49 protein-coding genes and 2 pseudogenes (2 of these 51 cut by a window edge) are annotated in these 57,671 nt (G+C 72.0%); 28 read left to right on the top strand and 23 right to left on the bottom strand.

The window, feature by feature from the left end:
- Positions 1-750: the 5' portion of a glucose-1-phosphate thymidylyltransferase RfbA gene (gene rfbA, locus ACQVFL_RS13660; RefSeq protein WP_431729529.1), read on the bottom strand. Its footprint begins 162 nt before the window's first position; only the first 750 of its 912 coding nucleotides appear in the window; its start codon is at positions 748-750; its stop codon lies beyond the left edge, outside the window.
- Positions 751-834: 84 nt separating this feature from the next.
- Between rfbA and rfbB the strand changes: the two genes are divergently transcribed.
- Genes rfbB through ACQVFL_RS13630 form a run of 6 tightly spaced genes read left to right on the top strand, consistent with a single transcriptional unit; the run spans position 835 to position 6,096 of the window.
- Complete coding sequence (gene rfbB / locus ACQVFL_RS13655) at positions 835-1,836, top strand: dTDP-glucose 4,6-dehydratase (protein ID WP_431729528.1); 1,002 nt, start codon at positions 835-837, stop codon at positions 1,834-1,836.
- A complete protein-coding gene (gene rfbD / locus ACQVFL_RS13650) occupies positions 1,833-2,711 on the top strand; it encodes a dTDP-4-dehydrorhamnose reductase (RefSeq protein ID WP_431729527.1) in 879 nt (292 codons plus the stop codon). The genes rfbB and rfbD overlap by 4 nt, the downstream gene beginning before the upstream one ends.
- Positions 2,708-3,079, top strand: coding sequence for a DUF2304 domain-containing protein (locus ACQVFL_RS13645; protein WP_431729526.1), 372 nt, complete (start codon positions 2,708-2,710; stop codon positions 3,077-3,079). Before rfbD ends, ACQVFL_RS13645 begins: the two co-directional genes overlap by 4 nt.
- Positions 3,072-3,773, top strand: coding sequence for a glycosyltransferase family 2 protein (locus ACQVFL_RS13640; RefSeq protein WP_396693680.1), 702 nt, complete (start codon positions 3,072-3,074; stop codon positions 3,771-3,773). Before ACQVFL_RS13645 ends, ACQVFL_RS13640 begins: the two co-directional genes overlap by 8 nt.
- A complete protein-coding gene (locus ACQVFL_RS13635; protein WP_431729525.1) occupies positions 3,770-5,071 on the top strand; it encodes a lipopolysaccharide biosynthesis protein in 1,302 nt (433 codons plus the stop codon). The genes ACQVFL_RS13640 and ACQVFL_RS13635 overlap by 4 nt, the downstream gene beginning before the upstream one ends.
- Positions 5,068-6,096 (top strand): glycosyltransferase family 2 protein, encoded by a 1,029-nt coding sequence (locus tag ACQVFL_RS13630; protein WP_431729524.1) that lies wholly within the window; start codon positions 5,068-5,070, stop codon positions 6,094-6,096. The genes ACQVFL_RS13635 and ACQVFL_RS13630 overlap by 4 nt, the downstream gene beginning before the upstream one ends.
- A gap of 102 nt (positions 6,097-6,198) precedes the next feature.
- Here the strand turns inward: ACQVFL_RS13630 and prcA are convergent, their stop codons facing one another.
- The 7 genes from prcA to arc all read right to left on the bottom strand — a co-directional run bounded on the left by prcA (position 6,199) and on the right by arc (position 13,991).
- Entirely contained in the window at positions 6,199-7,032 is an 834-nt protein-coding gene (gene prcA, locus ACQVFL_RS13625) for a proteasome subunit alpha (protein ID WP_396693684.1), read from the bottom strand.
- Positions 7,033-7,095: 63 nt separating this feature from the next.
- The gene (gene prcB, locus ACQVFL_RS13620) at positions 7,096-7,935 is read right to left on the bottom strand and encodes a proteasome subunit beta (protein WP_396693686.1); all 840 of its coding nucleotides are present in this window, start codon (positions 7,933-7,935) and stop codon (positions 7,096-7,098) included.
- Positions 7,854-8,036, bottom strand: coding sequence for an endonuclease domain-containing protein (locus ACQVFL_RS13615; protein WP_431729827.1), 183 nt, complete (start codon positions 8,034-8,036; stop codon positions 7,854-7,856). Before ACQVFL_RS13615 ends, prcB begins: the two co-directional genes overlap by 82 nt.
- A 96-nt stretch (positions 8,037-8,132) precedes the next feature.
- Positions 8,133-8,348: a ubiquitin-like protein Pup gene (locus ACQVFL_RS13610; RefSeq protein ID WP_396693688.1), complete on the bottom strand. Its 216-nt coding sequence runs from the start codon at positions 8,346-8,348 to the stop codon at positions 8,133-8,135.
- 107 nt (positions 8,349-8,455) lie between these two features.
- On the bottom strand, positions 8,456-9,973 hold the full coding sequence (dop, locus tag ACQVFL_RS13605) for a depupylase/deamidase Dop (protein WP_431729523.1): 1,518 nt from the start codon (positions 9,971-9,973) through the stop codon (positions 8,456-8,458).
- Between the two features lie 110 nt (positions 9,974-10,083).
- Positions 10,084-12,057, bottom strand: coding sequence for a hypothetical protein (locus ACQVFL_RS13600; RefSeq protein ID WP_431729522.1), 1,974 nt, complete (start codon positions 12,055-12,057; stop codon positions 10,084-10,086).
- 152 nt (positions 12,058-12,209) lie between these two features.
- Positions 12,210-13,991, bottom strand: coding sequence for a proteasome ATPase (gene arc / locus ACQVFL_RS13595; protein WP_396693694.1), 1,782 nt, complete (start codon positions 13,989-13,991; stop codon positions 12,210-12,212).
- A gap of 178 nt (positions 13,992-14,169) precedes the next feature.
- Between arc and ACQVFL_RS13590 the strand changes: the two genes are divergently transcribed.
- Positions 14,170-14,463, top strand: coding sequence for a ferredoxin (locus ACQVFL_RS13590; RefSeq protein WP_396694159.1), 294 nt, complete (start codon positions 14,170-14,172; stop codon positions 14,461-14,463).
- Between the two features lie 11 nt (positions 14,464-14,474).
- On the opposite strand, the gene ACQVFL_RS13585 is transcribed toward ACQVFL_RS13590, so the two are convergent.
- The 3 genes from ACQVFL_RS13585 to ACQVFL_RS13575 all read right to left on the bottom strand — a co-directional run bounded on the left by ACQVFL_RS13585 (position 14,475) and on the right by ACQVFL_RS13575 (position 17,262).
- Positions 14,475-15,047 (bottom strand): hypothetical protein, encoded by a 573-nt coding sequence (locus ACQVFL_RS13585; RefSeq protein WP_117227855.1) that lies wholly within the window; start codon positions 15,045-15,047, stop codon positions 14,475-14,477.
- Between the two features lie 98 nt (positions 15,048-15,145).
- Positions 15,146-16,096, bottom strand: a complete 951-nt coding sequence (locus tag ACQVFL_RS13580; protein WP_396694161.1) for a tRNA (adenine-N1)-methyltransferase — start codon at positions 16,094-16,096, stop codon at positions 15,146-15,148.
- Between the two features lie 56 nt (positions 16,097-16,152).
- Positions 16,153-17,262 carry a site-2 protease family protein gene (locus ACQVFL_RS13575; RefSeq protein WP_396694163.1) on the bottom strand — a complete coding sequence of 370 codons (1,110 nt, stop codon included), beginning with the start codon at positions 17,260-17,262 and terminating at the stop codon, positions 16,153-16,155.
- A gap of 124 nt (positions 17,263-17,386) precedes the next feature.
- On the opposite strand from ACQVFL_RS13575, the gene ACQVFL_RS13570 reads away from it, so the two are divergent.
- The 5 genes from ACQVFL_RS13570 to ACQVFL_RS13550 all read left to right on the top strand — a co-directional run bounded on the left by ACQVFL_RS13570 (position 17,387) and on the right by ACQVFL_RS13550 (position 23,892).
- A complete protein-coding gene (locus ACQVFL_RS13570) occupies positions 17,387-18,301 on the top strand; it encodes a RecB family exonuclease (protein WP_396693696.1) in 915 nt (304 codons plus the stop codon).
- 79 nt (positions 18,302-18,380) lie between these two features.
- Positions 18,381-19,580 (top strand): sensor histidine kinase, encoded by a 1,200-nt coding sequence (locus ACQVFL_RS13565; RefSeq protein WP_396693698.1) that lies wholly within the window; start codon positions 18,381-18,383, stop codon positions 19,578-19,580.
- Between the two features lie 20 nt (positions 19,581-19,600).
- On the top strand, positions 19,601-20,287 hold the full coding sequence (locus ACQVFL_RS13560; protein WP_431729826.1) for a response regulator: 687 nt from the start codon (positions 19,601-19,603) through the stop codon (positions 20,285-20,287).
- A gap of 282 nt (positions 20,288-20,569) precedes the next feature.
- Complete coding sequence (locus ACQVFL_RS13555) at positions 20,570-21,337, top strand: ABC transporter ATP-binding protein (RefSeq protein WP_396693700.1); 768 nt, start codon at positions 20,570-20,572, stop codon at positions 21,335-21,337.
- A complete protein-coding gene (locus tag ACQVFL_RS13550; RefSeq protein ID WP_431729521.1) occupies positions 21,337-23,892 on the top strand; it encodes an ABC transporter permease in 2,556 nt (851 codons plus the stop codon). Before ACQVFL_RS13555 ends, ACQVFL_RS13550 begins: the two co-directional genes overlap by 1 nt.
- Before the next feature lie 124 nt (positions 23,893-24,016).
- Here ACQVFL_RS13550 and ACQVFL_RS13545 read toward each other — a convergent pair whose 3' ends face one another.
- The 3 genes from ACQVFL_RS13545 to ACQVFL_RS13535 all read right to left on the bottom strand — a co-directional run bounded on the left by ACQVFL_RS13545 (position 24,017) and on the right by ACQVFL_RS13535 (position 26,769).
- The gene (locus tag ACQVFL_RS13545; RefSeq protein WP_396694167.1) at positions 24,017-24,664 is read right to left on the bottom strand and encodes an HAD family hydrolase; all 648 of its coding nucleotides are present in this window, start codon (positions 24,662-24,664) and stop codon (positions 24,017-24,019) included.
- Positions 24,665-24,774: 110 nt separating this feature from the next.
- The gene (locus ACQVFL_RS13540) at positions 24,775-25,542 is read right to left on the bottom strand and encodes a neutral zinc metallopeptidase (protein ID WP_431729825.1); all 768 of its coding nucleotides are present in this window, start codon (positions 25,540-25,542) and stop codon (positions 24,775-24,777) included.
- A 129-nt stretch (positions 25,543-25,671) separates the two neighbouring features.
- Positions 25,672-26,769 carry a calcium:proton antiporter gene (locus tag ACQVFL_RS13535; protein WP_396693704.1) on the bottom strand — a complete coding sequence of 366 codons (1,098 nt, stop codon included), beginning with the start codon at positions 26,767-26,769 and terminating at the stop codon, positions 25,672-25,674.
- Between the two features lie 241 nt (positions 26,770-27,010).
- Between ACQVFL_RS13535 and ACQVFL_RS13530 the strand changes: the two genes are divergently transcribed.
- The 3 genes from ACQVFL_RS13530 to ACQVFL_RS13520 all read left to right on the top strand — a co-directional run bounded on the left by ACQVFL_RS13530 (position 27,011) and on the right by ACQVFL_RS13520 (position 29,752).
- Positions 27,011-28,147: a sensor histidine kinase gene (locus ACQVFL_RS13530; protein ID WP_431729520.1), complete on the top strand. Its 1,137-nt coding sequence runs from the start codon at positions 27,011-27,013 to the stop codon at positions 28,145-28,147.
- A 104-nt stretch (positions 28,148-28,251) separates the two neighbouring features.
- On the top strand, positions 28,252-28,854 hold the full coding sequence (locus ACQVFL_RS13525) for a response regulator (RefSeq protein WP_396694171.1): 603 nt from the start codon (positions 28,252-28,254) through the stop codon (positions 28,852-28,854).
- A 115-nt stretch (positions 28,855-28,969) separates the two neighbouring features.
- Complete coding sequence (locus tag ACQVFL_RS13520) at positions 28,970-29,752, top strand: DUF2306 domain-containing protein (protein WP_431729519.1); 783 nt, start codon at positions 28,970-28,972, stop codon at positions 29,750-29,752.
- On the opposite strand, the gene ACQVFL_RS13515 is transcribed toward ACQVFL_RS13520, so the two are convergent.
- Together ACQVFL_RS13515 and ACQVFL_RS13510 are read right to left on the bottom strand one after the other, a co-directional pair.
- A complete protein-coding gene (locus ACQVFL_RS13515; RefSeq protein WP_431729518.1) occupies positions 29,712-30,248 on the bottom strand; it encodes a DinB family protein in 537 nt (178 codons plus the stop codon). The genes ACQVFL_RS13520 and ACQVFL_RS13515 overlap by 41 nt on opposite strands.
- Before the next feature lie 73 nt (positions 30,249-30,321).
- On the bottom strand, positions 30,322-31,041 hold the full coding sequence (locus ACQVFL_RS13510; RefSeq protein WP_431729517.1) for a DUF305 domain-containing protein: 720 nt from the start codon (positions 31,039-31,041) through the stop codon (positions 30,322-30,324).
- 235 nt (positions 31,042-31,276) lie between these two features.
- Here ACQVFL_RS13510 and ACQVFL_RS13505 point away from each other — a divergent pair.
- From ACQVFL_RS13505 to ACQVFL_RS13475, 7 genes and pseudogenes are all read left to right on the top strand, one after another.
- A pseudogene (locus ACQVFL_RS13505) lies at positions 31,277-32,668 on the top strand (LVIVD repeat-containing protein); the annotation flags it as partial.
- A 439-nt stretch (positions 32,669-33,107) separates the two neighbouring features.
- The gene (locus tag ACQVFL_RS13500) at positions 33,108-34,046 is read left to right on the top strand and encodes an STM4015 family protein (RefSeq protein ID WP_431729516.1); all 939 of its coding nucleotides are present in this window, start codon (positions 33,108-33,110) and stop codon (positions 34,044-34,046) included.
- Positions 34,047-34,052: 6 nt separating this feature from the next.
- Positions 34,053-35,000 carry an STM4015 family protein gene (locus tag ACQVFL_RS13495; RefSeq protein WP_396693716.1) on the top strand — a complete coding sequence of 316 codons (948 nt, stop codon included), beginning with the start codon at positions 34,053-34,055 and terminating at the stop codon, positions 34,998-35,000.
- Between the two features lies 1 nt (position 35,001).
- Positions 35,002-36,096: an STM4014 family protein gene (locus ACQVFL_RS13490; RefSeq protein ID WP_431729515.1), complete on the top strand. Its 1,095-nt coding sequence runs from the start codon at positions 35,002-35,004 to the stop codon at positions 36,094-36,096.
- Entirely contained in the window at positions 36,084-36,887 is an 804-nt protein-coding gene (locus tag ACQVFL_RS13485; RefSeq protein ID WP_431729514.1) for an STM4013/SEN3800 family hydrolase, read from the top strand. Before ACQVFL_RS13490 ends, ACQVFL_RS13485 begins: the two co-directional genes overlap by 13 nt.
- Entirely contained in the window at positions 36,881-38,209 is a 1,329-nt protein-coding gene (locus ACQVFL_RS13480) for an STM4012 family radical SAM protein (RefSeq protein WP_431729513.1), read from the top strand. Before ACQVFL_RS13485 ends, ACQVFL_RS13480 begins: the two co-directional genes overlap by 7 nt.
- Positions 38,206-39,075: an STM4011 family radical SAM protein gene (locus tag ACQVFL_RS13475; protein WP_431729512.1), complete on the top strand. Its 870-nt coding sequence runs from the start codon at positions 38,206-38,208 to the stop codon at positions 39,073-39,075. The genes ACQVFL_RS13480 and ACQVFL_RS13475 overlap by 4 nt, the downstream gene beginning before the upstream one ends.
- Before the next feature lie 47 nt (positions 39,076-39,122).
- Here ACQVFL_RS13475 and ACQVFL_RS13470 read toward each other — a convergent pair whose 3' ends face one another.
- Entirely contained in the window at positions 39,123-39,599 is a 477-nt protein-coding gene (locus tag ACQVFL_RS13470) for an SRPBCC family protein (protein WP_431729511.1), read from the bottom strand.
- 98 nt (positions 39,600-39,697) lie between these two features.
- Here ACQVFL_RS13470 and ACQVFL_RS13465 point away from each other — a divergent pair, with 98 nt between their 5' ends.
- A complete protein-coding gene (locus ACQVFL_RS13465; RefSeq protein WP_431729510.1) occupies positions 39,698-42,838 on the top strand; it encodes a BTAD domain-containing putative transcriptional regulator in 3,141 nt (1,046 codons plus the stop codon).
- Between the two features lie 279 nt (positions 42,839-43,117).
- Positions 43,118-44,668, top strand: a pseudogene (locus ACQVFL_RS13460) (bifunctional 3-(3-hydroxy-phenyl)propionate/3-hydroxycinnamic acid hydroxylase); the annotation flags it as partial.
- Here the strand turns inward: ACQVFL_RS13460 and ACQVFL_RS13455 are convergent.
- Positions 44,609-45,766: a DMT family transporter gene (locus ACQVFL_RS13455; protein ID WP_431729509.1), complete on the bottom strand. Its 1,158-nt coding sequence runs from the start codon at positions 45,764-45,766 to the stop codon at positions 44,609-44,611. The pseudogene ACQVFL_RS13460 and the gene ACQVFL_RS13455 overlap by 60 nt on opposite strands.
- Positions 45,767-46,041: 275 nt before the next feature.
- On the opposite strand from ACQVFL_RS13455, the gene ACQVFL_RS13450 reads away from it, so the two are divergent.
- On the top strand, positions 46,042-47,229 hold the full coding sequence (locus tag ACQVFL_RS13450; RefSeq protein WP_396693735.1) for a beta-1,3-glucanase family protein: 1,188 nt from the start codon (positions 46,042-46,044) through the stop codon (positions 47,227-47,229).
- A gap of 63 nt (positions 47,230-47,292) precedes the next feature.
- On the opposite strand, the gene ACQVFL_RS13445 is transcribed toward ACQVFL_RS13450, so the two are convergent.
- Together ACQVFL_RS13445 and ACQVFL_RS13440 are read right to left on the bottom strand one after the other, a co-directional pair.
- Positions 47,293-48,930, bottom strand: coding sequence for an ABC-F family ATP-binding cassette domain-containing protein (locus tag ACQVFL_RS13445; protein ID WP_431729508.1), 1,638 nt, complete (start codon positions 48,928-48,930; stop codon positions 47,293-47,295).
- A 261-nt stretch (positions 48,931-49,191) separates the two neighbouring features.
- Complete coding sequence (locus ACQVFL_RS13440) at positions 49,192-50,373, bottom strand: PucR family transcriptional regulator (RefSeq protein WP_431729507.1); 1,182 nt, start codon at positions 50,371-50,373, stop codon at positions 49,192-49,194.
- Between the two features lie 121 nt (positions 50,374-50,494).
- Here ACQVFL_RS13440 and ACQVFL_RS13435 point away from each other — a divergent pair, with 121 nt between their 5' ends.
- The 3 genes from ACQVFL_RS13435 (at position 50,495) to ACQVFL_RS13425 (ending at position 55,351) form a co-directional block, all read left to right on the top strand.
- Entirely contained in the window at positions 50,495-52,837 is a 2,343-nt protein-coding gene (locus tag ACQVFL_RS13435; protein WP_431729824.1) for an aminotransferase class III-fold pyridoxal phosphate-dependent enzyme, read from the top strand.
- 5 nt (positions 52,838-52,842) lie between these two features.
- Entirely contained in the window at positions 52,843-54,459 is a 1,617-nt protein-coding gene (locus tag ACQVFL_RS13430) for a xylulokinase (RefSeq protein ID WP_431729506.1), read from the top strand.
- Between the two features lie 178 nt (positions 54,460-54,637).
- Positions 54,638-55,351: an MIP/aquaporin family protein gene (locus tag ACQVFL_RS13425; RefSeq protein ID WP_396693743.1), complete on the top strand. Its 714-nt coding sequence runs from the start codon at positions 54,638-54,640 to the stop codon at positions 55,349-55,351.
- Positions 55,352-55,360: 9 nt separating this feature from the next.
- Here the strand turns inward: ACQVFL_RS13425 and ACQVFL_RS13420 are convergent, their stop codons facing one another.
- The 3 genes from ACQVFL_RS13420 to ACQVFL_RS13410 all read right to left on the bottom strand — a co-directional run.
- Complete coding sequence (locus tag ACQVFL_RS13420) at positions 55,361-56,836, bottom strand: cation:proton antiporter (protein WP_396693745.1); 1,476 nt, start codon at positions 56,834-56,836, stop codon at positions 55,361-55,363.
- Between the two features lie 51 nt (positions 56,837-56,887).
- Positions 56,888-57,115 (bottom strand): potassium transporter TrkA, encoded by a 228-nt coding sequence (locus ACQVFL_RS13415; RefSeq protein ID WP_131053759.1) that lies wholly within the window; start codon positions 57,113-57,115, stop codon positions 56,888-56,890.
- Positions 57,116-57,264: 149 nt separating this feature from the next.
- Positions 57,265-57,671, bottom strand: partial view of a glycoside hydrolase family 43 protein gene (locus ACQVFL_RS13410; protein ID WP_431729505.1) — the end only. Its footprint extends 1,045 nt past the window's final position; 407 of the gene's 1,452 nt are visible here — the last part of the coding sequence; its start codon lies beyond the right edge, outside the window — the gene reads right to left on this strand; the stop codon is at positions 57,265-57,267.

The following is a 57,671-nucleotide window of genomic DNA, read 5'->3' as shown; positions in this document are numbered from 1 at the left end:
GACACAGCCGATCTTCATGCCCTGCCGTTCCTCGATGACCCGGACGAACTCGGCGGCCTGCATCAGCGAGGTGAAGGTGCCGGTGTCCAGCCAGGCGGTGCCCCGGTCCAGCACGGTCACCGACAGCTCCCCGGCCAGCCGGTACGCCTCGTTGACCGCGGTGATCTCCAGCTCGCCCCGGACGCTCGGGGTGAGGCCACGGGCGATCTGCACCACCCGGTTGTCGTAGAAGTACAGCCCGGGCACGGCGTACCGGGACTTGGGCCGGGCCGGCTTCTCCTCGATCGACAACACCCGACCGTCGTCGTCGAAGTGCACGACGCCGTACGCCTGCGGGTTGGCCACCGGGTAGGCGAAGATCCGCCCGCCGACCGGGTCGCCCGCGGCGGCGAGCTGGCCGCCCAGTCCGACGCCGTGGAAGATGTTGTCGCCCAGGATCAACGCGACGGCCTCGTCACCGATGAAGTCCGCGCCGAGCACGAACGCCTGGGCGATGCCCTCCGGGCGCGGTTGGGCGACGTACTCCAGGCGCAGCCCGAACTGGCTGCCGTCGCCGAGCAGGCGCTGGAACTGGCCCTGTTCCTCGGGGGTGGTGATCACCAGGATCTCCCGCACCCCGGCCATCACCAGGGTGGAGAGCGGATAGTAGATCATCGGTTTGTCGAAGACCGGCATGAGCTGCTTCGACACCGCCCGAGTGATCGGCCACAGTCGGCTACCGGTGCCGCCGGCGAGCAGGATTCCACGCACCCGGGGAGCGTACCGGGAGTAACCGGCGCAGGCCACGCGGCGCAACCGCTGCATTGCGGGGGATTCGCGTAGACTTCCGGATCCGTGAGGATCCTGGTCACCGGCGGCGCCGGCTTCATCGGTTCGGAATACGTCCGAATGCTGCTCGGGGCACCCGGCGGCAGCGCGCAGGGGGTGCCCCCGGTGGAGCCCACCGTCGTCACCGTGCTGGACGCTCTGACGTACTCCGGCAATCTGGCGAACCTCGACCCGGTCCGCGACGACCCGCGACTACGTTTCGTGTCGGGTGACATCCGCCACGCCGAGGTCGTGGACGAGGTCGTCCCCGGACACGACGTCATCGTGCACTTCGCCGCCGAGTCGCACGTCGACCGCTCGATCGCCGGGGCCGCGCCGTTCGTCACCACCAACGTGCTGGGCACCCAGACGCTGCTCGACGCCGCGCTGCGGCACGGCACGGGTCGGTTCGTGCACGTCTCGACCGACGAGGTGTACGGCTCGATCGCGGACGGCTCGTGGACCGAGGACTGGCCGCTGGCGCCCAACTCGCCGTACTCGGCGTCGAAGGCCGGCTCGGACCTGCTGGCGTTGGCGTACCACCGCACGCACGGTCTGGACGTGGTGGTGACCCGCTGCTCCAACAACTACGGGCCGTACCAGTTCCCGGAGAAGGTCATCCCACTGTTCGTGACCAACCTGCTCGACGGGCGGACCGTGCCGCTCTACGGCGACGGCGGCAACGTGCGGGACTGGCTGCACGTGCACGACCACTGCCGGGGCATCGCGCTGGTGCAGCAGAAGGGTCGCGCCGGCGAGGTCTACCACATCGGCGGCGGCACCGAGCTGACCAACAAGGAGCTGACCGCGCTGCTGCTCGACGCGTGCGGCGCCGACTGGGACCGGGTGGTGGCGGTGCCCGACCGCAAGGGCCACGACCGCCGCTACTCGCTGGACATCTCGAAGATCAACAAGGAGCTGGGGTACGCCCCCAGCATCCCGCTGGAGGCCGGCCTCGCCGACACCGTCGGCTGGTACCGGAACAACCGGTCCTGGTGGGAACCGCTGACCCGGGCGCAGTCCGCGTGAGGGCGCTGGTGACGGGTGCCGGTGGGATGCTCGGCCGGGACCTGGTGGCGGTCCTCGCCGCCGAGCACACGGTGACCCCCGCCACCCGGGCCGAGCTCGACGTCACCGACGCCGCCGCCGTGCACGCCGCGGTGACCGGACACGACGTGGTGGTCAACGCCGCCGCGTGGACCGACGTCGACGGTGCCGAGTCGGACGAGACGGCGGCCACCCGTGTCAACGGCGAGGCGGTGGCGCACCTCGCCCGGGCCTGCGCCGCGCACGGCGCCCGCCTGATCCAGATCTCCACCGACTACGTCTTCCCCGGCCACGCGGACACCCCGTACCGGGAGGACACGCCCACCGCGCCGATCAACGCGTACGGCCGGAGCAAGCTCGCCGGGGAACTGGCCGTGACCCGGTTGCTGCCCGACGCCGGCTACGTGGTCCGCACCGCCTGGTTGTACGGCACCCACGGGCGCAACTTCGTCAGCACCATGCTCGGCCTGGCAGACCAGCGCGAGTTCCTCGACGTGGTGGACGACCAGCGGGGCCAGCCCACCTGGTCCCGCGCGTTGGCACGGCAGGTGGTGGCGCTGGCCGGGGCGGCCCTGGCCGGTCGCGCGACCCCCGGGGTCTATCACGGCACCTGTGCCGGCGAGACCACCTGGTACGGGCTGGCCCGGGCCGCGTTCGCCCTGCACGGGCTCGATTCGGACCGGATCCGGCCGATCACCAGCGACCGCTTCCCGCGTCCCGCCGCGCGACCGGCGTACAGTGTGCTAGGGCACGACCGATGGGCCGCCGCCGGGCTGTCACCCCTACCGGACTGGCACGCCACACTGAGCGACGCGCTCGCCCCCGCCGCTCCACCCTCCCCGTGGAAGGTCGCATGAAGCTCACCCTGATCACCGGCTTGACCGGTCTGGTCCTGTTGGCCACGATCGTCGAGTTGCTGCGCCGCCGACAGCTACGCGAGAAGTACGGCATGCTCTGGCTCGGGCTGCTGTTCGTGGTCATCCCCCTGTCGCTGTTCCCCCGGCTGCTCGACGGCGTCGCCGACCTGCTCGGCGTGGCCTCCGGCGTCAGCCTCGTGCTCTTCCTCGGCATCGTCTTCCTCCTGCTCGTCTGCATCCACCTGAGCTGGGAGGTCAGTGCGCTGGAGGAGGAGACCCGCACGCTGGCCGAGGAGGTCGCGCTGATCCGCGCCGAGTTCGAGGCCGACCGGGCGGTACGGGAAGAGCTGGTGTCCCGCGATGGTTAACGGCAAGCGCCTCCTGGTCATCATCCCGGCGCTGAACGAGGCCGGGTCGATCGCCGACGTGGTCCGCGAGGTCCGCGGCGAGTTGCCCGGCGTCGACGTGCTCGTGGTGGACGACGGCTCCACCGACCGCACCGCCGCGGTGGCCGCCGCCGCCGGTGCCCGGGTCGCCCGGCTGCCGTACAACCTCGGTGTCGGCGGCGCCATGCGCCTCGGCTACCGGTACGCCCACGACCACGACTACGACGTGGCGGTCCAGATCGACGCCGACGGTCAGCACGACCCCCGGTACGTGCCGAAGCTGGTCGACCTGCTCGACGAGTACGACCTGGTGATCGGTGCCCGGTTCGCCGGTGAGGGCGAGTACCGCGTGCGGGGGCCCCGACGCTGGGCGATGGGGATGCTGTCGACGGTGCTCTCCGGCCTGTCCGGCACCACGCTGACCGACACCACCTCGGGTTTCCGCGCCGCCAACCGACGGATGATCGAGATGTTCGCCCAGTGGTATCCGGCCGAGTACCTCGGCGACACCGTCGAGACGCTGGTGCACACCGCCCGCCGGGGTTACCGCATCCAGCAGGTGCCGGTGGCGATGCGGCGGCGGATGGCCGGCACCCCGAGCCACTCCCCCGCCAAGGCGATGATCTACCTCGGCCGGGCGCTGGCCGTGCTCACGCTGGCCCTCATCCGCCGGTGATCGATCGCCTGATCCGTCTCGTCCCGCCCGGCACCGTCCCGGTCGGCGCCGGTCTGGCCATCGTCGGCCTGGCCTCGTACGTGCACCTGGCGGTGGCCGGGCACAACCTCACCGCCGGGGACTACTCGTCGCTGTCGGTGCTCTGGTCCTTCGTGTTCACCGTGGGCCTCGGCGTGTTCCTGCCGGTCGAGCAGGAGGTGGCCCGGCTGGTCGCGGCCCGACGTACCCGTGGGTTGCCGCCCGGTCCGGTGCTGGTCCGGGGCGCCGCCGTCGCCGCCGTCACGCTGGGCCTGCTCGTGCTGGTCTGCGTCGCCGCCGCCGACCTGCTCGCCGACCGTCTCTTCGCCGGTGACACCCGGCTGGTGTGGGCGCTCTGCGGCGCGCTCGCCGCGCTGGCGGTGGCACACACCACCCGGGGCGTGCTCTCCGGGCTGCGGCAGTTCGGCTGGTACGGCAGCCAACTCGGGATCGACGGCGGGCTGCGCATCGGGTTGGTGGCCCTCCTCGGCCTGGCCGGGGTCGACTCCCCGATGGCGTACGCGCTGGTGCTGGTCGTGGCTCCGCTGGTGGGCGTCGCGTCGACCGTGCCGCCGGTGATCCGGGCGGCCGGTGGGGGCACGGCCCTGCCCTGGCCGGCCCTGCTGCGCGGGCTGGCCCTGCTCACCGTCTCCAGCCTGCTTGCGCAGGTCGTGGTCAACGTCGGCGTGATCAACGTACGGCTGCTCGCCCCGGCCGACGTGGCGACCGCCGGTGCGCTGCTCTCCGCGCTGGTGCTGGTCCGCATCCCGTTGTTCGTGTTCGGCTCGATGCAGGCCGCGCTGCTGCCCGGCCTCTCCACCGCCGCCGCCACCGGCGACCAGGCGGCCTTCGGCACGCTGCTGCGCCGGGCCCTGGCCGTGGTCACCGCGCTCGGGCTGGTCGGCGGCGTGCTGGGCGCGCTGCTCGGTCCGTGGCTGGTCCGGATCCTCTTCGACGCCCCGGACGTCCTCGGTCACGGCGACTTCGCCTGGCTCGGCCTGGCCACCCTGGCCTATCTGTGGGCGATGGTCCTCGGGCAGGCGCTGCTCGCCCGCGACCAGCACCAGGCGCAAGCCGTGGCGTGGGTCGCCGGGGTCGCCGCGCTGGTCGCCGCCACCCTCGCCCCGCTCAGCGTCGCGCTGCGCGTCGAGCTCGGCTACACGGTGGGATCCCTGGTGGTCGTCGCGGTGATGCTCACCCGGCTGCGCCGGGACACCGCCACCCCCACCCCGCCCGTCGCGGTCCCGGTGTCCGCGAGCACCCCCGGAGGCATCCGATGAGCCACCCCCGCGTGACCGCGGTGATGCTCGCCTACGGCCCCGAGCCCTGGCTGGTCGACGCCGCCGAGGCGGTCCTGGCCAGCACCGGCGTCGACCTCGACCTGGTGGTGGTGGACAACGGCTGCACCGGCGACGGCATCGACGTGGTCAAGGGCCTGCCCGGGGTCCGGGTGATCCGGCCGGACGAGAACACCGGCTACTCCGGCGGCTGCAACGTCGGCGCGGCCGAGGCCACCGGCGACTGGCTCGCCTTCGTCAACTCCGATGCCGTGGTCGCCCCCGACGCGCTCGCGAAGGTGGTCGCGGTGGCCGCCGAACCGGGCGTCGGCGCGGCGATGGCCTCCATCCGGCTCGCCCACGACCCCGACCTGATCAACACCTCCGGCAACCCGCTGCACTTCACCGGTCTGTCGTGGGCGGGCGGCAACGGCGAACCCGCGAGCGCGCACGCCCGACGGACCGTCGTACCGTCGCTGAGCGGCTGCTGTTTCGTGATCGGCCGGTCCCGCTGGACCGAGCTGGGCGGTTTCCCCACCGAGTACTTCGCCTACCACGAGGACACCGAGCTCAGCCTGCGGCTGTGGCAACGCGGCCTACGGGTGGAGTACGTGCCGGACGCCGTGGTGCGGCACCACTACGAGTTCTCCCGCAACGACCTCAAGCTCTACCTGGTCGAACGCAACCGGCTGCTGACCCTGCTCACCGCCTACCAGGGCCGTACCCTGGCGCTGCTGGCGCCGATGCTGCTGCTCACCGAGGTCGCGATGCTGGCCGCCGCGCTCGCCGGCGGTTGGTCCCGGCAGAAGACGCGCGGCTGGGGCTGGCTGTGGCGTCACCGCGACTGGGTACGCGCCCGCCGCCGTCGGTTGCAGTCGGAGCGCACCGTCGGCGACGGCGCGATCGCCGACCTGATGACCGCCCGGGTGGCCCCCTCCAACGTGGCCGCGCCGCCGGGGATGGGTGTCTTCAACGCCCTCGCCGCCGCCTGGTGGGCGCTGGTGCGACCGCTGCTCGCGCGTCGCTGATTCACCGCCCGACGACGGTCGCGATCGGGGACTTGCGGAAACGACGCGGCGCCCGACGGTTGCGAACTGTCGGGCGCCGGGGAACTCCAGCTCGGCAGGGCGTCAGGCGTCCGGCTTGTCGGCCGGCTTGTCCTCCAGGTCCGCCGAACCGGCCGAAGTGGTCGGCTTGTGCGCCTCCTCGGTCGGAGTGGTCGGGGTCTCCGCCCGGTCCCCCTCCGCCGCCGCCTCGCCTTCCGCGCCGCCGTCGAGCAGCCCGGTCAGCGCCGCGCCGGTGATCCGCCGGAAGGTACGCCCCACCCGGTTGCGGTCCAGGACCGCGACCTCCAGTTGGTCGGCGGCGATCGTCCGGGCGGCGCCGCCCTCGCCACCGACACTGCCCAGCGCCTGCACCGCCACCTTCACCGCCTCGCCCAGCGACATGTCCGGCCGGTGGTTCGACTTGAGCACCCCGGAGATCGCGTCGGCCTGGCCGCCCATCGCCATCCGGCCCGGCTCGTCGGTCACCGACCCGTCGTAGGTGAGTCGGTAGAGCGAGTCGTCCTCCGAGGTGGCACCCACCTCGGCGACGCAGATCTCCACCTCGAAGGGCTTGGACTGCTCGGTGAAGATCGTGCCGAGGATCTGCGCGAACGTGTTGGCCAGCGCCAGGCCGGTGACGTCGCGCCGGTCGTAGCTCAACCCGTTGAGGTCGGCCATCCGCACCCCGGCCCGGCGCAGGTTCTCGAACTCGTTGTAGCGACCGACGGCCGCGAAGCCGATCCGGTCGTAGATCTCGCCGACCTTGTGCAGGGTGCTGGAGAGGTTCTCCGCGACGAAGAGCACCCCACCGGCGTAGCTCAGGACCACCGCGCTGCGCCCCCGGGCGATGCCCTTGCGGGCCAGCTCGGAACGGTCGCGCATGATCTGTTCGGGCGAGGCGTAGAACTGCATGGCCACGGCGGCGGCTCTCCTTCGGGCGCTGTGCTGGGGGAACTGCGTTCAGGTGGGGTGGGGACGGGCTCAGCCGCCCGGATTCTCCATCCGGCCGGCGACCACGCTCTCGCCGAGCGCCGCCGTCTCCGCGTCGGTCAGCCGGTACGTCCCCTCCGCCGTCGCGGTCATCACCACCGGGAAGATCCGCCGGGTCAGGTCGGGGCCGCCGGTCGCGGTGTCGTCGTCGGCGGCGTCGTAGAGCGCCTCCACCGCCAGCCGCGTCGCGTCGTCGACGGAGAGCCCGGGCCGGAACCGCTTCTTCAGCGCCGACCGGGCGAACAGCGAACCCGAGCCGATCGCGTCGTAGCCGGTCTCCTCGTAGGGGCCGCCGGTCACGTCGAAGCTGAAGATGCGCCCGGCCCGCGCCGGGTCCTTGGCGGCCAGGTCGAAGCCGGCGAACAAGGGGATCACGGCCAGCCCCTGCATCGCCGCCCCGAGGTTGCCCCGGATCATCGCGGCGAGCCGGTTGGCCTTGCCGTCGAGCGAGAGCATGGCGCCCTCGATCTTCTCGTAGTGCTCCAGCTCCACCTGGAACAGCCGCATCAGCTCGATGCCGATCCCGGCGGTCCCGGCGATCCCCACCAGCGAGTACGCGTCGGCGGGGTGGACCTTCTCGATGTCGCGCTGCGCGATCAGGTTGCCCATGGTGGCCCGCCGGTCGCCGGCCATCACCACACCGCCGTCGGCGACGATGGCGACGATCGTGGTGGCGTGCGGGGCCAGGTCGGCGGCCATGCCCGGCGGCAGCGGCCGGCGGCCGGGCAGCAACTCGGGGGCCACCTTGCTCAGGAACGTGGTGAAGGAGGACGTCCCCGCGTTGGTGAACACATCTGGTAGACGCCCGGATGGATCAAAACCCGCTGCCACGTGGTTCCTCTCAGGTACGTGATGGCCCTGGCCAGCCTCGTAGGACTGTCACGGAACTGGCCAAGACCACCGGTGCAGTTGAAGCAGATTATCCCGCGCACCCACCCGGTGCGATGATCGTGGTCCACAAGTTCCGGATCGGGTTCACCACAGGCCGCGCCGACCCCACCACGCCCGGCGAGAAATGGACATGAGCCCTATTCTCCGCCCTTCTGGACGTACCCCCTCACGAACTCCTCGGCGTTCTCCTCCAACACGGAGTCGATCTCGTCGAGCAGGTCGTCCACGTCCTCGGTGATCTCGGCGTGCCGCTCGGCGACCTCCGGGTTCGCCTCGACGGTGACGTCCTCGATCTCCTCACCCTGACGGGACTTGCCCGTCTGCGACTGACCGCCGCTGTCATGAGTGGCCACTGTTGCCTCCTCCACGATCGCCTGCGATGAACTTACCTCGCGGGAACGACGAAACGCCCGTCGCGCGCCGGTACGGCACCGGCGCGCGGGCACCGCACGAGAGCGACTCAGCCGCCGGTCAGCGTCTCCAGCAGGTCCTTGGCGCTGGCGCACCTGTCGAACAGCGCACCCACGTGCCGCCGGGTGCCCCGCTCCGGCTCCATCATCGGCACCCGGACCAGGGACTCCCGTCCGACGTCGAAGATCACCGAGTCCCAGCTCGCGGCGACCACCTCGGAGGCGTACTGCGCCAGGCAGCGGCCCCGGAAGTAGGCCCGGGTGTCCTCCGGCGGCTCGGTCATCGCGGCCTGCGTCTCGGCGTCGGGCAGCAGCGTCTTCATCGCCCCCCGGGAGACCAGGCGGTGGTAGAGCCCCTTCTCCGGCCGGACGTCGGAGTACTGCAGGTCGACCAGTTGGAGCTTGTGCGAGCCCCAGCCGAGCTTCTCCCGCTCCCGGTAGCCCTCCAACAGCCGCAGCTTGGCCACCCAGTCCAACTCGTCGGCACAGAGCATGACGTCGCGGCCGAGCCGGTCGAGGACGTTCTCCCACCGGTCCAGCACGTCGGTGGTCTGCTCGTCGACGTCGCCGCCGTACCGGTCCTCCACGAATGCCCGGACCCGCTCCAGGTAGGCCCACTGGATGTCCAGGGCTGTCAACCGACGACCGTCGCGCAGCCGCATCCGATGCGTCAGCGACGGGTCGTGGCTGACCGCGCGCAGCTCACCGACCGGGTCGGCGATGCCGAGGTCCGGGCCGAGCGCCTTCTCCTCGATCATGGCGAGGATCAGCGCGGTGGTGCCCACCTTGAGGTAGGTGGAGATCTCGGACAGGTTCGCGTCACCGATGATGACGTGCAGGCGGCGGTACTTGTCGGCGTCGGCGTGCGGCTCGTCCCGGGTGTTGATGATCGGCCGCTTGAGCGTGGTCTCCAGCCCCACCTCGACCTCGAAGAAGTCGGCCCGCTGCGAGATCTGGAAGCCGCTCTGGCCGCCGTCCTGCCCGATGCCGACGCGACCGGCGCCGCAGACGATCTGCCGGGTCACGAAGAACGGGGTCAGGTACGCCACGATGTCGGCGAAGGGGGTCTGCCGGCGCATGAGGTAGTTCTCGTGCGCGCCGTAGCTGGCGCCCTTGTTGTCGGTGTTGTTCTTGTAGAGGTGGATCGGCGCGCTGCCCGGGATGGTGGCCGCGCGGCGAGCCGCCTCGGCCATCACCCGCTCCCCCGCCTTGTCCCAGCGCACCAGGTCCCGGGGGTTGGTCACCTCCGGGGTGGAGTACTCCGGGTGCGCGTGGTCGACGTAGAGCCGGGCCCCGTTGGTGAGGATGACGTTGGCCAGCCCGAGGTCCTCGTCGGCGAGCGCCTCGGCGGGGTCGTACGCCGCCCCGGAGTAGGTGAAGCCACGTGCGTCCCGCAGTGGTGACTCCTCCTCGTAGTCCCACCGCGCCCGGCCGCCCCGGTTGAGTTCCGGGCGGGCGCCGTAGGCGTTCACCACCTGGGACGAGGTGACCATCGGGTTGGCCCCGGCCTGACCGGGCACGGAGATGCCGTACTCGACCTCGGTGCCCATGATCCGTCTTACGCTCATCGACCTACCCGCTTCGCTTGCCCGACCGGTCCCCCGTCACGTCGAGCGTAGTCGCCGCTCGGGCACGTCGGGGCGTGCCGGTGCGCTCGGGACGCCGCGGGTCGCACCGGTCAGTCCCCGGGCCTCTCGATGATCATGGATTCGATGGTGACCCGTTCGCGTATCTCGGGCAGCGAACGGAGCAGTCTCCTGGCCCGCGACTCCGCGCCGGTGTCGGTGGCCACCAGGCGGATCCGGCCGGGCGTCGCGTGCAACATCTGCCAGGTCCGACCCGGTTCGATGAAGAGCAGGCTGTAGGTCGCGTCCTCGGTCTGTGCGGTGGTGCCCTGCAGGGTCGAGACGCAGATGTTCTCCAGATAGGAGTCGTACGTGCCACGGTCGAGCACGAGGGTGGTCACTCCCTCGACGGCCGGGAACCGGCGGGCGACCTCGTCGCACACCACGGCCGCCCGGGACGGCTGGGTGACCTCCATGTGCACCCAGCGCTGCGCCCAGGTCCGCGGTTCGACCACGAGCAGACTCCGGTGCCAGCCGGTGACGCCGCCGAACAGCACGACGGTGGCGGCGACCGCGACGGCGGTGACCGCGGCGACGGCGGTACGCGCCGGCCGGCCCCGTTCCGGTACCGGCAGCAGCCGGACGACGGCGGCCATGCCGACGATGAGGAGGACGGTCGTGAGGTGCGCGGCCTTGTTGAAGTAGTAGCCGATCTCGCCGCCGAGGACGAGGCTGACCAGCCCGATGCCCGCGGTGAACAGGGTGCTGGCCAGGAGCACGAACAGCCAGCGTCGCCAGGTGGGGTCGGTGCGCCCGAGGCGGACCGCGAAGACCAGCAGGGCCGGTACGACGAAGACGCCGAGTCCCCCGAACGCCAGCCAGGTCTCGGTGAGGTCCGGGCCGACCGTGGCGCTGAGCGCCTCGGTCTGGTTCGCCCGGAGCACGCCGAGCAGGATCGGCACCGGGGCCAGCACGAAGGTGGCCAGGCCCACCACCCGGGCGGTGTGGCGGACCCGGAGCACCTCGCTGCGGCGGACCAGCAGCGAGCCGAGCACGAGGAGCACGGCCGGGGGCAGGAACAGGTAGTAGACGTATCCGATGCCGACCACCAGGGCGCCGAGCAGCAGCAGGTGCTCGCGGGAGGCGGTGATCGGTCGGGCGACGAGGACGGCGAGGACGACGGCGAGGGTCAGCCCGAGCGTCTCGGTGGGGTAGCCGGACCACAGCATCCGGGGCAGTTGGCTGCCGAGGACGAGGGCGCCGACGACGACGGTGAGCACGCCCCGGCTCAGCGGGTGCAGCGGACCGGGCAGCCGCTGGGCCGCCCAGAGCATGGTGAGCACCAGCAGGCCGAATCCGGCGACGTTCCACCACAGGAACGGATCGGCCAACCCGGCGGCTGCGGGGGCGCTGCCGGGCGGCACGAGGAAGCCGTTGAGCAGCGCGACGGTCAGGTGCCAGCCCTGCGGGTAGTAGACCAGCAGCCCGACCAGGTGTTCGCGGACCGTGTCCGCGTCGGTGAAGGCGTACCCGCCGTGCCGGCCGAGGACGTCGACGAGGGTGAGGTGACGCAGGTAGTCCTCGCCCCGGCTGAAGATGGTGAGCCGGCCGACGAGGTCACCGGCGCGCAGCAGGGGCTGGGCGAGGTACCAGACGATCGCGGCGGTGCCGACGACCGGGAACAGGTCGGCCCAGGCGGGACGCGGCAGGGTGGGACGCCGGCCGCTGGCCAGCGCGGCCAGCACCAGGACGGTCAGGGCGGTGCCGGTCACCGGCACCGGCGCCATCCCCCAGGGCCAGGCGGTGAGGAACAGACCGGCCACGGTGGTGAGGCAGACCAGCAGGACGGTGGCGAGGACCAGCCGGTCGAGCAGGGTACGTCCGCCGCGCAGCAGGCTCGCGGTGGTGAGCAGCACCAGTGGGGGCAACAGCCAGGCGACGTCGACCGCGACCGCGGCCAGCGGCAGGAGCCAGGCCAGGGCCAGGGCGACGGGGCCGAGGACGAATCTGCGCCGGTACGGCGGCGTGGAGCTCGCGGTCGGTGCGACCGGTGGGGCGAGCGCGCTCTGGTCGATGGACACGCGCATCCTTCACCAATAGGGATGGAAGGGAAAGATCCACAGTCTAGCGACGCCCTCCGGCCCGTACGCGGCGGGCCGGAGTGTCCCCACCGCGCCGTGCGGCGGTACGCGACGGGGCCCGCGACGCGTCGCGTCACGGGCCCCGGTGGCGCGACCGGTCAGAGGTACTGGCCGGTGTTGCTTGCGGTCTCGATGGAGCGACCGGCTTCGGCGCCCTTGCCGCCGGAGACGAGCGTGCGGATGTAGACGATCCGCTCGCCCTTCTTGCCGGAGATCCGGGCCCAGTCGTCGGGGTTGGTGGTGTTGGGCAGGTCCTCGTTCTCGCGGAACTCGTCGACGCACGCGTCGAGCAGGTGTTGCAGGCGAAGTCCCTTGCGACCGGAGGTGAGGAACTCCTTGATGGCCATCTTCTTGCCGCGGTCCACGATGTTCTGGATCATCGCGCCCGAGTTGAAGTCCTTGAAGTACAGGACCTCCTTGTCGCCGTTGGCGTAGGTCACCTCGAGGAAGCGGTTCTCCTCGGTCTCCGAGTACATCCGCAGCACCACCGCGTCGATCATCGCCGCGACGGTGGCCTGGGCGTCCTGACCGTGCTCGGCCAGGTCGTCCGCGGACAACGGCAGACCGGAGAGGATGTACTTGGAGAAGATGTCCTTGGCCGCCTCGGCGTCCGGACGCTCGATCTTGATCTTCACGTCGAGCCGACCCGGCCGCAGGATCGCCGGGTCGATCATGTCCTCCCGGTTGGAGGCACCGATGACGATGACGTTCTCCAGGCCCTCGACACCGTCGATCTCGCTGAGGAGCTGCGGGACGATGGTGTTCTCCACGTCGGAGGAGACGCCGGAGCCCCGGGTCCGGAAGATCGAGTCCATCTCGTCGAAGAAGACGATCACCGGAGTGCCCTCGCCGGCCTTCTCCCGCGCCCGCTGGAAGATCAGCCGGATGTGCCGCTCGGTCTCGCCGACGTACTTGTTGAGCAGCTCGGGACCCTTGATGTTGAGGAAGAAGCTGGTGTGCTTCTCCTCACCCCGCCGCTCGGCGATCTTCTTCGCCAACGAGTTGGCGACCGCCTTCGCGATGAGCGTCTTGCCGCAGCCGGGCGGACCGTAGAGCAGGATGCCCTTCGGCGGCCGGAGCTGGTGCTCCCGGAACAGGTCGGCGTGCAGGAACGGGAGTTCCACCGCGTCCCGGATCTGCTCGATCTGGGACTGCAGGCCGCCGATGTCGGCGTAGTCGACGTCCGGCACCTCCTCCAGGACCAGTTCCTCGACCTCGCTCTTGGGGATCCGCTCGTACGCGTACGCCGAGCGGGGTTCGATCATGAGCGAGTCGCCGGCCCGGATCGTGCTGCCGATCAGGGTCTCGGCCAGGTGCACGATCCGCTCCTCGTCGGAGTGCGAGACCACCAGCGCCCGGTCACCCGGGACACCGTCGGGGCCCGCCAGCACCTCCTTGAGCATCACCACCTCGCCGACCCGCTCGAAACCGAACGCGTCGACGATGTTGAGTGCGTCGTTGAGCAGGACCTCCTGGCCGCGCCGCAACTCACCCACGTCCAGCGAGGGTGAGACGGCCACGCGCAGTTTGCGCCCGCCGGTGAAGACGTCGACCGTGCCGTCCTCGTGCCGGGCCAGGAAGATGCCGTAGCCACTGGGGGGCTGGGCGAGACGGTCGATCTCCTCTTTGAGCGTCACGATCTGCGCGCGAGCCTCTTTCAGAGTGCTCACGAGCCGTTCGTTGTTCTCGGTCAGCCGCGCCAACTGCGCCTGGGTGGCCGCCAGCCGCTCTTCGAGCTGCCGGACGTGTCGGGGGCTTTCGGTCAACTTGCGCCGCACGAGAGCGAGTTCCTCTTGCAGGAACGCGACCTGCGTGGAGAGATCGTGGGCCTCCTTCTCCCACCGTGCGGCGCGCGAGTCCGCGTCGTCGCTGCGTGCCACGTCCCACCTCCCCGGGGGGCTCGAACGTTCTGCCCTAACACTAGCCGCTATGAGCCCGATTCGGTCCTCCGCAACGCGCCCGTCACCGAAGCTTGATCGCCAAGGGTGGGTGGCGGGGCGGGTACGGGCATTCGGGTACCGTCGTGGGGTGGGACGGGAGAACATGGGGGGTGCACCGGTGGTCGAGGTCGCGACCGACCAACTGCAGGTCTGGGTGGACCAGGACCTGTGCACGGGTGACGGGTTGTGCGTGCAGTACGCGCCGGAGGTCTTCGAGTTCGACGTCGACGGCCTGGCGTACGTCAAGGGCCCCGACGGCGAGCTCCAGCAGGCCCCGGGCGCCCGGGTGGACGTGCCGGAGCATCTCCGCCTAGAGGTGATCGACTCGGCGAAGGAGTGCCCCGGCGAGTGCATCCACGTCGTACGCGGAAGCGACGGCGTCGAGGTGGCCGGCCCGGACGCCGAGGACTGACCGGCCGGCCGCTAGAGCAGCGGACGACCGACCACCGAGGCGACCAGCCGGGCGAACTCCTCCAGCCGGGCGATCTGCCCGGCGCCGCCGTCGTCGAGCGTCTTGCCGAACCGCAGCGCGTCGTGCCGGGGCCCACCGGCGGCCTCCTCGCTGGGCGGTGACTCGTCCAGCGAGGTCAACAGCAGGTAGACGTCGATGCTGTCGACCCGGATCTCACCGTTGTCGTGGCGGAACAGCCGACGTCGGCACCCCACCTCGGTGACCGAGGAGACCGGCACGACCCGCAGCGACGAGGTCATCGAGCCGGGCGGGCCCTCCCCCGGCGGCACGTCCTCGCCGTGCCAGAGCACCAGCCGACTGCCGTCGCAGACGACGACCTCCTGCCACACCCCGTTCACCTCGTTGACGAAGCGTTCCAGCGTGAAGCCGAGCACCGAGGCACCGCGCAGCACGCCGCCGAGCGCCTCCAGGGCGACGTCGGGGTCCCGCAGGTAGGCGCGGGCCGCCGACTCGAGGTCGGTGTAGGGGGACCAGTCCGGGAAGACCGCCGGCAGGTCGCCACCGCCGAAACCGGGACGGCTCATGCCGTCACCCCACCCCGCCGGCCCGGACCGGCGGCACCGGCCCGCGTCGACCCGCGTCGAGGATCAGCCCGTTCACTCCGCGCCGCCCCAATCCGCCGTCACGGCCTGTCCGTCTCCTGCGTCGTGTCGGGTTCGGCACCGTCGGGCGGTGCCTGCCGGGCCGCCTCCGCCGCGCGCAGCGCCTGGCGCCGTTGCGCGTACGCCTCGCTGCCCTTGCTGGGCTTGCGACGGCGGGGCGGGGCGGTGACTCCGGGGGCGAGCTTACGCGCGGAGACGAGGAAGGCGGTGTGGGCGATCATCCGGTGGTCGGGCCGGACCGCCAGCCCCTCGGCGTGCCAGTCCCGCACCAGCGACTCCCAGGCACGCGGCTCGGTCCAGCCACCCCGCTCGCGCAACGCCTCGACCAGCTCGGAGAGCTGCGGGGTGGTGGCCACGTAGCCGATGAACACACCGCCGGGCAGCAGCGCCCGCTCGACCATGTCCAGGTTCTCCCACGGGGCCAGCATGTCCAGGATGATCCGGTCGAAGCCGGTCTCCGGGCACCCGGCCACGTCACCGGTGTGCAGGTGCCAGGCGGGGTGCGGGCCGTTGAAGAACGCCTCGACGTTGCGCCGGGCGATCTGGGCGAAGTCGTCGCGCACCTCGTACGAGTGCAGCTCGCCGGAGGCGCCCACGGCCCGCAGCAGCGAGCAGCTCAGCGCGCCGGAGCCGGCGCCGGCCTCCAGGACCTTCGCGCCCGGGAAGACGTCGCCCATGGCGACGATCTGCGCCGAGTCCTTGGGGTAGATCACCTGGGCGCCACGCGGCATCGACAGCACGTAGTCCGACAGCAGCGGACGCAGCGCCAGGAAGGCGGTGCCGCCGCCGGAGGTGGTGACCACGCTGCCGTCGGGCAGGCCGATCAGCGCGTCGTGCGCGAGGATGCCCCGGTGGGTGTGGAACTCCTTGCCCGGCTCCAGGGTGATGGTGTGCATCCGGCCCTTCGGGTCGGTCAACTGCACCCGGTCACCGGGACGGAACGGCCCGCGGTGCACGGCGGGCGGCTCCACTGTCTCGGCGGGCGATTCGGTGCCCGGGGTGGCCGGGCCGGCGGAGTGGGTCACGGTCACGTGTTCATCTTCCGGTGAGGTTCGAGCAGTCGCGCCAGATCCGCGATGTGCAGAATGCCGACGACATCTTCGCCTGCCGTCACGAGGTACTGCGCGGCCGGGTGGGCCTGCACCCCCTCCAGCACCTGTTCCCCGTCCGTGTCGACCGGCAGGGTGGGCAGGTCGACGAGGGAACGCGCCACCGCGTCGACGGCGATCCAGGGGCGGCGGGCCTCCGGCACGGCCGCCGCCGCGGCCGGGTCCACCACCGCCACCGGCCGACCCGCCGAGTCGGTGACCAGCAGCGCCACGCTCGCCTCCCGCACCGCCTCGGCGGCGCGGCGCTGTGCCTCGGCGAGCGGCGTGCCGGTGGGTACGGCGAAGGTCGGTCGGGCCAGCCGGGCCAGGTCGACCAGGGGCAGCCGGCGGCCGATCCGGGACATCCGGATCGACTGTCCGGCGCCGTGCCAGAGGGTGAGCGCGACCAGTGCCGTCAGCGGCAGGGCGAGCAGGCTCAGCATGTCCACCGCGTAGAGCACCGCCACCAGCAGCGCGGTGCCCACGGCGAGGACCCGCCCGACCCAGCCGGCGACCTCGGTGGCGGCGTGCTTGTTGCGGGTGACCGCCCAGATCACCGCCCGCAGCGCCCGCCCGCCGTCCAGCGGCAGGCCGGGCAGGATGTTGAAGACCGCGACGATGATGTTGCTCGCCGCCAGTTGGAACGCCAGTTGGTCGGCCACGGTGCGGTCGGGCAGGGCCAGCATGGCGGCGACGGCGATCACGCCGAGCACCGCGGAGACCGCCGGGCCGGCCAGCGAGACGTAGAGGTCCACCCGGGGGGACGGGGCGTCCCGGTCCATCTCGGTGTACCCGCCGAGCAGTTCCAGGGTGATCCCGCGCACCCCGATGCCGAACCGTCGGGCGGTGAGGGCGTGCCCGAGTTCGTGGAGGAGCACCGAGCCGAGCAGCGACACGACGAACCCGGCGCCGACCAGGTAACCGCCGATCGGGGAGAGTTGCAGGCGCTGGCCGGCCAGCTCCCCGTAGAGCACGATGATCAGCACGGCGAGCAGCAGGATCGAGGCGTTCAGGTACAGCGGCACCCCGAAGACCCGGCCCACCCGCATGCCGGGACGCCGGCCGGCGCGCGGTCGACTCCTCTGTTCCACCGGCCCGATGCTACGCGGCGGGAGATCACCTCCCGGTGCGGTGCCGGTGGTCCTGTCACACTCGTGCCCTAACCTTCCGGACATGACGGCGGATCCGGTGATCACTCGACAGGCCCCGACTCCGACGCAACTGCCGGCGACGGTGCGCGCCTCGCTCTCACCGTCGCGGGCGGCCGACTTCAAGACCTGCCCACTGCTCTACCGGTTCCGCAGCATCGACCGCCTGCCCGAGCGGACCACCGTCGAGCAGGCCCGGGGCACGCTGGTGCACGCGGTGCTGGAGCGGCTGTTCGACCTGCCGTCGGCCGGTCGTACCCCGGAGGCGGCCGGCGATCTCGTGTCGCCGCAGTGGGACCGGCTGGTCACCGAGCAGCCGGAGCTGTCCGGGATCTTCGAGGGTGACGATCCGGCCGCCGTGACGCAGTTCCTGACCTCGGCGGCGGCGCTGCTGGAGGGCTACTTCACGGTGGAGGACCCACGCCGCCTGGAGCCCGCCGAGCGGGAGAGTCTGATCTCCGCGGTGGTCGACGACGAGCTGCTGATCCGGGGTTACCTGGACCGGCTCGACGTCGCGCCGGACGGCGCGCTGCGGGTGGTCGACTACAAGACCGGCGGCGCGCCGAGGGAGGCGTTCGAGGCCCGCGCCCTGTTCCAGCTCAAGTTCTACGCCCTGGTGCTCTGGCGCACCCGGGGCGTGGTGCCCCGGGTGCTGCGGCTGCTCTATCTCAAGGACGCCGAGGTGTGCGACTACGCGCCCGACGCCGAGGAGTTGGTCCGCTTCGAGCGCACCGTGGTGGCGTTGTGGCGGGCGATCGAGCAGGCCACCGCCAACCGGGACTTCCGTCCCCGGCCGAGCCGGCTCTGCGACTGGTGCAGCCACCAGGCGCTGTGCCCCACCTTCGGCGGCACCCCGCCGCCCTTCCCCGAGCAGGCGGCGACGGCGGATCCGCTGCGCGACGCCCGGTCCGGTCCGGCGTCTCCGGGCGCCGACGAGTAGGTGCCCCTCCTCCCCAGGGAGGAGGGCAGGTCACCGCAGGAGACGATCTTTCGCCCGAACGGGCGGATAGCGTCGGAGCGTGGGTACGGATCCGAGGGAATGGCTGCGTCGCCACCCGCTGGCCGCCGACGGGCTGCTGGTCGTCGGGCTGGCGGTGGCGGAGGTCGTGCTCACCCTGCTGACGCCCCGGGACTTCTGGCCCCGGCCGCTGTTCGCCGCGCTGGGCTGGAGCCTGGTGTGCGCCGCGCCGGTGCTGGTGCGCCGGAGAGCACCGTGGCCGGCGGTGCTGGCCGCACTGGCGACCCTGGCCCTGCCGCTCACGCTGGAGATCTCCCCGGCGACGCAGAGCTTCACCTTCGTCGTGCTCACCTACACGATGGCCGCGTACCGGCCGGTGCGCCCGGCGGCGGTCGCGGCGGCGGTGCTCTGGCTACCGGTGTCGCTGGTGGCCACGCTGACGCCCTTCGAGGCCATGCCGCAGGTCAACTCGGCCTACCTGGTGGCGAACAACCTCCTGATCGGCATCGTGTCGTTCTCGGTGGGGCGGACGGTGCACGCCCGGCGGGCCAGCACCCAGGCGCTGCGGGAGCGGGCCCGGATCGCCGAGGCCACCCAGCGCGCCCTGGCCGAGCAGGCGGTCACCGACGAGCGGCGGCGCATCGCCCGGGAACTGCACGACGTGGTGGCCCATCACGTGAGCGTGATGGGGGTGCTGGCCACCGGGGTACGCCGGGTGCTGCGGCGTGACCCGGACGCCGCCGAGGAGGCGATCGGCACCATCGAGGAGACCAGCCGGGCCACCCTGCGGGAGCTGCGCCGCCTCCTGGACGTGCTGCGTACCGAGGCGGAGACGGCGGCCGAGTTGTCCCCGCAGCCGGGGATCGCCGGCATCGAGGCCCTGGCCGAGCAGGTCCGTGAGGCGGGGCTGCCGGTGACGTTGACGGTGCGGGGCGCGCCCGCCGCGCTGGCGGAGGGCGAGGCGCTGACCGTCTACCGGATCGTGCAGGAGGCGCTGACGAACGCGCTCAAGCACGCCGGCACGGCGACCGCGCAGGTGCGGGTGAGCTTCGCCGACGACGCGGTGGAGGTCGAGGTCACCGACACCGGTCGGGGCCCGATGCCGGACACCGACCGGGTCGGACACGGACTGGTCGGGATGCGGGAGCGGGTCGCCCTCTACGGTGGTGTCCTGCGCACCGGCGCGCGGCCCGGCGGCGGTTACCGGGTGCACGCGAGGATCCCGGTGGAGACCATGCTGGATGCCGGGACGTCCCGGTGACGGCGAACGTGGAGGACGACATGACCGAGGCGACGCCGTCGCGACGCCCGATCCGGATCCTGCTCGCCGACGACCAGCCGCTGCTGCGTACCGGCTTCCGGATGGTGCTCGGCGCGGAGGCCGACCTGGACATCGTGGCCGAGGCCGGCGACGGCGCGGAGGCCGTGGACCTGTCCCGCCGGCTGCTGCCGGACGTCGTGCTGATGGACATCCGGATGCCCCGGATGGACGGGGTCACCGCGACCCGGGCCATCGTCGACGCGCGGCTGCCGGTCCAGGTGCTGATCCTGACCACCTTCGACCTCGACGAGTACGTGGTGGGCTCGCTGCGGGCCGGGGCGAGCGGCTTCCTGGCCAAGGACGTGCCGGCCGAGGACCTGGTCACCGCGATCCGCACGGTGGCCGCGGGCGACGCGGTGGTGGCCCCGCGCATCCTGCGTCGGCTGCTGGACCGTTTCGCCGAGGCCCTGCCCGACCCGGCGGCGACGCCGCCGAAGGGCCTCGGCACGCTGACCGAGCGGGAACGGGAGGTGCTGGTGCAGGTCGCCCGGGGGCTGTCCAACGCGGAGATCGCCCGGGCGCTGTCGGTCAGCGAGACCACCGTCAAGACGCACGTCGGGCACGTGCTGACCAAGCTGGGGCTACGCGACCGGGTGCAGGCGGTGGTGCTGGCGTACGAGTCGGGCCTGGTCCGACCCGGCGCGTAACGTCCGCGTCGCATAGGTCACCTACAGTGACCGCCGGTGGCGGAAAGGGGTTGACCCGCACCCGGCGGCACCGTTCACGATGAGCTCGCCCGGCCGCGAGGGGTGGCCGGGCCGGCCCGGCGTCGGGGACAACCCTGACGGCGCTTAGGGGGTACCCGCACCCGGAAATCCGCCTCGTCTCCGCCCGGAGTCGGACGGATCCGCGTCGGGCAGCACAGAAGATGGACTCGTGCCGGACCAGCGGGGGCGGCGCGATTCGAGACCGACGGAGAGGTACGAGACGTGACCGCTACGACAGGCCAGTCGGCACCGGCCGCAGCCCGGGCGAGCGACGTGTGGAAGGTGTACGGCAGCGGCGAGGCCCAGGTCGTCGCGCTACGGGGGGTCAGCGCCGAGTTCGAGCGTGGCCGGTTCACGGCCATCATGGGCCCGTCCGGGTCCGGCAAGTCGACGCTGATGCACTGCCTGGCGGGGCTGGACACGGTGACCAGGGGGACGGTGCACGTCGGCGACACGACGGTCACCGGTCTCGGTGACTCCGGCCTGACGAAGCTGCGCCGGGACAAGATCGGCTTCATCTTCCAGCAGTTCAACCTGCTGCCCACGTTGACCGCCAAGGAGAACATCCTGCTGCCGCTGTCGATCGCCGGCCGCAAGCCCGATCCGGCCTGGTACGACGTGGTGATCGACACCGTCGGGCTGCGGGACCGACTGGACCACCGGCCGGCGCAGCTCTCCGGCGGCCAGCAGCAGCGGGTGGCGTGCGCCCGGGCACTGGTGGCCCGCCCCGAGGTGATCTTCGCGGACGAGCCGACCGGAAACCTCGACTCGCGGGCCGGCGCGGAGGTGCTCAACTTCCTGCGCAACTCGGTGCGTGAGCACGGCCAGACCATCGTCATGGTGACCCACGACCCGACCGCCGCCGCGTACGCCGACCGGGTGGTGTTCCTCGCCGACGGCCAGATCGTCTCCGAGCTGATCGAGCCGACCGCCGACACGGTGCTGGACACCATGAAGAAGCTGGACACGCCCGCCGAGGTGGCCGGCTGATGTTCCGGGCGATTCTGAAGAGCCTGCTGGCGCGGAAGGTCCGGCTGGTCCTGTCCGGCCTGGCCGTGGTGCTCGGCGTCATGTTCGTCTCCGGCGCCTTCGTGCTCACCGACACGCTCGGGCGCACCTTCGACCAACTGTTCGCCGAGGCGTACGAGGAGGTCGACGTCAGTGTGTCGGCCAAACCGAAGCTCGCGGTCAACGAGATGGAGGGCGAGCAGGTCCAGGCGCCGTTCCCGGCCGACACGGTGGAGACCGTCCGGGCAGTGCCGGGCGTGGCCGACGCCACCGGTGTGGTGGTGTCCGACGGCGCGCGGATGATCGGCAGCAACGGCAAGGTGGTCGCCTCGTTCGGGCCGCCGCAGCTCGGTGGTAACTGGCTCGGCGAGAGCGACCTGGTGCGGTTGCGCGACGGGCGTGGGCCACAGGCCGACGACGAGATCGTGATCAACCAGTCGTTGGCGAACGCGGGCAAGGTCGCCGTCGGCGACCGGGTGGGCGTGCTCACGCTGAGTCCTCGGCAGGACTTCACCATCGTCGGGATCTTCGGCTACAGCGGTGACCGGGACTCCCTCGGTGGCGTCAACGAGGTCATGTTCACCACGCCGGCCGCCCAACGGCTGATGCTCGGCGAGCCGGACGTGTTCAACAGCATCACCGTCACCGCCGCGTCCGGTGTCACCGACGACGCGCTGCGCGACAGCGTGGCCGGCGCGCTCGGCGACGACTACGTGGTCAAGACCGGCGAGGAGCTATCCGCCGACGCCGCCGCCGGGCTGAAGGAGGGGCTGACCTTCTTCAACCGGATCCTGCTCGGCTTCGCCGCCGTGGCGCTGCTGGTCGGCACGTTCCTCATCCTGAACACGTTCTCAATCATCGTGGCGCAGCGGACCCGCGAGTTGGCGTTGCTGCGGGCGGTCGGCGCCAGCGGCAAGCAGATCATCGGCTCGGTGGTGCTGGAGGCGATCGCGGTCGGCCTGATCGCCTCGGTGCTCGGTCTGGCGGCCGGCTTCGGCGTCGGCGCGCTGCTGGCGTACCTGTTCAGCTCCGTCGCCGGTGGGCTGGAACTGACCGGGTTGAGCATGCCCGCCTCGGCGGTGATCGGCGCGTTCTCGGTCGGTCTGGTCATCACGGTGCTGGCGGCGTTGTTGCCGGCCCTGCGGGCCGCCCGGATCCCGCCGATCGCGGCGATGCAGGACGTGGCCACCCCGGACCGCCCACTCACCAAGATCACCATTGCCGGGGCGCTGGTGACCGGGATCGGTGCCGTCCTGCTCTTCCTCGGGCTGAACGGCCACGCGGGCGGCAACACCCTGGCCACCATCCTCGGCGGCGTGCTGTTCGCGTTCATCGGGGTGGCCCTGCTGACGCCGCTGATCAGCAAGCCGGTGGTGGCGGCGCTCGGCTCGGTCTTCGCCGGCTGGGTGCCGGGCAGGCTGGGCCGGCTCAACTCGGGCCGCAACCCGCGCCGCACCGCGATCACCGCCGCCGCGCTGATGGTCGGCATCGCGCTGGTCACCGGCATCACGGTGATCCTGGACTCGGCCAAGAGCAGCATCAGCGGCCTGGCCCGGGACAGCATCAAGGCCGAGTTGGTGATCGCCGGGGCGCAGAGCGGTCCCCGTCCGCCCACCTTCGACCCTGCCGTGCTGGCGGAGGCGAAGGAGATCCCGGGGGTCCGCGTCGCCGACGGTCTCTACGGCGACCTGGCCATGGTCGACGACGAGCGCACCTTCGTCGGCGCGGTGACCGAGCCGGCCGCGCTGCGCCAGGTCTACAGCCTCAACGCCGCCGCCGGGGACATCGACCGGATCGGTGCGGGGCAGATGCTGGTCAGCGAGGAGACCGCGAAGGAGCGGGGGCTGTCGGTCGGGTCGACGACGTCGGTGCAGTTGGCCCGGGGCGAGCCGGGCACGTACACGGTGACCGGCATCTTCGAGGACACTCCCCTGTTCACCGGCGTACAGATGGTGCTGCCGACGGAGGTGGCCCGCAACTTCACCGTGCCGCAGCCGAGCCAGGGCTTCATCCAGCTCGAACCGGGCACGTCGGTCGCCGACGTCCAGCCGCGCATCGAGACGCTGCTGGCGGACAGCCCCGAGGTGTCGGTGGTCGACCTGAACGCCTTCGTGGAGCAGCAGGCCGGTCAGCTCGACACGTTGCTCACGATGATCCAGATCCTGCTGGCGCTGGCCATCGTGATCGCCGTACTCGGCATCATCAACACCCTGGCCCTGTCGGTGCTGGAGCGGACCCGCGAACTGGGCCTGCTACGCGCCATCGGCCTGCGACGCTCGCAGACCATGGGCATGATCACCGTGGAGGCGGTGGTGATCTCCGTCTTCGGCGCGCTGCTCGGGGTGGTCGTCGGCACCGGCCTCGGCGCCGCGGTGGTCGAGGCGCTGCGCAGCGAGGGGATCAACAAGCTGGTGCTGCCCTGGGGCCAGATGGGACTCTTCCTCGGTCTGGCCGCGATCATCGGTGTGATCGCCGCCGTCCTGCCGGCGATCCGGGCCGCCCGGATCAACGTCCTGGGTGCGATCGCCCACGACTGAGCGGCACGTCACGGGTCCCGACACCACGGCGACGTGGTGTCGGGACCCGGTCGTCTCCAGCGCGCGGGCGTCAGGCCCGGCCGCTTACGGGGTGCGGGCGTCAGGCTCGGCCGCTTTGCGGGCGTCAGGCCCGCGACCGCACCAGCAGCGCGGCGAGCAGGTCCAGGTCCGCAGCGAGCAGACTCTCCAGTTGGTGTACGCCGTCGCGAGGGTCCAGCGGCACCTCCGCCGGTACGGCCAGCACCGCCGCACCGGCGGCGACCGCGCTGGCCACCCCGGTCGCCGAGTCCTCGATCGCCACACACTCGTCGATCGGTACGCCGAGCAGCCGCGCCGCCGTCAGGTACGGCTCCGGATGCGGCTTGGTGGAGTCGACCTCGTCACCGCAGACCACCACGTCGAAACTGTCCCGGCCCAGGGTGTCCAGGGCGATCTCGACCAGGGCCCGGCCACTGGAGGTGACCAGCGCGGTCGGGATCCGGGCCTGCCGGACGGCGCCGAGCAGCGCCAGCGCGCCGGGACGCCACTGTAGGCCGGTGCGGAACAGCTCCAGGATGCGGGCGTTGATCCACTCGGCGCTGAGCTGCGGATCGCGGTGCGGCTGGCCCAGGTCGTCGTGCAGGATCCGCATCGAGTCGGCCATCCCGGTGCCGACGATCGCGCGGCGGGCCTCGGCGGAGAGGACACCTCCGTAGCTCTCCGCGAGCTCCTGAAGGGCGACGTCCCACAACCGCTCGCTGTCCACCAGCGTGCCGTCCATGTCGAAGAGCACTGCGGCCGGTCGGGCGCTGCTCACCGGATCCTCCTCGGGTCGGGTACCCGGTCGATCCTTCCAGCCCGCCGGAGCCGCCGGTCGGGCGACGCCCGACACGGTGACGTTCGTCAACCGAGATCGCAGGCGGCCAGGGAGCGCTCATAGCCCCGGAAGAACATCGCGGCGCGCTGCTCCGGGGTGCCGTGCGAGCCCTCGGCGAACCACGGCTGCCCAGGATCGTCGCCGACGGCCAGCAGACCCTCGTTGAACTCGTCGAGGTCCCCCTCGTCGAGAGTCAGCGTGCCGGCGCGTACCGAGTCGCCGAGGTACGCCCCGGCCATGCAGTCGGCCTGCAACTCCTGCTGGATGGTGAAGTCGTAGCGGATGCCGAGCCGGGTCTGGACGCCGTGCGCGTACTCGTGGCCGAGCAGATAGAACACGAACGCGTCGCCGATCTGCCGAAACGCCCGGAACGACCAGTTGACGTCGTAGGCGATGTAGTCGCTGACGGTGCAGTAGACCGCGTTGTTGCGCGGCACCTCCTGCCCGCCGCAGGAGACCTCGCCGTCCCGCTCGTACGGGATGATCCGGCGGATCGGCTGGAAGGACAGGCCGGAGGCGCGGAAGTACTCGGCCCAGTACCGTTCGGCGAGGCGCGTGGCGTCGGCCATGTCCTGCTCGAACTCCTCGACGGTGTCGGTGCCGTCGGCCCGGGTCACCTCGGTGCTGGGCGACGCCGGTGCGGGTGACTCGGCGGGCCCGGTCGGTGCGCCCACCGGCTCCACCATGCAGGCGGTGGCCGCCACCAGCGCCACCGCCAGCCCGGCGAGCCTCCCCCGGCTCCGCTGCCCCGCACCTACCCGCACCCTGTGCCTCCCGCCTCGACGCCGGACCAGTACCCCGACGGTAGAACCGTCACGCCCGTCACCGTCTGGTACGCCGTACCGGCCGGTCCGGTTCACCGGCACCGTCCACGTGATCCTTTACACCGGGCGCGGTATGACCTCAGCACTGGCGGCCTGCTCTCAGGGGCTGGCGGCGAGAAACACGAAGGCGGCCAGCAGCACCAGGTGCACCCCGCCCTGGAGCAGGGTGGCCCGGCCCGGCACCACGGTCAGCACGCCGGTGACCACGGTCAACGCGAGCAGGGTCACCTGGGTGCCGCCCAGGCCGAGCAGCAGCGGACCCTCCAGCCAGATCGAGGCGATCGCGATCGCCGGGATGGTCAGCCCGATGCTGGCCATCGCCGAGCCGAGCGCGAGGTTCAGGCTGATCTGCACCCGGTCCCGGCGGGCCGCGCGGGCGGCGGCCAGCGTCTCCGGCAGCAGTACGAGCAACGCGATGATGACGCCGACGAACGCCGGAGGAAGGTTCACCGCGGCCACGCCCGCCTCGATCGCCGGGGAGACCGACTTGGCGTCGCCGACCACGGCCACCAGGGCGACCAGCAGCAGCCCGAGGCTCGCCATGGCCTGCCGGGTCGACGGCGGATCGGCGTGCGCCTCCTCCGGCAGCACCTCCCCCGCACTGCCGACGGGCAGGAAGTAGTCCCGGTGCCGGCCGGTCTGCACCATCACGAACAGCGCGTAGAGCGCGAGCGACACGACGGCGGCGAAGGTGAGCTGGGCCGGACTGAACTGCGGGCCGGGGCGGCCGATGGTGAACGTCGGCACCACCAGGCACAGCGTCGCAAGGGTGGCCACGGTGGCCAGCGCACCGCCGGTCCCCTCCGGGTTGAACACGGCCAGTCGTCGGCGCAGCGCGCCGATGAGCAGCGACAGGCCGAGGATGCCGTTGCACGTGATCATGACGGCGGCGAAGACGGTGTCCCGGGCCAACGACTCGGTCTTCTCCCCGCCACTGATCATCAGCGTGACGATCAGCGCGACCTCGATGACGGTGACCGCCACCGCCAGCACCAGCGAACCGTACGGCTCGCCGACCTTGTGCGCGACCACCTCGGCGTGGTGCACGGCCGCCAGCACCGCGCCGGCCAGGAAGAACGCCACCACGATGACCATCACGCCGGTGAGCTTGCGGTCCCACGTCAGCCCCAGCACCAGGAGGGCGGCGACGGGCACGGAGACGGTCCAGGTGGTCATGGCGCGACGCAACGCGGGCATGATCTGGATCCTGCCAGCAATAATGATCATGAGCGGCGAACCGGCGAAGACTCCCCCGACCGCGCCTGGCGGTAAGGAGGGGACCCTTCCTATACCGGAGGCGTTAGGAGGGTGCCCTTCCTTTCACACAGCCCGCCGCGCGCAGCCCGCCGCGTCGTACGGGCTGATCGGGACGTGAACGATTCGGTCGCTCGTACTTTGGGCCGATCCGGCGGCGCCGTCCCGTTCCTACGATGGACTCGTGTCGGCTCTGTTGCGCTCGGTGTGGGAGGAGCCCGCTCCGACCGGCGCGCCGCGGCGGGTGTGGCGGGACTGGCTGCTGCTCGCGGTCCTCGCGCCGGTCGCGCTCGTGGAGGGGCTCGTCCGGCCCGACCTGGCCTGGCGACCGCTGTCGGTGGCGGTGGCGGTGGCGCTGACGGCCACCGTGCTGTGGCGGCGGACCCGGCCGCTGTCGATGGTCGCGCTCGCCTTCGGCATCTGCGGGCTGGTGCCCCTGCTGACCGACCGGGACGCTCTCCAACAGGACGTCCTGGCCTTCGTCCTGCTGCTGGTGTACGCCCTGTTCCGATGGGGCTCCGGGCAGGCGGTCGTGCTCGGCGCAGTGATCGTGCTCGGCAAGCTGGGCCTGTGGGCCGCCGCCGGTCAGGTCGGTCTCGCGGACACGGTCGCCGCCTTCGTCGTGCTGTTCGCCGCCGCCACGCTGGGCAGCAGCGTGCGGTACCGGGCGCGGGCCCGCCAGCGCGAGCTGGACCAGGTCACCCTGCTCGAACGGGAACGGCTCGCCCGCGACCTGCACGACACCGTCGCGCACCACGTGTCGGCGATGGCGATCCGGGCCCAGGCCGGACTCGCCGTGGCGGCCACCCACCCGCAGGCGGCGATCGAGGCGTTGCAGCTCATCGAGGCAGAGGCGTCGCGGGCGCTGGCCGAGATGCGCGGCCTCGTCCGGGTACTGCGGACCGACGAACCCGCCGTGCTGACGCCCGCGCCGCGCATCGCGGACCTGGCCGGGTTCGCGGCGCACGCACCGGACGGCCCGGCCGTGGAGGTGCGGGTCGTCGGCGACATCGACGGCCTCACACCGTCCGTGGACCGCGCGGTCTACCGGCTCGTGCAGGAGTCGGTCACCAACGCCCGCCGGCACGCGCGGCACGCGACCCACATCCGGGTACGCGTCGAGGTGGACGACGCGTCGGTCCGGGTACGCGTCAGCGACGACGGCGAGAGCCCGGCCGGACCGCTTCCCGGCTCCGGGTACGGGCTCGCCGGGATGGCCGAACGCGCGGCGCTGCTCGGCGGCAGTTGTGCCGCCGGACCCGGCCCCGAGCAGGGCTGGATCGTCGACGCGGTGCTGCCCCGGGCCGGAGTGCCCGCGTGACCCGACCGGCGACCGGCGGGCCGTACCCGTCGGTCGGCGACGGCACCCGGCGGATCCGGGTGGTCGTCGCGGACGACCAGGAGATCATTCGCAGTGGACTCACGATGATCCTCGACGCCCAGCCGGGCATCGAGGTCGTCGGTACGGCCGCCGACGGTCACCACGCCGTGGAGCTGGCCCGGCGGCTGCGGCCCGACGTGTGCCTGTTCGACATCCGGATGCCGGGTGTGGACGGCATCGAGGCGACCCGACGGCTCGCCGGGCCCCGGGTCGCCGACCCGCTCGCCGTCGTCGTCATCACCACCTTCGACCTCGACGAGTACGTCTACGCCGCACTGCGTGCCGGAGCCCGGGGCTTCCTGCTCAAGGACGCCGGTACGGCGCTGCTGACCCAGGCGGTACGTGCCGCGGCCGACGGTGACGCGCTCATCGCGCCCAGCGTCACCACCCGCCTGCTGCACGCCTTTGCCGACGCCGGGCCGGCCGCACCGCCCCGGCAACCCGTCGACCCGCTCACCGAACGCGAGGAGCAGATCCTCGCGGCGGTGGCCCGGGGACGGACCAACAGCGAGATCGGGGACGAGTTCCACGTCAGTCTCAGCACGGTGAAGACGCACGTGGCGAGCCTGATGGCCAAGCTCGGCGCGCGGAACCGGGTCGAGATCGCCATCTGGGCGTACGAGACACACCGGGTACGCGGCCGGTAGCGACGTCCGGTCGGCGCGGACGCCGATGGTACGAGCGTCGGCTCACTCCGGGGACCGACGGCGCCCGAGCCCATCCACCGATGAGTCCGCGCCGCCGTGAGCCGAACATCGATCCATGTCCACGAACCGCTTCCTGGGCCGACACGAGTGGGCGATACCCACCGGCCTGATCCTGCTCGCCCTCGTCCCGGTGGTCGCCGGGGTCGTCCGGACCGTCGAGCTGTCGGGCGATCCGACGGTGACGCCGGGCAACGCGCGCTTCGTCGCCGATCCCGGGCCGGTGCTGGTCCACATCGTCACGGCGAGCGTGTACTGCCTGCTGGGTGCCTTCCAGTTCATGCCCGGCTTCCGGCGTCGGCGACCGGGGTGGCACCGGGTCGCGGGGCGGCTGCTGGTGCCGACCGGGATCCTCGCCGCGCTCTCCGGCATGTGGATGGCCGCGTTCTATCCCCTCATGCCCATCGACGGTGCGTTCCTCATCGGGCTACGGCTCTTCTTCGGCGGTGCGATGGCCGGCTGCATCGTGCGCGGTCTGCGCGCCATCGTGCGGCGCGACGTCAGCCGGCACCGCGCGTGGATGATCCGTGGCTACGCCATCGGCCAGGGTGCCGGGACCCAGTTCCTGACGCACCTGCCGTGGCTCGTGGCCGCCGAACCTCCGGGCGAGTGGACCCGGGCGTTCCTCCACGCCGCCGGCTGGCTGATCAACCTGGCGGTGGCCGAGTGGATCATCCGCCACGGGTCGGCGACGCCTGCCGGTCCCGGCCGCCCGTCGGTGCCGGTGCCGGTGGACTCCGGGGCGGCGACCGACGCGGACGGTGGCGGGCCGAGAACGCCGCTGAGATCGGCCGGCCGATTCAGCCCATGGACTTCGCGCCGTCGATCGCCTCTCGGATGATGTCGGCGTGCCCGGCGTGCTGCGACGTCTCGGCGATGACGTGCAGCAGCACCCGTCGGGCCGTCCAGCGGGCACCCGGCTCGAACCAGGGTGCGGCGGGCAGCGGCTGGCTGACGTCCAGGTCGGGCAGGCTCCGGACCAGGCCGTCGGTGCGGGCCGCGACCTCGTCGTACGCGGCGAGCACGCCGGCCAGGGTCTCACCCGGCAGTAGCCGGAACGACTGTGCGTGGCGCTCGTGGACGGCGGGGTCGTTGTGGTCCGGTGCCGAGGCCGGGCCGTCGACGATGAAGTCGGCCCAGCCCCGTTCGACGTCCGCGACGTGCTTGATCAGGCCGCCGATGCACAGCTCGCTGACCGTGCTGCACGTCGCCGCCTGCTCGTCGGTCAACTCCCGGGCGGTGTTGCGCAGGAAGAATCGTTGCTGCCGCAGGGCCTGCAGCAGGTCCGCGCGCTCGGGCGGCAGGCTGCTCTCGGACTGTGGGCTGCTCCCCGCCATGGCTGGTCCCTTCGTCGGCGTCCACCCGACGCTAGCGGTGACCACCGACAGATTCCGGCGGACGACGCCGGGGCTACCGGCCGCCGGTCAGCACCTCCCGCATCCGGTTGATCTCGACGCCCTGCTCCACCACGACGCTGCTGGCGAACTCGTTGATGATGATGTCGGTGCCCAGCGTCAGCACCTCGTTCGCCATCGTGATGGCGCCCTGGTGGTGCGCGGTCATCATCGTGACGAACATCCGGTCGAACTCGGCGCCCCGGGCGGCGGTCAGGCGGTTGAGCGCCTCCGCCGTCTGCATGCCGGCCATCTCGTGCCGGTGCCCGTCGCCGGAGTCGCGGGTGAGCCCACGGTCGGTCAACCAGGTCTCCAGGGTCTTGATCTCCGGGTCCTGGGCGGCCAGGATGCGGTCCGCGATGATCTTCAGGTTCGGGTTCTCGGCCCGCTCACCGACCAGTCTGGCCATCACCAGGGCCTGCTCGTGGTGCGGGATCATCATGGTGACGAAGCGGGTGTCGGCGTTGTTGTGCGGCGGCCGGGCCATCGGCGACATCTCGTTGGCCGACAGGGTCTTCGCCGGTTCACCGGGGACGCCCGGCATCAGCACCGGAGCGGTGGCGTCCGGGATACCGGGCAGGTCGAGCGGCGCGGGCTCGTTCGTCTGCGCCGTCGGCGCGGGCTCACCGTCCGGCCACGACACCGCCACCGCGATCCCGACGGCCAACACCGCGAGCACGGCCAACTCGATCAGCACAAGCTTCCGGGACTGCCGCAGCAGCCCGCGGATCCGCACACCTAGCACAACTCGACTCCCGCCGTTCACAGTTGGCCGGGATCGTAGCGCGGGCCTGAGCTGCGACGGGAGGGCCGCGACCGGCAGAACGATCGTTTAGCCCCACCTGCGGCAGTTTGCGCCGAGACATCGGTGGCCGTGTTGCTAAACCGTGACCACATGGCCGACGATCGAGCACCCACGGCAGGGTTAACCTCCGCTAACCCTGCTCATCCCTGTCGAAGGGTGTTCCTACATGTTCAAACCGACCCCACGAGGGAGCCGAAGGCTGGGAATCAGCCTCGCCGCCACAGGCGCCCTTCTCGTCGCGGGTGTCGCGGTCGCGCCGTCGAGCAGCGCCGCCGAGACCGCCGCGAACACCATCCCGGCCGTCGACGAGATCGTCAGCAGCCCCAACCTGACCCAGATCGCCAACGTCCCGAAGTTCGGCGGGTTCGCCAGCGAGGCCGCGTACAACTCGGACCTGGCGTTCCAGGACAACCACGTCATCGCCGGCAACTACAACGGGTTCAGCATCTTCGACGTCAGCAACCCGGCCTCACCGCAGGTGGTCAGCCAGGTCGTCTGCGTCGGAGCGCAGGGTGACCCGTCGGTCTACGGGAACCTGCTGTTCCTCGCGGTCGACTCGCCCCGCAGCGACGACTCGTGCAGCAGCAGCGCCGGTTCGGTGGCCCAGCAGAGCTCCTGGGAGGGCGTCCGGATCTTCGACATCAGCGACAAGGCGAACCCGCGCTACATCAAGTCGGTCCGCACCGACTGCGGATCGCACACCCTGACGCTGGTGCCGAGCAAGGACGACAAGAGCGTCTACGTGTACGTCCAGTCGTACAGCCCGTCGAACAACGCGTTCTACTGCAAGCCGCCGCACGACAAGATCTCCATCATCGACGTGCCGCTGGACAACCCCACCAGCGCCGCCGTGGTCGCCACCCCGGTCCTCTTCCCGGACGGCGGCAACACCAACACCAGCGGTTGCCACGACATCACCGCCTACCCGGAGCTGGACCTGGCCGCCGGCGCCTGCATGGGTGACGGCGTCCTGATGGACATCTCCGACCCGGTGAACCCGGTGGTCCTGAGCCAGGTGCGCGACACCAACTTCGCGTTCTGGCACTCGGCCACGTTCAACAACGCCGGCACCAAGGTCGTCTTCACCGACGAGCTGGGCGGCGGCAGCGGCGCGATCTGCACCCCGGCCTACCGGGCCAACCAGGGCGCGAACGCGTTGTACGACATCGTCGGCTCCGGCGCGGACCGTCGCCTGGTCTTCAAGAGCTACTTCAAGATCCCGCGGGAGAACACCGCCCTCGAGAACTGCGTGGCGCACAACGGCTCGCTGATCCCGGCGATGGGCCGCGACATCATGGTCCAGGCGTGGTACCAGGGTGGCGTCTCGGTCATCGACTTCACCGACTCGGCCAACCCGGTCGAGATCGCGTTCTGGGAGCGGGGCCCGCTGTCGGACACCCGCCGGATCCTCGGCGGCGCCTGGTCGACGTACTACCACAACGGTTACATCTACTCCAACGACATCCAGAAGGGACTCGACGTCCTCAAGCTGGACGACCCGCGTACGAACAACGCCCGCGCGGTCGTGGCCTTCGACGAGCTGAACGTGCAGACCCAGCCCAGCTACCCGGAGTGCACCACCGTCCTGCGTGGCCGGCACAACGGCAGCATGACCATCTCCTCCGGCATCACCTGCATGGACGGGGTCACCCAGAACGGCGCGATCAAGGTGAACCCGGGTGCCGGTCTGATCGTGTTCAACTCGAACCTGAACGGCGCGATCCACGCGCACAACGCCTCGGTGGTCTCGATCGTGGAGAGCCGGGTCAACGGTTCGGTGAACGCGATCGGCGCGACAATCCGTGACACCAAGGTGAACGGGTCGGTGCGGACGAGCTGATCCGCACACCCCGTGCACAGCACCACCTCCGGCCCGGCGGTCTCCGCCGGGCCGGAGCCCGTCCCAGCCCGAGGACTGCGGGTGACCTGCCGCAACGTGACTGTCGGGGCGGCCTGTTACGGTCTCGCCGCCATCGCGGTCAGGTCGGAGGTTGAGAGTGTTCAGAACGCACGTGTCGTCGTTCGCCGGTCTTCCGGTGCGCCCGTTCACACCGGGGATGGAGGTGCCGGCGGATCCGTCTGCGGTGGCCTGGCGGCTCGAGGTGGGGGATCTCGGCGACGAGCCGGAGCCCGAAGAGTTCGTCGCGCTGGTCGAGACGATGATCAAGGAGGTCCCGGCCGAGTCGGTCCGCGCCGTCGTGATCGGCGAGTGGGGGATGGCGTACGAACGGCCGCTGCCGGTGGAACTCCTGGTGAACGCCGTGTCCCGGTGGACCGGGCTCCGGGCGCTCTTCCTCGCCGACCTGGTCTCCGAGCAGTGCGAACTCTCCTGGCTGACCCACGACGACATCACCGGACTGCTGACCGCCTGTCCGCAGTTGGAGACGCTGTGGGTGCGCGGCGGCCAGGACCTGCGGCTGGACGCCGTCCGACACGTCGGCCTGCGGGAGCTGCGGTTCGAGTCCGGCGGTCTGCCCGGCGCGGTGGTGCGGTCGGTCGGCGAGTGTGACCTGCCGAACCTGGAGCGGCTGGAGATGTGGCTGGGGCGATCGGACTACGGCGGCGACGCCACCATCCACGACCTCGCCCCGCTGCTCGCCGGCGCCGGGCTGCCGGCACTGCGGCGGCTCGGGCTGCGCAACGCCGCGATCGCCGACGTGGTCGCCCGGGTGGTCGCCACCGCACCGGTGGTGTCCCGGCTCTCGGTGCTCGACCTGTCGATGGGCAACCTCACCGACAAGGGGCTCACGGCGCTGCTGGCCGGGCAGCCACTGACCCACCTGGCCGAGTTGGACCTGCACCACCACTACCTGTCCGAGCCGGCACAGCAGCGCGTCGTCGCGGCCCTGCCGGGCGTACGCGTGGACGTGTCCGGCGGACGTGCCCCGCACGTGTACGACGGTCGGACCTACCGCTTCACCGCGGCCGGGGAGTGAGCGGGCATGACGTTCTCCTCGCACCTCACCGAGTTCGCCGGCCGTCCGGTGGTCGAGTTCCCGTTGGAGGGGCCGCTGCCGACGGTGACCGGCCCGGTCTCGTGGCGCGTCACCTATCCGGAGTTCGACGGCAAGAGCGAGGAGAAATTCTCCGAGGCCTTCGCCGCCACCTTCGAGCGGTTCGTCGCGCAGGTCGGTCCCACGGTCGAGTCCCTGGTCATCGGCGCCTGGGGGTACGCGGCCTTCAACCCCGCGCCGATCGCACAGATCTGCGCGGCAGCCGATCGACTGCCGGCCCTGCGTTCCCTGTTCCTCGGTGACATGACCTTCGAGGAGTGCGAGGTCTCCTGGATGAAGGTCGGTGACGTCAGTCCGCTGCTGACGGCGTACCCGGAGCTGGAGGTGCTCTGGGTGCGCGGGGGCGAGGAGTTCGACTTCTCCCCCGTCCAGCACGACAACCTGCGCGAGCTGGTGGTGCAGAGCGGCGGGCTGTCCCGCGAGTTCGTCGGCGCGGTGCTCGACTCCGACCTGCCCGAGCTGGCCGACCTCGAACTGTGGCTCGGCACCGACGACTACGGCGGCACCACCGAGGTGGCGGACCTCGCCCCGCTGCTGGCCGACGAGCTCTTCCCGGCACTGCGCCGGCTGGGCCTGCGCAACGCGATGATCACCGACGACATCGCGGAGGCCCTGGCGACCGCGCCCGTGGTGCGCCGCCTGGAGGTGCTGGACCTGTCCGACGGCACGCTGAGCGACGAGGGGGCGCAGGCGCTGCTCGCCGGTCAGGCGCTGACCCACCTGACGGTGCTGGACCTGCACCACCACTTCATGTCCGAGGAGGTCGCCGATTCCGTGGTGGCCGCCCTGCCGGACGTCCGGGTGAACGTCTCCGACCCGCAGGAGGCGGAGGAGTACGACGGCGAGAGCTACCGCTACACCGCGGTGTCGGAGTGACATGCGGTTGACCGTGGTCGGCAATCCCGGCAACCGTCGGGTGTCGATGTTCAGCGACGCGGTGCGGGCCGCCGGCCTGCCCCGGCCCGAGGTGCTGCCCTGGTGCGACGTGCTGACCGGGGCCGCACCGCCACCGGCGGGCACGATCGTGCGGGTGGACTCGCCCGGGGAGGATGCCCGGGTCGACCGGTTGCTGCGCCGGTCGGCCACCATCGCCCGGCACGGCGAACTGGTCGGCCTCGCCGACGCGTACGCCGGTCTGGTGGGCGGTATGGCCCGGGTGGCCGCCGGTGGCGCGACGCTGCTCAACCCGCCGGAGGACGTCGCGGTGCTCTGCGACAAGCGGCGCTGCCACGCGCGGCTGGCGGCGGCCGGGGTACCGGTGCCGGACGCGTTGCCGCAGGTCGGCGGCTACGCCGAGCTGCGGTCGGCGATGGCGCAGGCCGGTTGGGGCCGGGTGTTCGTCAAGCCCGCGCACGGCTCCTCGGCCGCCGGGGTCATCGCGTTGGCGGTCGGCACCGGCCGGGTACAGGCGGTGACCACGATCGAGCAGACGCCCGAGGCGTTGTTCAACTCGCTGCGGCTGCGCCGCTACACCGACGAGACGCAGGTCGCGGCCATCGTGGACCGGCTCGCGCCGGAGGGTCTGCACGTGGAGCGGTGGCTGCCCAAGGCCGGGGTCGGTGACCGGGTGGTCGACCTGCGGGTGCTGGTGATCGCCGGTCGGCCCGGCCACGTGGTGGTGCGGTCGGCGCGCGGACCGCTGACCAACCTGCATCTGGGCAACGCCCGCGGTGATCTCGACGAGGTGCGGCGGACCGCCGGAGCCCGACAGTGGTCGGCGGCGATGGAGACCTGCGAGCGGGTCGCCGCCTGCTTCCCCGACTCGCTGCACGTCGGCGTGGACCTGATGTTCCTGCTGGGCTGGCGGCGGCACGCGGTGGCCGAGGTCAACGCGTTCGGTGACCTGCTGCCCGGGGTGCTGGCCGACGGCCGGGACAGCTACGCCGCCCAGGTGCACGCCCTGACCGAGGGCGGATGGCGTCCCGGGCGGGCGCGTACGGTCCCGCCGGAGGTGGTCGGATGCGGAGCCTGATCGGGAGCCACGACCTGCTGCTGGTCACCCTCGACACGCTGCGCTACGACGTGGCGGCCGAGTTGGCGGCGGCGGGCCGGACCCCGCACCTGACGCGGGTGCTGCCGGGCGGTCGGTGGGAAAGCCGACACTCCCCGGCCAGCTTCACCTACGCCGCGCACCACGCCTTCTTCGCCGGGTTCCTGCCCACGCCGGTGCCCCCGGGTCGCCACGACCGGCTGTACGCGGCGGCTTTCCCGGGCAGCGAGACCTCCGGTGCCGACACGTGGGTGTTCGACGCGCCGGACCTGCCGACCGCGCTCGCCGACGTCGGCTACCACACGCTGTGCCTGGGCGGGGTCGGCTTCTTCAACCGGCGAACTCCGCTCGGGGCGGTCCTGCCGGGGTTGTTCCGCGAGGCGCACTGGGAGCCGGAGTTCGGCGTCACGTCGCCCACCTGCGTGGACGCCCAACTCGACCGGCTGGCGAAGGTGGTGGCCGACGTGCCACCGACCCGGCCGTTGTTCACCTTCCTCAACGTGGCCGCCCTGCACCAGCCGAACCGGCACCACCTGCCCGACGCCTCCGACGACGACCTGGCCAGCCACGCCGCCGCCCTGGAGTACGTGGACGGCCGGATGGCGCGCTTGTTCGGCCTGGTCAGCGGCCGGGGGCGGCCGGTGTTCACGATCATCTGCTCCGACCACGGCACCGCGTACGGCGAGGACGGGCACACCGGCCACCGGATCGGCCACGACGTGGTGTGGACCGTCCCGTACGCGCACTTCACCCTGCACCCTGGAGAATGGTGACCAGCACCGACGCGGGCCTGGACGGTTCGCCGTACCAGCAGTACCTCTACGCCTACCCGCACAAGACCTCGTACCGGGCGTTGCGCCCCCGCCCGCCGTTGCACGACGTGTGGCGGGAGCAGTCACGCGAGGCCCTCTTCCTCTATCTGCACGTGCCGTTCTGCGAGATGCGCTGCGGCTTCTGCAACCTGTTCACCCGGGCCAACGCGCCCGCCGAGCAGGTCACCGCATACCTGCGGCAGCTTCGTCGGCAGGCCGAGCAGGTCGCCGAGGCGCTCGGCGGCTCGACCGGGTACGCCCGTGCGGCCTTCGGCGGCGGGACCCCCACCCATCTGACCGCCGACGAGCTGACCGAGCTGTTCGATATCGCCACCACGACCCTCGGGGCGCGACTGCCCGGCGTACCGCTGTCGGTGGAGACGTCACCGGCCACCGCGACCCCGGACCGGCTCGCGGTGCTGGCCGCGTACGGCACCACCCGGGTCAGCATCGGGGTGCAGAGCTTTCTCGACGTCGAGGCCCGCGCCGCCGGTCGACCGCAGCGGCGCGACGAGGTGGACGCGGCACTGGCGGCGATCCGCGACGCCCGTGTCCCGGTGCTCAACATCGACCTGATCTACGGCATCGACGGGCAGACGGCCGACACCTGGCGGCAGAGCCTCGACGCGGCGCTGGCCTGGCGTCCCGAGGAGCTGTACCTCTATCCGCTCTACGTCCGGCCGCTCACCGGCCTGGGGCGGCGGGCGCACGCCCGCGCGGACTGGGACGCGCAGCGTCTCGCGCTCTACCGGCAGGCCGTGGAGACGCTCGGCGCGGCCGGCTACCGGCAGGAGTCGATGCGCCAGTTCCGCCGGGCCGACGTGCCCGCCCCGGACGGCCCCGACTACTGCTGCCAGGACGACGGGATGGTCGGTCTGGGTTGCGGTGCCCGCTCGTACACCACCGCGCTGCACTACTCGTTCGACTACGCGGTCAGCGTCTCGCAGGTACGCGCGGTGCTCGACGACTACCTGGCCCGACCGGCCGACGACTTCCGGTACGCCGAGTTCGGGTACCACCTCGACGGCACCGAGCAGCGCCGTCGGTGGCTGCTGAAGTCGCTGCTGCGTGTCGACGGGGTCGACCCGGACGCCTACCTGGCCCGGTTCGGTCGCCCGCCGGGCGAGGACTTCCCGCAGCTCGACCGGCTGGTCGCGCGGGGTTGGGCCACCGACGGCGGGCTGCGGCTCACGCCCTCGGGGCTGGCCCGGTCGGACGCCGTCGGCCCCTGGTTGACCTCCGCCGAGGTGCAGCACGCGATGGCCGGGTACGTGCCGCGATGAACCTGGCGATCCTCTACCGCGGCCCGCTGGCGAGCTGCAACTACGACTGTCCGTACTGCCCGTTCGCCAAACGCCGCGACCCGCCGGAGCTGCTCCGCGCCGACCGGGAGGCGTTGACGCGGTTCACCGACTGGGTGGCCGCGACCACCGACGTCCGGTTGTCGGTGCTGTTCACGCCCTGGGGCGAGGGGTTGACCCGACGCTGGTACCGGGAGGCGATGGTGTCGCTGTCCCACCTGCCGCACGTGGAACGGGTGGTCATCCAGACCAACCTGGCGGCCCGGGTGGACTGGCTGGCCGAGGCCGACCCGAGCGCCGCCGCGCTCTGGACGACCTACCATCCGGGGCAGGTCACCCGGGAACGGTTCCTGCGACGCTGCGCCCGCCTGTCCGAGTTGGGTGTCCGGTACTCCGTCGGGGTGGTCGGGCTGCCCGAGCACCTGGCCGAGGCCCGGGCGCTGCGGGCCCTGCTGCCCGACGAGGTCTACCTGTGGGTCAACGCGGCCGAGGGTCGGCGCTACGACGCCGCCGAGGAGACGATCTGGACGGAGGTGGACCCGCACTTCGGCTACAGCGTGCGCCCGCACCTGTCCCTGGACCGGCCCTGCCACGCCGGGGAGACCGCCATCTCCGTGCGCGGTGACGGCACCGTACGCCGCTGCCACTTCATCGACACCCCGATCGGCAACCTGTACGACGGGTCGTGGCGGGCCGCGTTGACGCCCCGGGCGTGCAGCAACGCGATCTGCGACTGTCACATCGGCTACGTGCATCTCAAGCCGCTCGGCCTGCGGGACGTCTTCGCGGGCGGGCTGCTGGAACGCATTCCGGCCGGATGGCCGGGAAGACCGGCCGGGCCGGTCTGACCAGGAACGTCACCGCCGAGGGTGGACCCTCCGGTGCGCCGCTGCGGTCAGGGTCGGGTCGCCATCCGGCGGGTCAGTTCGGCCGCCCGGTACGCCGCGACCTGACGCGCCTGTCCCGCCACGAAGCGCCGCAGCAGCAGCGGGGCACCGGCGGTGACCGACTCCCGGATCCGCGTACCGCCGGTCTCGGTCGTCAGGTCGACCACCGCGCGCAGCCACACCCACCCCGGGCTCCGGACGTCGCTGACGATCTGGCTGCCGGGACGGGTCGCCACCATCCGCACCCGGATGGGGTTGTCCCAGCGCAGCGGACCGGCCAGCCGGAACCGTTCGACGGCGACGTAGTCGGTGACCGCGCGGCCGTCGGCGTCCCGGCCGGTGCGTACGTCGCAGACCGCCACGATCAGCGGCGACAGGCCGATGTAGCTGTGCGGATCGGTCAGGTGGCGGTAGACCTCGTCCGGCGACGCCGCGACGACACCACTCGTCTCGAACACGATCGACGATTTCCGATCATCGGGCACGCCTCATCCTGCCACGCCCTCACCGGGTGCGGTCGACTGGCATACTCGACCCCGACCAGGTGGGGACCGGACAATGTGGTGGTCAGGTGCAGTTCCGCATGTTGGGACCGCTGGAGGCTGTCCGGGACGGGCACGCCGTGCCGCTCGGTGGGCCGAAGCAGCGGGCGCTGCTCGCGCTCTTCCTGCTGCGCCCGAACCGCTTCGTCGCCGCCGACTGGCTGGTCGACGCGCTCTGGGACGGCCGCCCGCCGGCCAGCGCCGAGATCACGCTGCGCACCTACGTGGCCGGGCTGCGTCGCGCGGTCGAGCCGCAGCGCAGCCGCCGCGAGCCGGCCCGCGTCCTGCGCAGCCACCCCCGGGGGTACGAGTTGCGCGTCGCGCCGGAGGACGTCGACGCGGTCCGGTTCCAGCGTCTGGCAGCGCACGCGGCGCACACGCTCACGGCCGGCGACGCCGACTCGGCCGAGCGGGGCTACGCCGAGGCGCTGGCCCTGTGGCGGGGTGAGCCGCTGACCGGGGCCGCCGAGCTGAGTGCGGTGCGTCCCGAGGCCGCCCGACTGACCGAGGCACGCCTCGGTGCCGAGGAGGGACGGTTCACGGCCGCCGTGGCAGCCGGACGGCACGCCGCCGTACTCGCCGAACTGCGCCACTTCGTGGCCGCGAACCCGGTACGCGAGACCGCCCGCGCCCAGTTGATGCTCGCGCTCTACCGGTCCGGGCGACAGACCGAGGCGCTCGCCGCCTTCGACGAGGGCCGCCGGATCCTGACCGACGAGTACGGGATCGACCCCGGCGAGCAGCTCCGCGAGGTGCACCGCCGGATCCTGGCCCAGTCCGTGCCATCGGCCGCGTCCGGCACCGGGATCGCGCAGGACCACTCGTCGACCATGCTGACCGGCCCGGCCACGGGCACTCCGGCCCCCCGGCCCGGACCGAGGCACGGGGTGACCGGCGCATCGGCTCCGGCGCTGCCGACGGATTCCCTGGTCGGCCGGGACGCCGAGCTGGCCGGGCTGGTGGCGGCGCTGATGGCGGCCACCGGCGGCGGTGGCCGGGTCGCCGTCGTGGAGGGCGAACCGGGGATCGGCAAGACCAGCCTGGCCGCCGCGCTCGACGCGCACGCCGGGGCGCGGGGCGTACCGGTGGTGTGGGGTCGCTGCCCCGACGTCGGACAGACGCCGCCGTTCTGGCTGTGGAACCAGGTGGTGCGGACGCTCGCGGCGATGCCGGCGGCGGGCGAGACCGGGTCGGCGAGCCCGCTGGACGGCTTCGCGGCCGGACCGGCGGACGCGTCGGCCGGCGACGCGGCGCCCGACCCGACGGCCCGGTTCCGCGCGTACGAGGCGGTGGCGGACCTGGTGCGTACGGTCGCCGAGGCGGCCGGTCTGCTGGTGGTGCTGGACGACCTGCACGCCGCCGACCCGGACTCGCTGCTGCTGTTGCGGTTCCTCGCCACGCCCCTGGCCGACGCCCGGGTCCTCGTGCTGGCCACGACGCGCCCCTACGAGCACCATCCGGTGCTGGTGGCGACGGTGGCCGACCTCGCTCGTGGTGCGGGCTTCCGCCACCTGCGGCTGACCGGGCTGACCGACACCGACGTGGCCGACCTGGTCCGCCGCCGCACCGGCACGCCCCCGCACCGGCAGGTGGCGGCGCGTCTGGCCACCCGGACCGGAGGCAACCCGTTCTTCATCACCGAGTTGCTGCGGGCCGGCACCGACCCGGCGGACGCGGACCTGCCGCCGAGTGTCCGGGACACCGTCCGGCTACGCCTCGGTGACCTGCCCGACTCGGCCCGCGACTGTCTGGAACTGCTCGGCGTGGCCGGACACGACCTGGACGCGCAGACGATGGCGACGGTCCTTCAGGTCCCCGCGACGCGGATCGCCGAGGGGTTGACGGCGGCGTACGCGGCGGCGTTGGTCGCCGAGGCCGGACCGGGCACGGTGCGGTTCCGTCATCCGCTGTTCGCGGAGGTGACGTACGCGCACCTGCCGCCGCCGCGCCGCGCCGCGCTGCACGCCCGGCTGGCACTGGCGTACCAGCGGGTCGGGGGTGTCGCCCCGGCCGAGTTGGCCCACCACTTCGGGCAGGCGATCGGACTCGGGCACGGCGAGGACCATCTGCGCTGGTCACTGGCGGCGGCCGACGACGCGACGCGGCGGTTCGCGTACGAGGACGCGCTCGGCCACCTGGACCGGGCGGCCCGGCGGCTGTCGCCGCTCGCCGGCACCACACCGTCGGCGGCGGCCACCGAACTCGGCGTCCAGTTGCACCGGGCCGCCCTGTTGCAGATGACGGTCGGCGTCGGCGCCGACGCCGTCGACGAGGTCTGTGCCCGTGCCCGGGAGCTGCTGGCGCTGGTCGGTGCGGAGACCGACGTACGGCCCGCGTTGTGGGCGCTCGGCGAGTTGGCCGCCAACCAGGCCGACTACGCCGGCTGCGCCGAACTGGCCGAACGGTTGGTCCGGGCCGACGACGGCACCGGGCTGATCGCGGCGGCCGGCGAGTACCTGCGGGGTGTGGTCGGCTACTTCACCGGCGCACTCGTGGAGGCGGATCGGCGACTCACCGCCGCCGTCGATCGGCTGCGCACGGTCGACCCGGATCTGCTGGGCCGCCAGGTCGGTCGGCTGCCGGTGTTGGCCGCGTACAACTTCCGGGCCCTGGTCCGGTCGCTGCGGGGTGCCGGCGAGGACGCCCGGCGGGACATCGCCGAGGCGGAACGGCTGGCCGAGCGGCTCGCCGACCCGTACGGACGGGCGAATGCGGCACTCTTCGCGGCCTGGATGGGGATGCAGGAACGCGACGTGGCGGCGGTACGCGCGGCAGCCCAGCGGTGCCGCGAGATCGGGGCGGCCAACGGCATGCCGCACTTCGTGACCACGGGCGGCTTCTTCCTGGAGTGGGCGGCGGCGCGCGGTGGCGAGCACGACCGGCTCCCGGCGATGCGGGCGGCGGTGGAGGGCATCTACCGCCCCGGGTTGCGTGCCACCCGCACGGTCACGTACAGCGCGATGGCCGAGGCGTACCTGGCGGCGGGCGACGCGTCGACGGCCGCCGAGTTGGCCGACGAGGGTCTGTCGGTGGTGGAGCGGCTGGGCGAGTCGGTCCTCGCGCCCGAGCTGCACCGCATCCGCGGCATCGCCCGCCGCGACCCCGCGGCCCTCGCCACCGGCGCCCGCCTGGCCTCCGCCCAGGCCAACACCCTGCTCCGCTCCCGCTTCCCCCACCCCTGACCCACCCCACCCACCCACCCACCCAGCCCGACCAAGCCAGATCCCACCAGGCCGAGCCGACCCGGTCAGGCCGACCAGGTCGGGTTTCCGGCAGTCCCGACCCGCGCAGGGATCAAGCCTGACCGCCCGGAGCGGGTCGGGCCTGCCGGAAACCCCACCCACGCGAAAAACCAGAACCCCAACCGGAAATCTACGAAACCTCCACACCCGCCCGCTGTGCTGAGCCGGTCAACAGTCCCCGCCCGGCCACCCCGGGCGGCCAGGTGGTGGAGGAACGAGATGAACCCGGCCCAGTCGTCGTCGCCCGGCGAGGTCCAGGAGGTCGACGTGGTCATCGTCGGGTGTGGTCCGGTCGGCGCGTTGGCCGCGAACCTGCTCGGGATGCGGGGCGTGCGCACGCTCGTCGTGGAGCGGAGTACGGAACCGCACGGCCAGCCGCGCGCGTTCTCCTGCGACGACGAGGCGCTGCGCATCTACCAGCAGGCCGGTCTGCTGGACCGGATCGTCGGTGACCTGCACCAGCCGGTACGCGCCGACTACGTCAACGCCGCCGGACGGCGGTTCGCCACCATCGCCTTCGACGAGGTCGACTTCGGGTTCGGGCACGCGCCGTTGAACTTCTTCGACCAGCCGTTGCTGGAGCAGGCGCTGCGTGCCGGTCTGGACCGGTTCGACCACGTGACGTTGCGACTGGGCACGGAGCTGGTCGACCTGCGGCAGGACGGGGCCGGTGCGGAGGTGGTGGTGCGGGACGTGGTCGCCGACCGGTCGTACCCGGTCCGGGCCCGGTTCGTGCTCGGTTGCGACGGTGCCCGCAGCACCACCCGTACGGCGGTGCGGATCCCGCTGGCGGGCGCGAGTTACGCCGAGCCGTGGTTGGCGGTCTCCGGGGACGTGGCCCCGGACGGGATCCGGTCGCCGCACACCACCTTCGTCTGCGACTGGCGGCGTCCGGCGTTCGTGTCTCCGGGGTCGCGGGGCAGCTACCGGGCGGAGTTCATGCTCCAGCCGGGCGAGACCGAGGCCGACATGCGGCAACCGGCGAAGATCGCCGAGTTGGTGGCGCCGTACGTGGACCCGGACCGCTTCACCGTCACCCGCGCGGTGGTCTACACGTTCCACCACCTCATCGCCGCCCGATGGCGGGACGGACGGGTGTTCCTGCTGGGCGACGCCGCCCACCAGATGCCCCCGTTCCTCGGGCAGGGGCTGTGCAGCGGCCTGCGGGACGCGGCGAACCTGACCTGGAAACTGGCGCTGGTGCTGGCGGGCGAGGCCGACTCGGCGCTGCTCGACACGTACGAGACGGAACGTCGGCCGCACACGGCGGCGATGGCGCAGACGAGTGTCCGGTTGGGGCGGGTGTTCCTGGCCCGCAGTCGACGGGCCGCGTGGGTACGCGACAGCGTGCTGCGGGCGGTGCAGACCGTGCCCCGGGTCCGCCGGTTCGTGCGGCACTTCGAGTTCAAGCCGCTGCCCGCGTACGAGCGGGGCCTGTTCGCCGGTGGCCGACGTGCGGGTGCCGTCGGGACGATGTTCCCGCAGCCCCGGGTGGCGGTCGCCGGTGACCCGACGCCGCGCCTGCTCGACGAGGTGCTCGGCGACGGCTTCGCGCTGATCGGGCGTACCCTCCCGGCGGGAACGCCCGGGTTGCCGGGTTCGGCGCGGTCCGTCGTGGCGCATCCGGCCGGCACCGACCCGGCGCGCCTGCCGACGAGCGACGTCGACCGGGTCCACGTCGTCGACCTGGACGGGACCGTCCACGCCTGGCTACGACGGCACCGGGCGGACGCGGTCGTGCTGCGACCGGACCGGTTCGTCTTCGCCGTCGCCGGGAACGACGGGCTCGACGAGGCGGCCCGCACGCTCGCGGCCGACCTGGGTGCGACCGCCGCCCGCCAACCCACCGGCTAGGACGGTCTCGGGCCTGAGCGACGCGGATGGTGTTCCGCGACCCACCGGAGGCGTGCCAGGCGGGCGGTCACTGGGGGTGGCGACGACGACGGCCCGCCGCTCGCCGAGGGTCAGCACGACCACGGCGCCGAGCAGCACCGCCGAGCCGACGGTGGCCGCTGCCGTGAGCCGTTCGTCGAGGAACAGCACCGCGATGACGGCTGCGGTGACCGGTTCGACCAGGGCGATCACCGATGCGGTGGTCGCCCGGACCGAGACCAGGCCGGCGAAGAACAGCGCGTAGGCCAGCGCGGTGGGCACCGCCCCGAGGTAGGCGAGCAGGCCCAGCACCCGGCCGAGGTCGTCCGCCGTGGGCAGGATCCCTTCCAGCAGGGCCAGCGGCAGCAGGAAGATCATCCCCACCGCGAAACCGCCGAGTGCGGTGGTGCTCGCGGCTCCGCCGTCGCCGTCCCGGCCGCGCTTGCGGTGCAGCAGGGTGACGAGGGCGTACCCGGCGGCGGAGAGCAGCGCGCAGGCCAGGCCGAGCAGCGGCGCGGACCCCTCGCCCGCGCTGCCGCCACCGACGAGCAGGAGCAGCCCGACCAACGCCGAGGCCACGGTGAGCAGGCCGGTACGCCCCAGTCGCTCCCCCATCGTCAGCCGGGATCCGACGGCGATCAGCACCGGCCCGGAGCCGAGAGTCACCACGGTGGCGACCGCCAGTCCGGCGTACCCGACGGCGGCGAAGTAGGCGGTCTGATAGACGGCCAGGCCGACGCCGGTGGTCACCAGTGCGCGCCACCGGTCGCCCGGTCGGGCACGGGTGGCCGGCGCGGCGACGCCGACCGCGCGGGCCGGACGCCGGTGACGGAGCACCAGGTGCCCGGCGCAGAGCAGCAGGACGCCGCCCGCGAACCGCCAGAAGGAGACCGCGACGGGCCCCATTCCGCTGATGTCGTAGAGGATCGCGGCGACCGCGCCGCCGGTCCCCCAGGCGACCGCCGCGACGAGGATGTACAGGACTGCCCGTCCCACGGGCGGGGGCACGGTGGTGTGCACGGGGTTCTCCGTTGTCGTCACCGCCCGGGCAGCACGGACACCCCCGGGCTCGAATCGTCAGAGCCGGGTCGGCGAGAGCGCCGTTACCGGGTGGGTGGTGGCGACACGACGGAGAAGGTCACCACGGCAGCGTACCGCCCGGGCGGGAGACGCACCGACATCGCCGCACATCTATTGACAAACATCCCTAACAGTCACAGGCTGAGAGAGCGCTCTCTCACACCGTGTCACCGCCGAACGGAGGAGTACCCGTGATTGTCCGAAGAAGACTGCTGGCGGTCGCCGCCGCCCTGATCACCGCCGTTCCGACCGCACTCGTCGCCGCCGCGCCCGCCCAGGCCGTCGGCCCCGCGTTGCTGCCGGTCACCGTCACCAACAACACCGGCCGCTCCGGAGCCGTCCACGTGTACGTCATCGGCGTACAGCTCTCCTCCGGCCGCCTCGGCTACGTCAACCAGGCGGGCACGTTCGTCCCCTGGTCCGGCGGGCAGATCCCGCCGTCGCCCGCGCCCGACGCGTCGATCCCCGGACCGACCAACGGCGCCAACGCGACCATCCGCTTCCCGCGCGGCTTCTCCGGTCGGGTCTACTTCTCCTTCGGCGAGAAGCTGAAGTTCTTCCTGACCCCGACCGGCCTGGTGCAGCCTGCCCCGTGGGCGGCCGGCGACGCCAACCGCGACATCCTGTTCGACTGGAGCGAGTTCACCTACAACGACGCGGGGCTCTGGCTCAACAGCTCCCAGGTGGACATGTTCGCGGTGCCGCACGCGGTCACCGTGACCGGTGCCAACGGCGTCACCAAACGGACCGGCGACGTCGTCGCCAACGGCCGCGCCGCGATCATCAACGGCATCCGGTCCCAGTCCGGCTGGGCGAACACCGTGTACACCCGCGCCGACGGCACCGTGCTTCGGGTGCTGGCGCCGGGCAAGGCCGCCGGGGCGGGCCTGTTCAGCAGCACCTACCTGGACTCCTACATCGCCTCGGCGTGGAACGCGTACACCAGCCGTACGCTGACCGTGGTGCCCTTCGGCGACCGGCCCGACGTCCGCTACTTCGGGCGCACCTCGGGCCGGGTGATGACCTTCACCAACAGCGCCGGGCAGGTCGTCGCCTCGTTCAACCGCCCCTCGTCGGCGAGCGTGTGGGGCTGTGACGGTGATCTGCCCGCCCCCAACGACCAGGTGGTCGGGCCGATCTCCCGGACACTGTGCGCCGCGCTGAACCGGGGCACCCTCGGCACCATCCACACCCAGCCCAGCACCAACGCCGCCGAGTTCTACCGCAGCAACCCGACCAACCAGTACGCCCGGATCATCCACGCCAACATGCGCGACGGTAAGGCGTACGCGTTCGCCTTCGACGACGTCGGCGCGTTCGAGTCGCTCGTGCACGACGGCGACCCGCGCGCCGCCGGCCTGGTGCTCAGCCCGTTCTGATCCCGACCGGCCCCAGGTGGGTGGATCTGTCGCCGCTGTGGCGACAGATCCACCCACCTGCACTCAGTCGACGTCCGGGGCGGGGACCTCGCGCAGGCCGTCGCCGTCGAGGCGCAGCCACCGACGTACCCCGATGTCGTGCAGGAAGCGCTCGTCGTGGCTGACCGCCACGAACGCGCCCCGGTAGGCGCTCAGCGCGTGCTCCAACTGGGCCACGCTGACCAGGTCCAGGTTGTTGGTGGGCTCGTCGAGCAGCAGCAGGTGCGGGGCCGGTTGGGCGTAGAGGACGCAGGCGAGCGTGGCGCGCAGCCGCTCACCGCCGGAGAGCACACCGACCGGCAACTGGGCCCGGGCACCCCGGAACAGGAAGCGGGCCAGCAGGTTCAACCGCTGCGACTGCGGGCGCTCGGGAGCGTACGCGGCGAGGTTCTCCGCCACCGTACGGTCGAGGTCGAGCAGGTCCAGCCGCTGCGACAGGTACGCCACCCGGCCGTCGGCCCGGCGCACCGGCCCGCCGTCGGACGCGGTCTGGCCGGTGAGCAGCCGCAGCAGGGTGGACTTGCCGACGCCGTTCGGGCCGGTCAACGCGATCCGTTCCGGCCCCCGGATGGTCAGCTCCAGACCGTCGCCGGGGAACAGCGGACGGCCGTCGTGGCGCACCTGCATCCGCTGCCCACCGACGAGCGTGCGGCCGGCGGGTACGTCGGTCTCCGGCAGGTCCAGCGTGAGCGCCTGGTCGTCGCGCAGCGCCCGGCTGGCCTCGTCGAGGCGTCCCAGCGCATCGCTGACCCGGCTGGCGTGCGCCTGCTGGGCCCGTCCGGCCGACTCCTGCGCGCTGCGCTTGAGTCCACCCGCGACGATCCGGGCGAGACCGGCGTTGCCGAGGTTGCGCGCGGCGTTGCCGGCCCGCCGTTCGGCCCGCTCCCGGGCCTGCTGCATCTCCCGCTTCTCCCGCTTGACCTCCAACTCGGCGCTGCGCACGGTGCGCTCGGCCAGCTCCCGGGCCGCCCGGGCGGCCTCCTGGTAGGCGGTGAAGTTCCCGCCGAACAACCGGAGCTGCCCGCCGTCGAGTTCGGCGATGCGGTCCATCCGGTCCAGCAGCATCCGGTCGTGACTGACCAGCAGCAGGCAGCCGGACCAGTTCTCCAGCACCGAGTACAGCCGGTGCCGGGCGTCGACGTCGAGATTGTTGGTGGGTTCGTCGAGCAGCAGCACGTCGGGGCGGCGCAGCAGTTGGGCGGCCAGGCCGAGGGAGACGACCTGCCCGCCGCTGAGGGTGTGCAGCGGCCGGTCGAGCGCCACCTCGTCCAGACCGAGCCGGTCGAGTTCGACGCGACTGCGTTCCTCGACGTCCCAGTCGTCGCCGACGGCGGTGAAGTTCTCCTCGCTGGCGTCACCGGCCTCGATCGCCCGCAGCGCCGCTATCGCCGGTGCCACCCCCAGCACCTGCGCGACGGTCAGCTCACCGGCGAGCGGAAGGTTCTGCGGCAGGTAGCCGAGCACCCCCTCGACCGTCACGGTGCCGCCGGTGGGAGTCAGCTCACCGGCGATCAGGCGTAGCAGCGTGGACTTGCCGGCACCGTTCGGCGCGACCAGGCCGGTACGGCCGGGCGGCACGGTGAAGGACAGGCCCCGGAACACGGGAGTGTCGTCGGGCCAGGAGAAGGACAGGTTGGTGCAGACGACGCAGACGTCGGACATGGCAGACAGACCTCGGGAGGAATGCCGGGACGCGACCGGCGCCCCGGTCAGACAGACAGGGCGGTGACGTGACGGGCCGCCTGCGGCAGTGGCCGGTCGGCGGCGGGGCCGCTCACCCCGAGATGTCGTCGTCCCCCGACAGCATGTCGCGCTCCTCGTTCCGCATACGCGCGGCTGACCCGCGCTCCGCCAGCCTAACAACTGCACGGCCTGGTCGCGCACGTCAATTCCGTAGCCGTCGGGCGTCAGCGGGCCGGTCAGTCAGGTCGGCCGACGTGGCGCGTTGAGGTGGCTGGTGAGCACCACCAGCAGCTCGAAGCGCGTCGCCGGGTCGTCCAGGTCGGTGCCGTACAGCTCACGTAGGCGCTTGAGCCGGTAGCTGACCGTCTGCGGGTGGACGAAGAGTTCGGCGGAGACCTCGGCGCGCGAGCCCCAGTGCCGCAGCCAGGAGTGCAGGGTGACCAGCAGGCTGTCCCGCTGGGCCGGGCGCAGGTGGGCCAACGGTGCCAGCCGCCGGGCGGCGAGCACCGCCAGGGCGCCGGGTTCGCCGCGCAGGGTCAGCGGGATCAGGTGGTCGTCGGCGAAGACCGGGCCGGGGTCGGGGCCGACCAGCCCGGCGGTCAGCTCGGCGAGGCGTACGGCGACCGGCACCTGGGGCCAGTCCAGCTCGGGGCCGACCACGGCCCGTCGACCGGCCAGCGCCTGCGCCAGCGGGACTCGGGCCGCCCGGGGACCGGCCCGCAGCAGCAGCACCGCGTCCCGGCCGCGCTCGATGACCAGGCCGTCGACGCCGTAGCGGAACCGGGCGTCGCGGGCCTGGTCCGGCGGCAGGAGCACCGGCACCACGAGGTCCAGGTCCGGCCAGCCGATCCGGGCGGCGGCCGTGGCCACCGCGCCGGGCATGCCGTCGCCGCGCAGCAGCAGTTCGGCGAGCTGTCGCCGACGGTCACCCTCGCCGGCCTGCTCGCGCACCTGGAGGGCGTACCCGTCGGTGCTGGCGGCGGCCAGTTCGGCGACGTACGCGCTGACCGCGTCGGAGAGGTCGATCAGCTCCTCGGTGTCGACCGGGCGGAGCCGGGCCAGCGACTGGGAGGCGGTGCGCAGCAGCAGCCGGGCGGCCATCCGCAGGGCCGCGAGCAGGGCCTCCGGTCCCCGGTCCTCACGCGCCTCGGCGGCGCCGAGGGCGACGAAGACCTCCCGGATCCGGGGCGGCAACGCGGGCTCGTCGGTGCCGACCAGGTCGAGGAACCGGTCGAGGGCGACCTGGACGGCGGTGTGCACGTCACGGGCGAACTTGTCGTCGGCGATGCCCGCGAAGGCAGGCGTGGCCTCGGTGACCGCGCCCGCCACGGCGGCGACCGTCGACGGCAGGTGCGGACGCATGGACGCGGCCAGGTCGGCGGGGAGACGCCGCCAGGGGGTGGCGGAGACCGGGGCACTCACCGGCCGATTTTGTCACGTCGGGATAAATGAGCCGCTGATTCTCGCTGCCGACGGGACGGTGTCTCGACTCGTGGGCCGGGCGAGGATGGAGCCCGCCGCCGAGCCGACCGAGGAGCGCACCGTGCAGCACCGACTCTCCCGACAACACGTGGTCGACATGTGCCGGACGATGCTCGCCCGGGGATATCTCAAGGCCACCGAGGGCAACGTCTCGGTGCGGGTGCCCGGCCACCGGCTGTACGCGGTGACCCCGAGCAACTACGACTACGACCGGATGCGGGTCGAGGACATCTGTCTGGTCGACTTCGACGGCAAGCACGTGCCCGACGGCACCGGGGCCGACCTCAAGCCGTCCATCGAGTGCGGGATGCACGCCAACATCTATCGGGAACGCCCGGACGTCAACGCGATCGTGCACACCCACCAGCCGTACGCGTCGGCGCTGGCCTTCCTGCGCAAGCCGATCCCGGCGCTCACCGACGAGCAGGTGCGCTTCCTCGGCCGGGAGGTGGCGATCATCGACTACGCCCCGTCCGGCACCGGCTTCCTGGCCCGCAACGTGCAGAAGAAGGTGGCCAGCGGCGACAACGCCTTCATCATCGCCAACCACGGGGTGGTGGCCGTGGGCACCGACCCGGACCGGGCGGTGTTCAACATGGCGTTGCTGGAGAAGGTCTCCATCGCGTACCTGCTGGCGTTGACCAGCGAGACGGGCAGGGTCTACACCATTCCGACCGCGATCCGTGAGATCGCCTTCGGCAAGCTGCGCGCCGACGAGAAGCGGATCGCCGCGCAGATCACCGAGGCGGTCGAGCCGCTGCGGGTACCCGCCGACGAGGAGCTGCCCAGCGCCGACGCGACGGCCGCCGCCACCCGGGCCGCCGCCGCCACCGAGGCCGACGCGGGCGCTGAGGCCGACGCGGGCGCTGAGGCCGACGCCGGGACCGCTGCCGACGTCGGGGCCGGGGACGCCCCGGCCGTCGAGGAGGGCGCGGCGCCGGGGGCGGAGTCCGCCCGGCTCGGGTACGCCATCAGCGAGTATCCGGACGTCGATGACGTGATGCGCCGGCTCAAGGCGCTGACCGCCCAGCCGCTGCGCGGGCTGCGCCACGACGCGATGCTGGACGTGCTGAACTACTTCGAGACCAAGTGCCGGGCCAGCAGGGAGATCACCGACCGGGCCAAGCGGCGAATCCCCGGCGGGGTGCAGCACAACCTGGCCTTCAACTACCCGTTCCCGCTGGCGATCGACAAGGCCGACGGGGCGTACCTGGTCGACCGGGACGGCAACACCTACATCGACTTCCTCCAGGCCGGTGGGCCGACCATCCTGGGCAGCAACTACGGGCCGGTCAACGAGCGGGTGGCCGAGGTGGTCCGGGCCTCCGGGCCGGTGACCGGACTGTTCCACGAGTACGAACTCAAGCTCGCCGAGATCATCCACCGGTACATGCCGCACGTGGAGATGTACCGCTCCCTCGGGTCCGGCACCGAGGCGGTGATGGCGGCGGTCCGGGGTGCCCGCGCGTTCACCGGCAAGAAGATGGTGATCAAGGTCGGCGGCGCGTACCACGGCTGGTCCGACACGATGGTGTACGGGCTGCGGGTGCCCGGCACGTACCGGATGAACGCCAAGGGCATCCCGTTCGGCGCGACCAGCCGGACCCGGGAGGCGTTCCCGCACGACCTCGGGCAGCTCAAGCGCAAGCTGGTGGAGAACCGGCTGCGCGGCGGCACGGCGGCGGTGGTGGTCGAACCGGTCGGCCCGGAGTCCGGCACCCGGCCGGCGCCCCGCGACTTCAACGCCGGGGTCCGCGAGCTGTGCGACGAGTTCGGCGCGCTGCTGGTCTTCGACGAGGTGGTCACCGGCTTCCGCCTCGGGTTGGGCGGCGCGGCCGGCTACTTCGGCGTCACCCCGGACCTGACCGTGCTGGGCAAGGCGGTCTCCGGTGGGTACCCGATGGCCGGTGGCGTCGGCGGCCGGTCCGACGTGATGGCGGTCTTCGGCTCCGGGCTGGACGGCAAGAGCGGCGCGCACATCCAGGTCGGCGGGACGCTGTCGGCCAACCCGCTGTCCTGCGCGGCCGGGTACTACGCCATCGAGGAGATGGCCCGCACCAACGCGCCGGTGATCGCCGGACGCGCCGGGGACCGGCTCACCCGGGGTTTGCAACGGCTTATCGACACGTACGGTCTGCCGTACGTCGCGTACAACCAGGGCTCGATCGTGCACCTGGAGTGCAGCGGCGTGATGCTGCTCGACATGCGCAACCCGGTGAAGCTGCTGCGCGAGAACAAGGCCCGCAAGCGACTCATGGAGCAGATGGGTGCCGCGTACACCGCGCACGGCATCGTCACGCTGGCCGGGTCCCGGATGTACACCTCGATGGCCGACACCGACGCGGTGATCGACGACGCGCTGGCCCGGTTCGACCGGGTCTTCGCGCAGGTCGAAGGGGTCTGAGGCGGGTGGCGGCCAGCGCGCCGCAGATCCTGGCGATCGACCTCGGCACGTCCGGGATGAAGGCGGCCCTGGTCGCCGCCGACGGCACGGTGACCGGGTGGGCCGAGCGGCCGGTGCCGCTGCACGTGCTGCCCGGCGGCGGTGCCGAGCAGGATCCGATGGCCTGGTGGACCGCGCTCGGGGAGGTCGCCGCCGAGTTGGGCCGGGCGCATCCGGAGCAGATGCGGGCGGTCCGCGCGGTCTGCGCCTCCACGCAGGGCGAGGGCACCATCGCGGTGGACGCCGCCGGGGACCCGCTGACGCCGTGCATCAGTTGGCTCGACATGCGCGGCGCACCGCACCTGCGTCGACAGTTCGGCGGCTTCCCGGCGTACCAGGGGATGTCGGTGCGCCGCATCGCGCGGTGGCTGCGGCTCACCGGCGGGATGCCCTCGCCCACCGGCAAGGACCCGGCCGCGCACATGCTGCTGGTCCGCGACGAGATGCCGCAGGTGTACGCGCGGACCGCGTCCTTCCTCAACGTGCTCGACTGGATCAACCTGAAGCTGACCGGGCGGACGGTGGCCACCGTCGACTCGATCCTGACCTCGTGGGTGACCGACAACCGGCGGCCCGGCGACATCCGCTACTCCCCCGCCCTGGTCGCCGACTGCGGCATCGACGCCGACAAGCTGCCGCCGATCGTGGCCTGTACCGACGTGATCGGCACGCTGACCCCCGCCGCCGCCGGTCACCTCGGGTTGCCGGAGTCGGTCGAGGTGGTGGCCGGGGCGATCGACAACACCGCAGCGGCGATCGGTGCGGGCACCACCGGCGACCACGAGCCCCACCTTTATCTGGGCACCTCGTCCTGGATCGCGGCGCATGTGCCGGGCAAGAAGACCGACGTGGCGGCGGGCATCGCGTCGGTGCCCTGCGCCATCGGTGACCGCTACCTGATGACCGCACTCCAGGCCACCGCCGGGGCCAACCTGACCTGGCTGCGGGACAAGATCGTGGAGTACGACGACCCGCTGCTCGCCGCCGGGCACGTCAGCCGGGACGAGGGCACCATCTTCGACGCGTTCGACGCGATCATCCCGACCGTGCCGCCAGGTGCCAACGGCGTGCTCTACACCCCCTGGCTGTACGGCGAACGCGCCCCCGTCGACGACCCGAACCTGCGCGCCGCCTTCCTCAACATCTCGCTCGACACCAACCGCTCCGACCTGCTGCGGGCGGTCTTCGAGGGGGTCGCCTTCAACACCCGTTGGCTGGCCGGCGCGGTGGACCGGTTCCTCGGCTCCCGGGTCACCTCGATGGCGATCACCGGCGGCGGCGCGCTGTCGGACTCCTGGTGCCAGATCTTCGCCGACGTGCTCGACGTGGAGATCCGGCGCGACGCCCAGCCGCTGGCGGTCAACGCCCGGGGCGCGGGCTGGATCGGCGCGGTCGGCACCGGACTGCTCACCTTCGCCGACGTCCCCGCGCTGATGCGGACCGACCGGGTCTTCACCCCGGACCCGACGCTGCGGGCCACCTACGACGAGGTCTTCGCCGACTACCGGGAACTGCACCGTCGACTGGCACCGCTCTACCGACGCCTGAACCGCCCGGACCGGCCCCGCGCCCCCCGAGGCTGACCGGCGCCCGACCGACACCCACCCCGTCGATCATGGACTTGTGGTCAGTAATTGCACCGGTGTAGGGCATTCGCGGTCACCACAACTCCATGATCGGCGAGGAGCAGGCCGGGTGAGAGTTAGGGGTGATCAGGGGAAACGGGGGGTATCGGGTGACCGGGTGGGTGAGACTGACGCCATGGTCGACGTCAGGCGGTACGTGGCCGAGTTCATCGGCACATTCCTGCTGGTGTTCCTCGGTGTGGGCAGCGCCGTCGCGGCCCGCGTCGAGGGTGGCGTGGTGGTGGTCGCGCTGTCGTTCGGGTTCGTCATGCTGGCGTTGGTCTACACCATCGGCCAACTCTCCGGCAGCCACGTGAACCCGGCGGTGACCCTCGGCGTCCTGCTCTCCGGCAAGATCTCGCCGGTCGGGGCGGTGGCGTACTGGGTCGCCCAGTTCGCCGGTGCCGCCCTGGGCTCCTTCCTGCTCTGGGTGCTGGTCCGCTGGGGTGGGGTGACCGACCAGACCGGAGTGCTGGGCACCAACGGCTACGGCACCCACATCAACGCCGGTGGCGCGATGCTGCTGGAGACCGTCCTGACGTTCCTGTTCGTCCTGGTGGTGCTGGTGGTGGGCAAGCGCAGCACCGACCTGTCCGGCTTCGCCGGCCTGGCCATCGGGCTGGCCCTCGCCGTGGCGAACCTGGTCGGCGTGGCGCTGACCGGGGCGGCGGTGAACCCGGCGCGCGCCTTCGGACCGGCGATCTTCGAAGGTGGGACCGCCCTCCGCCAGCTCTGGGTGTTCATCGTCTTCCCGCTGCTCGGCGGAGTCCTCGCCGCGCTGGTCGCGCCGCTGGTCGAGCACGGCTCCGGCGTCACCCGGGTCGGTACGCCCCGACCGGCGGGACGCTGAGCGCCCACCTCACCGGTCGGCGCCCATCGGTGCCCGGACCAGCGCGCCGTCGATGTAGCAGTACCGCCACTCCTCCCCCTCCTCCAACGAACGGATCAACGGGTGGCCGGTCTGCCGGTAGTGCTCCTCGGCGTGGTTGTTGACCGAGTCGCTGCAACAACCGACCGCGCCGCAGGTGAGACACATCCGCAGTTGCACCCAGTCGTCGCCGGTCTCCAGGCACTGCGGGCACGCCTCGGCGTCGCTCTCGGTGATCTGGATGCGGTCCAGGTGGGTGCAGGCGGTGCTCATCGTCTCCTCCCGCACGTACCGCCAACTGGAGTGCAGCAGCCGGTCCGGGATGACCCGGGCGAGGTAGCGGGAGTTCGCCGCGAGCAGCGGACTCGCCACCGCCAGCACCAGCACGTACAGGGCGATGAACGGGCCGAGACGCTCGTCCAGACCGGCGCCGAGGGCGAGGGTCGCCAGGATCAGTGAGAACTCGCCGCGTCCCAGCACCGTCAACCCGACGTTGGCCGCGCCCCGCTGGTTGAGCCCGAACAGCCGCCCGGCGATCAGACCGGCCAGCACGTTGGTCACGATGGTCAGCGCGACCGCCGCCAGCACCGGCAGCGCCACCGAGCCGAAGTCGCCGACGTCGATGCTCAGGCCGAACACCACGAAGAAGACCGCCGCGAAGACGTCCCGCAGCGGCAGCACCAGGCGTTCGGCCCGTTCCCGGATGGGGGTACGGGCCACCACCAGACCGATCATCAGCGCGCCGATGGCGTCGGAGACGCCGATCTCGGCCGAGATGCCGGCGACCAGCACCACCAGCCCGACCATCAGGACCGCCAGCAACTCGTCCTCGTGGCTGTCGATCACCTTGCCGACCAGGCGGGCACCGAACCGGGCCACCGCGAACAGGAGGACCAGATACGCGAAGCTCAGCCCGATGCGCAGCGTGAGTTCGCCGGCCGACCCGGCGCCGGAGAGCAACGGCGACAGCAGCGCCAGATAGAGCGCGAGGAAGAGATCCTCGATCACGATGATGCCGAGGATCACCGGTGTCTCGGCGTTGGCCAGCCGACGTAACTCGATGAGTAGCTTGGTGACGATGGCCGACGAGGAGATGCCGAGCGCCCCGGCGATCACGAACGCCTCGTAGCCACCCCAGCCGAGGGCGTACCCGAAGAGGAGCCCGGCCCCGACGTTCAGGGCGATGTACGAGGCGGCGGCGACGAACAGCCGTTTGCCGCTCCCGAGCACCTGTTCGACCGGGAACTCCACGCCCAGGTGGAACAGCAGGAGCACCAGGCCGAGGGAGGCCAGCAGGCTGAGGTCCTCGGGGTGGGCGACCAGCACGGGCCCCGGGGTGCCCGGCCCGAACAGGATGCCGGCGAGCATGAAGAACGGCACGGTCGGCAGGTTGATCCGGCGGCCGAAGCGGGCCAGCAACCCGGCGATGAGCACAAGGGCGCCGAAGCCCACGAGGTCAGCGTGCACGGTGAGGACTCCTGGAGCGGGCTAGAGGGAGCGGAGCGGGCGGCGCGCCGGTTACTCGGAGAAGTACGTGCCGGACAGCAGGGCGCCCACCTTGCGGGCCTGCTCCTCCGACATCTCGATCACGGCCACCGGGTCGTCCGCCCCGGCGGCGAAGACGTACAGGTCACGGTTGCCGTCGCGGCGTACCACGATCGAGATCCGCTGGGTGTTGCTGCCCAGGTCGACGTCGTACCGCTTGCCGATGCCCGGCAGTTCCTGCACGTAGATGCCCTTGCCCATGACCCCTCCCCGCTGTCCTGTCCACGATCCCGGGGCAATCGTACGAGCCCGCCGGCCTTCCGTGACACTCCACCACCGAGTGGTCGACGACGCGCCGGCTCCGGCGCCGGGGGGTGGCGCCGGAGCCGGCGGGTCTGCCGGGCGTACCGTCAGGAGGTGAGCCAGAAGGTGGCGTCGTTGCGCGCCTGGGTGTCGCCGATCTGGTCGAGCCGCAACTGGTAGTCGTAGTGCCGGATGTGGCGGTCCGGGTAGTTGTAGGACTGGAACGAACTCCAGGACGCGTTGCCCAGCCCGGCGACCTGCCGGAAGGTGGCGTCGGCGGCGAAGACCGCGCTGCCGTCGTTGGCCGCCAGCACGAAGTCGAAACCGTAGTGCCGCAGGTAGTACCCGGGGTGGTTGACGGACTCGAAGGAGACGTGTCCGGAGGCGTTCGCCAGTCCGGGCACCACCCGGAACTGGGCGTCCTGGGCCGGGTTGACGTTCGGGTCGATGCGCACGTCGTAGTTGACGTGCCGCACGTACCGGTCCTGGTGGGTGTACGCCTGGATCCGGTTGA

It is taken from the genome of Verrucosispora sp. TAA-831, from assembly GCF_050780145.1.
Taxonomy (GTDB): domain Bacteria; phylum Actinomycetota; class Actinomycetes; order Mycobacteriales; family Micromonosporaceae; genus Micromonospora.
This window is presented reverse-complemented; position numbering and strand designations above follow the sequence as displayed.

Bases quoted from the DNA above. Each gene is read 5' to 3' on its own strand.
- ACQVFL_RS13645 (WP_431729526.1), top strand. From the start codon at position 2,708: ATGAAGCTCACCCTGATCACCGGCTTGACCGGTCTGGTCCTGTTGGCC.
- ACQVFL_RS13640 (WP_396693680.1), top strand. From the start codon at position 3,072: ATGGTTAACGGCAAGCGCCTCCTGGTCATCATCCCGGCGCTGAACGAG.
- ACQVFL_RS13630 (WP_431729524.1), top strand. From the start codon at position 5,068: ATGAGCCACCCCCGCGTGACCGCGGTGATGCTCGCCTACGGCCCCGAG.
- dop (WP_431729523.1), bottom strand. From the start codon at position 9,973: ATGAGCGTAAGACGGATCATGGGCACCGAGGTCGAGTACGGCATCTCC.
- ACQVFL_RS13600 (WP_431729522.1), bottom strand. From the start codon at position 12,057: ATGCGCGTGTCCATCGACCAGAGCGCGCTCGCCCCACCGGTCGCACCG.
- ACQVFL_RS13585 (WP_117227855.1), bottom strand. From the start codon at position 15,047: ATGAGCCGTCCCGGTTTCGGCGGTGGCGACCTGCCGGCGGTCTTCCCG.
- ACQVFL_RS13575 (WP_396694163.1), bottom strand. From the start codon at position 17,262: ATGCGGGTGGGCCGGGTCTTCGGGGTGCCGCTGTACCTGAACGCCTCG.
- ACQVFL_RS13570 (WP_396693696.1), top strand. From the start codon at position 17,387: ATGACGGCGGATCCGGTGATCACTCGACAGGCCCCGACTCCGACGCAA.
- ACQVFL_RS13560 (WP_431729826.1), top strand. From the start codon at position 19,601: ATGACCGAGGCGACGCCGTCGCGACGCCCGATCCGGATCCTGCTCGCC.
- ACQVFL_RS13550 (WP_431729521.1), top strand. From the start codon at position 21,337: ATGTTCCGGGCGATTCTGAAGAGCCTGCTGGCGCGGAAGGTCCGGCTG.
- ACQVFL_RS13535 (WP_396693704.1), bottom strand. From the start codon at position 26,769: ATGCCCGCGTTGCGTCGCGCCATGACCACCTGGACCGTCTCCGTGCCC.
- ACQVFL_RS13525 (WP_396694171.1), top strand. From the start codon at position 28,252: ATGATCCTCGACGCCCAGCCGGGCATCGAGGTCGTCGGTACGGCCGCC.
- ACQVFL_RS13520 (WP_431729519.1), top strand. From the start codon at position 28,970: ATGTCCACGAACCGCTTCCTGGGCCGACACGAGTGGGCGATACCCACC.
- ACQVFL_RS13515 (WP_431729518.1), bottom strand. From the start codon at position 30,248: ATGGCGGGGAGCAGCCCACAGTCCGAGAGCAGCCTGCCGCCCGAGCGC.
- ACQVFL_RS13495 (WP_396693716.1), top strand. From the start codon at position 34,053: ATGACGTTCTCCTCGCACCTCACCGAGTTCGCCGGCCGTCCGGTGGTC.
- ACQVFL_RS13490 (WP_431729515.1), top strand. From the start codon at position 35,002: ATGCGGTTGACCGTGGTCGGCAATCCCGGCAACCGTCGGGTGTCGATG.
- ACQVFL_RS13485 (WP_431729514.1), top strand. From the start codon at position 36,084: ATGCGGAGCCTGATCGGGAGCCACGACCTGCTGCTGGTCACCCTCGAC.
- ACQVFL_RS13480 (WP_431729513.1), top strand. From the start codon at position 36,881: ATGGTGACCAGCACCGACGCGGGCCTGGACGGTTCGCCGTACCAGCAG.
- ACQVFL_RS13475 (WP_431729512.1), top strand. From the start codon at position 38,206: ATGAACCTGGCGATCCTCTACCGCGGCCCGCTGGCGAGCTGCAACTAC.
- ACQVFL_RS13465 (WP_431729510.1), top strand. From the start codon at position 39,698: ATGTTGGGACCGCTGGAGGCTGTCCGGGACGGGCACGCCGTGCCGCTC.
- ACQVFL_RS13445 (WP_431729508.1), bottom strand. From the start codon at position 48,930: ATGTCCGACGTCTGCGTCGTCTGCACCAACCTGTCCTTCTCCTGGCCC.
- ACQVFL_RS13425 (WP_396693743.1), top strand. From the start codon at position 54,638: ATGGTCGACGTCAGGCGGTACGTGGCCGAGTTCATCGGCACATTCCTG.
- ACQVFL_RS13415 (WP_131053759.1), bottom strand. From the start codon at position 57,115: ATGGGCAAGGGCATCTACGTGCAGGAACTGCCGGGCATCGGCAAGCGG.